This window comes from Brachybacterium hainanense (assembly GCF_042434575.1).
Lineage (GTDB): Bacteria > Actinomycetota > Actinomycetes > Actinomycetales > Dermabacteraceae > Brachybacterium > Brachybacterium hainanense.
In genome coordinates this window covers 1-50,335 of the sequence record NZ_JBHLSV010000028.1, presented here as the reverse complement: position 1 = coordinate 50,335, position 50,335 = coordinate 1, and the positions used below count along the sequence as shown (strand labels likewise).

33 protein-coding genes are annotated in these 50,335 nt (G+C 70.4%); 21 read left to right on the top strand and 12 right to left on the bottom strand.

Annotation, left to right across the window (positions count from 1 at the left end):
* Window positions 1-1,021 (bottom strand): DUF58 domain-containing protein (locus ACFFF6_RS17380; RefSeq protein ID WP_376982758.1); only part of this gene is annotated, 1,021 nt, incomplete at its 3' end.
* Window positions 1,018-2,070 (bottom strand): AAA family ATPase, encoded by a 1,053-nt coding sequence (locus ACFFF6_RS17375; RefSeq protein ID WP_376982757.1) that lies wholly within the window; start codon window positions 2,068-2,070, stop codon window positions 1,018-1,020. The genes ACFFF6_RS17375 and ACFFF6_RS17380, both read right to left, overlap by 4 nt.
* Before the next feature lie 237 nt (window positions 2,071-2,307).
* Here ACFFF6_RS17375 and ACFFF6_RS17370 point away from each other — a divergent pair, with 237 nt between their 5' ends.
* Window positions 2,308-3,426, top strand: a complete 1,119-nt coding sequence (locus ACFFF6_RS17370) for a hypothetical protein (RefSeq protein WP_376982756.1) — start codon at window positions 2,308-2,310, stop codon at window positions 3,424-3,426.
* A 34-nt stretch (window positions 3,427-3,460) separates the two neighbouring features.
* On the opposite strand, the gene ACFFF6_RS17365 is transcribed toward ACFFF6_RS17370, so the two are convergent.
* Window positions 3,461-4,516: a hypothetical protein gene (locus ACFFF6_RS17365; protein WP_376982755.1), complete on the bottom strand. Its 1,056-nt coding sequence runs from the start codon at window positions 4,514-4,516 to the stop codon at window positions 3,461-3,463.
* Between the two features lie 102 nt (window positions 4,517-4,618).
* Here ACFFF6_RS17365 and ACFFF6_RS17360 point away from each other — a divergent pair, with 102 nt between their 5' ends.
* The 16 genes from ACFFF6_RS17360 (at window position 4,619) to ACFFF6_RS17285 (ending at window position 30,605) form a co-directional block, all read left to right on the top strand.
* On the top strand, window positions 4,619-6,091 hold the full coding sequence (locus ACFFF6_RS17360; RefSeq protein ID WP_376982754.1) for a glycosyltransferase: 1,473 nt from the start codon (window positions 4,619-4,621) through the stop codon (window positions 6,089-6,091).
* Window positions 6,088-7,785, top strand: coding sequence for a heparinase II/III domain-containing protein (locus ACFFF6_RS17355; protein WP_376982753.1), 1,698 nt, complete (start codon window positions 6,088-6,090; stop codon window positions 7,783-7,785). Before ACFFF6_RS17360 ends, ACFFF6_RS17355 begins: the two co-directional genes overlap by 4 nt.
* Window positions 7,786-7,867: 82 nt before the next feature.
* The gene (locus tag ACFFF6_RS17350; RefSeq protein WP_376982752.1) at window positions 7,868-9,109 is read left to right on the top strand and encodes an SGNH/GDSL hydrolase family protein; all 1,242 of its coding nucleotides are present in this window, start codon (window positions 7,868-7,870) and stop codon (window positions 9,107-9,109) included.
* A gap of 87 nt (window positions 9,110-9,196) precedes the next feature.
* A complete protein-coding gene (gene wecC, locus ACFFF6_RS17345) occupies window positions 9,197-10,450 on the top strand; it encodes a UDP-N-acetyl-D-mannosamine dehydrogenase (RefSeq protein ID WP_376982751.1) in 1,254 nt (417 codons plus the stop codon).
* A 309-nt stretch (window positions 10,451-10,759) separates the two neighbouring features.
* Complete coding sequence (locus ACFFF6_RS17340) at window positions 10,760-15,409, top strand: glycosyltransferase (RefSeq protein WP_376982750.1); 4,650 nt, start codon at window positions 10,760-10,762, stop codon at window positions 15,407-15,409.
* A 2-nt stretch (window positions 15,410-15,411) separates the two neighbouring features.
* Entirely contained in the window at window positions 15,412-17,211 is a 1,800-nt protein-coding gene (locus tag ACFFF6_RS17335) for a heparinase II/III domain-containing protein (protein ID WP_376982749.1), read from the top strand.
* Window positions 17,212-17,253: 42 nt separating this feature from the next.
* Window positions 17,254-19,092, top strand: coding sequence for an asparagine synthetase B family protein (locus ACFFF6_RS17330; RefSeq protein ID WP_376982748.1), 1,839 nt, complete (start codon window positions 17,254-17,256; stop codon window positions 19,090-19,092).
* Between the two features lie 218 nt (window positions 19,093-19,310).
* On the top strand, window positions 19,311-20,984 hold the full coding sequence (locus ACFFF6_RS17325) for a DUF6270 domain-containing protein (protein WP_376982747.1): 1,674 nt from the start codon (window positions 19,311-19,313) through the stop codon (window positions 20,982-20,984).
* Between the two features lies 1 nt (window position 20,985).
* Window positions 20,986-21,153, top strand: a complete 168-nt coding sequence (locus ACFFF6_RS17320; protein ID WP_376982746.1) for a hypothetical protein — start codon at window positions 20,986-20,988, stop codon at window positions 21,151-21,153.
* 153 nt (window positions 21,154-21,306) lie between these two features.
* Window positions 21,307-21,747 carry a hypothetical protein gene (locus ACFFF6_RS17315; protein ID WP_376982745.1) on the top strand — a complete coding sequence of 147 codons (441 nt, stop codon included), beginning with the start codon at window positions 21,307-21,309 and terminating at the stop codon, window positions 21,745-21,747.
* Window positions 21,748-22,039: 292 nt separating this feature from the next.
* Window positions 22,040-23,788 carry a hypothetical protein gene (locus ACFFF6_RS17310; RefSeq protein WP_376982744.1) on the top strand — a complete coding sequence of 583 codons (1,749 nt, stop codon included), beginning with the start codon at window positions 22,040-22,042 and terminating at the stop codon, window positions 23,786-23,788.
* 263 nt (window positions 23,789-24,051) lie between these two features.
* Complete coding sequence (locus ACFFF6_RS17305) at window positions 24,052-24,468, top strand: hypothetical protein (RefSeq protein ID WP_376982743.1); 417 nt, start codon at window positions 24,052-24,054, stop codon at window positions 24,466-24,468.
* The gene (locus ACFFF6_RS17300) at window positions 24,465-26,483 is read left to right on the top strand and encodes a glycosyltransferase family 2 protein (RefSeq protein WP_376982742.1); all 2,019 of its coding nucleotides are present in this window, start codon (window positions 24,465-24,467) and stop codon (window positions 26,481-26,483) included. The genes ACFFF6_RS17305 and ACFFF6_RS17300 overlap by 4 nt, the downstream gene beginning before the upstream one ends.
* A complete protein-coding gene (locus ACFFF6_RS17295) occupies window positions 26,480-27,097 on the top strand; it encodes a hypothetical protein (protein ID WP_376982741.1) in 618 nt (205 codons plus the stop codon). Before ACFFF6_RS17300 ends, ACFFF6_RS17295 begins: the two co-directional genes overlap by 4 nt.
* Window positions 27,098-27,119: 22 nt before the next feature.
* A complete protein-coding gene (locus ACFFF6_RS17290) occupies window positions 27,120-28,274 on the top strand; it encodes a glycosyltransferase family protein (protein ID WP_376982740.1) in 1,155 nt (384 codons plus the stop codon).
* A 177-nt stretch (window positions 28,275-28,451) separates the two neighbouring features.
* Entirely contained in the window at window positions 28,452-30,605 is a 2,154-nt protein-coding gene (locus ACFFF6_RS17285) for a PQQ-binding-like beta-propeller repeat protein (RefSeq protein ID WP_376982739.1), read from the top strand.
* Between the two features lie 113 nt (window positions 30,606-30,718).
* Here ACFFF6_RS17285 and wecB read toward each other — a convergent pair whose 3' ends face one another.
* The 7 genes from wecB to ACFFF6_RS17250 all read right to left on the bottom strand — a co-directional run bounded on the left by wecB (window position 30,719) and on the right by ACFFF6_RS17250 (window position 38,552).
* On the bottom strand, window positions 30,719-31,891 hold the full coding sequence (wecB, locus tag ACFFF6_RS17280) for a non-hydrolyzing UDP-N-acetylglucosamine 2-epimerase (protein ID WP_376982738.1): 1,173 nt from the start codon (window positions 31,889-31,891) through the stop codon (window positions 30,719-30,721).
* Between the two features lie 37 nt (window positions 31,892-31,928).
* On the bottom strand, window positions 31,929-32,951 hold the full coding sequence (locus ACFFF6_RS17275) for an ABC transporter ATP-binding protein (RefSeq protein ID WP_376982737.1): 1,023 nt from the start codon (window positions 32,949-32,951) through the stop codon (window positions 31,929-31,931).
* Window positions 32,952-32,958: 7 nt separating this feature from the next.
* Window positions 32,959-33,843 (bottom strand): ABC transporter permease, encoded by an 885-nt coding sequence (locus tag ACFFF6_RS17270; RefSeq protein WP_376982736.1) that lies wholly within the window; start codon window positions 33,841-33,843, stop codon window positions 32,959-32,961.
* A gap of 1 nt (window position 33,844) precedes the next feature.
* Window positions 33,845-35,707: a glycosyltransferase gene (locus ACFFF6_RS17265; protein ID WP_376982735.1), complete on the bottom strand. Its 1,863-nt coding sequence runs from the start codon at window positions 35,705-35,707 to the stop codon at window positions 33,845-33,847.
* 109 nt (window positions 35,708-35,816) lie between these two features.
* Complete coding sequence (locus ACFFF6_RS17260; protein ID WP_376982734.1) at window positions 35,817-36,590, bottom strand: ABC transporter ATP-binding protein; 774 nt, start codon at window positions 36,588-36,590, stop codon at window positions 35,817-35,819.
* Window positions 36,587-37,672 (bottom strand): taurine ABC transporter substrate-binding protein, encoded by a 1,086-nt coding sequence (locus tag ACFFF6_RS17255; RefSeq protein ID WP_376982733.1) that lies wholly within the window; start codon window positions 37,670-37,672, stop codon window positions 36,587-36,589. Before ACFFF6_RS17255 ends, ACFFF6_RS17260 begins: the two co-directional genes overlap by 4 nt.
* Before the next feature lie 4 nt (window positions 37,673-37,676).
* A complete protein-coding gene (locus tag ACFFF6_RS17250) occupies window positions 37,677-38,552 on the bottom strand; it encodes an ABC transporter permease (protein WP_376982732.1) in 876 nt (291 codons plus the stop codon).
* A 165-nt stretch (window positions 38,553-38,717) separates the two neighbouring features.
* Here ACFFF6_RS17250 and ACFFF6_RS17245 point away from each other — a divergent pair, with 165 nt between their 5' ends.
* Complete coding sequence (locus ACFFF6_RS17245; protein WP_376982731.1) at window positions 38,718-40,703, top strand: potassium transporter Kup; 1,986 nt, start codon at window positions 38,718-38,720, stop codon at window positions 40,701-40,703.
* Between the two features lie 129 nt (window positions 40,704-40,832).
* Here the strand turns inward: ACFFF6_RS17245 and ACFFF6_RS17240 are convergent, their stop codons facing one another.
* Together ACFFF6_RS17240 and rfbB are read right to left on the bottom strand one after the other, a co-directional pair.
* Window positions 40,833-42,278: a sugar nucleotide-binding protein gene (locus ACFFF6_RS17240; RefSeq protein ID WP_376982730.1), complete on the bottom strand. Its 1,446-nt coding sequence runs from the start codon at window positions 42,276-42,278 to the stop codon at window positions 40,833-40,835.
* Window positions 42,275-43,276: a dTDP-glucose 4,6-dehydratase gene (rfbB, locus tag ACFFF6_RS17235; protein WP_376982729.1), complete on the bottom strand. Its 1,002-nt coding sequence runs from the start codon at window positions 43,274-43,276 to the stop codon at window positions 42,275-42,277. The genes ACFFF6_RS17240 and rfbB overlap by 4 nt, the downstream gene beginning before the upstream one ends.
* A gap of 311 nt (window positions 43,277-43,587) precedes the next feature.
* Between rfbB and ACFFF6_RS17230 the strand changes: the two genes are divergently transcribed.
* From ACFFF6_RS17230 to narH, 3 genes are read left to right on the top strand one after another with little or no spacing between them, the layout of a single operon-like run.
* Window positions 43,588-44,817 carry an MFS transporter gene (locus tag ACFFF6_RS17230; protein WP_376982728.1) on the top strand — a complete coding sequence of 410 codons (1,230 nt, stop codon included), beginning with the start codon at window positions 43,588-43,590 and terminating at the stop codon, window positions 44,815-44,817.
* A gap of 13 nt (window positions 44,818-44,830) precedes the next feature.
* A complete protein-coding gene (locus ACFFF6_RS17225; protein WP_376982727.1) occupies window positions 44,831-48,559 on the top strand; it encodes a nitrate reductase subunit alpha in 3,729 nt (1,242 codons plus the stop codon).
* Between the two features lie 25 nt (window positions 48,560-48,584).
* Window positions 48,585-50,225 carry a nitrate reductase subunit beta gene (gene narH, locus ACFFF6_RS17220; RefSeq protein ID WP_376982726.1) on the top strand — a complete coding sequence of 547 codons (1,641 nt, stop codon included), beginning with the start codon at window positions 48,585-48,587 and terminating at the stop codon, window positions 50,223-50,225.
* The last annotated feature ends 110 nt before the right edge of the window (window positions 50,226-50,335 follow it).

Genomic DNA, 50,335 nt, shown 5'->3' with positions numbered 1-50,335 from the left:
CGTCGCCGAAGCCGACGCCGGCGAGCGCGAGCAGGGCCTGGTGCTCGAGGATCGCCTCGGCCTGCGCGGCGCCCAGGCTCCGGCCCCCGGTGGCGGCGCGCTCGGCGGCGACGATGCGGTCGCCGCTCGCGTCGACGACGGTGACGTCGCAGCCCAGGCGTCGCAGGGCCAGGAGCAGGCTGGCGGCGTGCTCGACGGCGCGGTCCCGGGCGCGTTCGAGGTCCTCGCGCCGGGTCGCATCGGCGCCGCGCCCGGGGCCCTCGCCCCGGGTGTCCAGGACGATGAGGGCGCGCTCGGCCGCGGCGGGCTCCTCCTCGCGGGTCATGAGTCGGCCGGTGCGGGCGCTCGCCCGCCAGTGGATGCGGCGGATGTCGTCTCCGGGGGCGTAGGGGCGGGCGATGGGGCCCGGCTCCCCCTGGCTCCGGTGCGCGCCGCCGCCGGCGGCGCCGAGGGCCGCGCCGAGACGGGCGAGGCCCGGGCCCGCCAGCTCCTCGGGCACCGGAAGCCCCGTGATCTGCGCGGGAGCGGGGACGAGGCGGCGACGGTGGAACATGCCGAGCACGTCGCGCAGGAGGACCGCGCAGTCCCCCAGGTCGTGCATGCCGCGGCGCCGCACCGGGAGGCGATGGTCCATGACCGCGGCGAGCGGGAGGTCGCCGTGCCCGCCCAGCGCCGACGGGAGGTAGCAGCGGACCACGCCGCGGCCCAGCGGCAGCACGCCGATCAGCGCGCCGCGGGCCAGGCGCAGCTGCACGGCGGCGTCCTCCCCCACGGGCACGGCCTCGGAGCGGGGGCTGCGCCGCAGGTCCAGACCGATCCCGCCGAGCAGGACCGCGAGCAGCCCGGCCCCGAGGGCGAGGGCGAGGGCGCATCCCAGCAGGCGGAGCTGCTCGATGCCGGTCAGCTCCGCGCCCGCGAGCAGAATCGGGGTGAGCACGAGGGCGACGAGGCCGCGGCCGGTGGGCCGGACCAGGGAGCGCCCCGGGCCGCGGCCCGTTCCCCGGTCGGCGCGCGGGCTCACCGGTTCAGCGGGGTCGAGGCGAGGACATCGCGCAGGACGTCGGCCGCGCTCACGCCCCGGGACAGGGCCTGCGGGCTCAGGTGCAGGCGGTGGCGCCAGACGGGGCCGATGAGCTGGCGCACGTCCTCGGGGACCACATAGGTGCGGCCGTCGAGGGCGGCCGCGGCCTTGAGCATGCGCACCAGATGGACGGCGGCGCGGGGAGAGGCTCCGAGCACGACCTGCCCGTGCCCGCGGGTCGCGGCGGCGAGGCGGACGATGTAGTCGAGCAGGGCCGGGGAGGCGTGGACGCGGCGGGTCAGGCGGATCAGCTGCGCGACCTCGGCGGGGCTGGTGCGGGCGCGGATCTGCTGGACGGGCTCCCGATGGTCCTGCGGCAGGGGCGCCGTCTGCGCGGCGAGCATGCGCAGCTCGGCCTCGTGACCCGGATATCCCAGGGAGATCTGGGCGAGGAAGCGGTCGCGCTGCGCCTCGGGGAGATGGTAGGTGCCCTCCATCTCGACGGGGTTCGCGGTCGCGATCACCATGAAGGGCGAGTCCAGCTCATAGGTCGTGCCGTCCACGCTGACCTGCCGCTCCTCCATCGACTCCAGCAGGGCGGACTGCGTCTTCGGGGAGGCGCGGTTGATCTCGTCGGCCAGCAGGATGTGCGTGAACACGGCGCCGCGGCGGAAGGTGAAGCTGCCGGTGGACTGGTCATAGATGCTCGCCCCGGTGATGTCGCCGGGCAGCAGGTCCGGGGTGAACTGGATGCGGCTGCGGCGGGCGCCGAGGGCGGCGGCGAGCGCCTTCGCGAGCAGGGTCTTGCCGACGCCGGGAACGTCCTCGAGCAGGAGGTGGCCGTCGGCCAGCAGGACGGTGACGGCGAGCCGGACGGCGCGGGCCTTCCCCTCCAGGACGCGGTCGATCTCGTGGCCGATCTCGGCGCCGAGGGCGGCCACGCGGCCGGCCTGGTCCTCGGTGATCGGGGCGCCCTGGTCCGCGGTCTGCGCCGCGGCATCGACCGCGGGGGCCGTCGCGGTCTGCGCCGCGGGATCTGCTTCGAGCATCGGATGGTCCTCCCTGGTCCGTGCCGGGGTTGACGAAGACTTGGTGTGGCGGTGGTTATCACACGGTTCTGCGTGAAGGCACGGACGCCTAGAGTGTAGAGAGGATCTGCTGTGTGGGACGGGGGACCGCGCATTCGCCCTGGCTGTGCGCCCCTGCTCCTCGACGGCCGGTGCGGTTCCTCACCGCCGGCCCGGTGGCGCGGCCGTCCTCATCCCCGACCTCGAGGAGTCCGGAACGTGTCCCTCCGTCCGCGTCCCCTGTACGCCCGTCTCGGCGCCGGCCTCGTGCTGGTGGCCGCCTGCGCGATCGCCCCGGCGACCGTCGCCGTGGTCGAATCGGCCCCTTCCGCGGTCGCGCTCGCGCCGGCGGACCTCCCCGATGTGTGCGAGTCCGCGCATGCCGATGCCTCGCCGTCCCGGATCACGGAGGGCCAGAGCGTGGAGCTGAGCGGCTGCGGCTTCGAGCCGGGAGCGAGCGTCGTGGTCGATGTCCAGGGTCCGGAGGACTCGTCCTCCCAGGTGACCGCGGAGTCCTCCGGGCAGGTGAGCACGCGGCTGACCCTCGGCGCCGCCGGCGACTACCGGCTGATCCTGACCAGCGGAGCCGATCAGGCCTATGCGACGGTGACGGTCGCGGCGGCGGGAGGCGGCGAGGAGACGCCGACCCCGTCGGAGGAGCCCTCCGAGGAGCCGAGCGCGGAGCCCACGGCGACCCCGTCGACGACCCCCGGCGAGGAGCCGACCGATCCTCCCGTCTCCCCTTCGGAGGAGCCCACGCCCACCGAGGAGCCGACGAGCACGGAGGAGCCGACCGCGAGCGAGGAGCCGACGTCCACGGAGGAGCCCACGGCCACCGAGGAGCCGGGAACGCCCACGGAGACGACGACGAGCGAGCCGGCCGATCCCCCGACGACCGATCCGGGCACGACGCCGGAGGAGCCCACCGGTCCGGAGGAGACGACAGCACCGGAGGAGACGACGGGCCCCGCCACCGCCGAGCCCGAGCCCTCGAGCCCGCAGGAGGAGCCCAGCAGCCCCGGGACCCCCTCGGCCTCCGCGACGCAGGCCGAGGACCCGGCAGGGGCCGAACCCTCGGACGAGGACTCGCCGGAGGCTCCCGCGACCAGCAGCGCCGCCCTCTCGCCCGGCGAGGCGTCCGAGGAGATCCTCGAGCTGACCGGGCAGGTCGGCGACGCCGTCGCCACGCAGAGCCCCGACCGGACCGGGACCAGCGCCCCGGACGGGACGCTCGCGAACACCGGCGTCGACATGCGCCTGGGCATCGTCGGCATCGTGCTCGCGGTGATCGGCGGCGCCCTCGCGGTCTGGTCCGGCCGGAAGGCGCTGCGACGCTGAGGACGGCGCCGGGCCGCAGGCCGCGGCCCGGGCGCTAGCGCCCGGGCTCCTCGACCACGACGAGCGAGGAGTTCGCCGCGTGGACCACCAGCGGTGCGGGCCCGCGGTTCTGCACCTCCACGCCCACCCGGATCCGCGCTCCGCACGGCTCCTCGGGGACCAGCGCGTCGAGCTCGAGGGAGAGCAGCCGATGATGCCGGTAGAGGTCGATGTGCTCCGGCGGCGTCCCGATCTCGCCCAGCGCGGCGCAGACCGCGCCGTCCTCCCCGACGAGGTCCGCGCGCAGGAGGAGGCCCGTGGTGCTCCCCGCCGGATCCACGCCGTCCGGCGAGCACCACACACGTCCCGCCTCGCGCGATCCGCCGAGGCCGGTGCAGGTCGTCAGGTGCAGCGATGTGAGGGCCCGGACGTCCGCGGCTCCGCCCGGGCCCGCGGGGAGGTCGACGACGAGCACCGTCTCCTCCGCCCCGGCGGGAAGGGTCCGCGGCAGGACGTCGGTCGGCGCCTGGACGGACGGGTCCCCGACCGCCTCCACGCCCCAGGTGCCGTCGATCCCGAACGTCGTGCCGGCGGAGGCGACGTCGTCGTAGGGGGCGGAGGCCTTGATGCTGCAGTCGACCGCGCCGTCCTCGGGCACACGGATCAGTCCCTGGTTGCGGTAGCCGCTCTCCGCCCCGGTGAGCAGGTTCTGCGTCCCCCCGATCGAGATGCCGCGACCGCCCGAGCGCGGCGAGCAGCTGAGCGTCACGCCCAGGTACATGGAGCGACCGGCGCTGTCCGCGGGCTTCGTGCTGGTCAGACCCATGGTCACGAGATAGGTCTCCCCTCCGCGCGCCCAGAACGTCCCGCGCGCGATCCGTGTCTCCTGCGGCACGGTGAGCGTCCCCCGATCGATCACGGACACCGGAGCCACCGGATGCGCAGGGGTGAGGGAGGCGGCGGCCGTGGCCTCGCCCGCGGACTCCTCGCCCGCCTCGCCGTCGGCCCCGCGGATCGCCGCGGCGGCGATCACCAGGAGGGCGACCAGCAGCAGCACGGATCCCGCGGAGGGACGGCCCCCGCGAGATTCCGGACGATCGGGCTGGGGCATCGCGCTCCTGGGCTGGGTGTGCGTCTTGTCCCGGTCACAGTATCGGGCACGGACCGCTCTAGACTTGTCGCATCCCTCGCTCCCTGCTCGGAGGTCCGCTCCATGCCGAATCCCCTGTCGAAGCTCCTGTCCACCGCGAGGACGGGCTTCTGGCATCTCCGCACCGGAGGCGTCGGCCAGCTCCGGCTCTGGTGGAGCCGTCAGGACTCCCGACGCGCGAAGCCCTCGGAGCTCGTGAACACCCCCGCCCCGTCGGTCCGGGCGAAGCCGGTGGTCGTGCGGAACTCCGACCTCGCCCGCGACGGGTTCCCGCTCCCGGAGATGCGCGCCGAGCCCGAGTACGCGCCGCGCCGGGACCATGTGCTGTACCTCCTGCACAACGCGCTCCCCCACCACTCCGGCGGCTACGCCACCCGCACCCACGGCCTGCTCACCGAGCTCAACCGCAACGGCTGGGACGTGGACGGCGTGACCCGACTGGGATACCCGTACGACATGCCGAAGATGGCGGACGTCCCGGATCTCCCCGCGCAGGAGCTGGTCGGGGACGTGGACTACCACCATCTGCTGACCGGCCGGCAGATCGAGAAGAAGAACCCGATGTTCGACTACGTCGCCCGGTACACCGATGCGCTGCTGCCGCTGGCCCGCGCGGAGAGGCCCGCGATCCTCCACGGCGCCTCGAACCACTGGAACGGTCTGGCCGCCGTGCGGACCGGGAATCTGCTGGGCATCCCCTCGGTCTACGAGGTGCGCGGCCTGTGGGAGGTGACCCGCGGTTCCCGGGACCCCGAATGGGCGCGCAGCGACCAGTACCGGTACATCGCCCGCATGGAGGCCGATGCGGCGCGGGGAGCGACCCGCGTCCTCGCCATCACCGCGGCGCTGAAGGAGGAGCTCGTCGGCCGAGGCGTCGACGAGGACAAGATCGTCCTGGTCCCCAACGGCGTGGACACCGAGAGGTTCGCCCCCCTCCCTCGAGACGAGCAGCTCGCCGAGGAGCTGGGGGTCGCCGGGAAGAGCGTCATCGGCTACGTGGGCACCGTCGTGGACTACGAGGGCCTGGACCTGCTGCTCGAGGCCGCCGCCCGGCTGAAGACCGGACGCGAGGACTTCCACGTGCTCGTCGTCGGCGACGGCGCGAAGCTCGAGGAGCTGCAGGCGAGCGCCGCCGAGCGGGGCCTCGAGGACGTGGTCACCTTCACCGGCCGCGTGCCGCACGAGGAGGTGGAGCGCTACTACTCGATCATCGACGTGACCCCGTTCCCGCGGCTGCCGCTACCCGTGTGCGAGATGGTCTCCCCGCTGAAGCCCTTCGAGGCGATGGCGATGGGCAAGGCCGTGATCGCATCCGACGTCGCCGCCCTCGCGGAGATCGTCACCCCGGGCCGGAACGGGCTGCTGCACGCCAAGGGCAGCGCCGAGTCGCTCACCGAGCAGCTCACGGTCCTACTCGAGGATCCTGAGCTCGCCGCGCGCCTGGGCCACCAGGCCCGGGAATGGGTCGTCGCCGAGCGCGACTGGCGGCAGCTCGCCGCCACGGTGGCGGGCGTGTACGCGGAGATCGTGCGGTGAGCCTGGACCTGCAGGCGGCGGTCCGACAGACCCTCTCGAGCTCTGTGAACCCGAAGGAGGTCGAGAAGCTCCTCCAAGGGCGGCTGCACATGTCCCCCCATCCGGAATGGCAGCTTCCCGAGAGACCGACATGGCGCGAGGATCCTTTCGAGGATCGCAACTGGCGATTCCAGTACCACATGCTCCGGTGGCTCGAGCCCCTCCGTCGCGCCGCCGCTCTCGGCGATGACTCCGCTTTCGAGATGTGGCTGCGCTGGGTGCAGGACTGGGTGGCGAAGAATCCTCCGAGCGCTCCCACGACCCCGTGGGCCTGGACCGACATGTCGGATGGGATCCGCGCGCAGCAGCTCTGCTCCGCGTCCCCCATGATCGCCGAGCGGACCCCCGAGCTGATGGGCTGGCTCGAGGCGACCATCCGCATGCATGCGGAGCACCTCGCCGACCCGACGAACATGGGAAACGCGAACCACGCGCTGCACCAGCAGGAGTCGCTGTTCGTCTGCGGTCGCGTCCTCCAGGACGAGGCGCTGTGGCAGCTCGCCTCGCGACGGATGAGCGGCCTGCTGAGAGAGCAGTACGACGAGCAGGGGATGAACGCCGAAGGCGCCACCGCCTACCACTACAACAACTTCCTCTGGTGGGAGCGGGCCCTGCGACGCTTCGACCTCGAGGGGCTGGATCGTCCCGCTGGGGCTGATCGGCACCTCCATGCCCCCGAGGGAATCGCCCATGCGACCAAGCCGGACGGCACCCTCGTGCCGATCGGGGACACGGACGTCCAGGACCCGAAGCGCATCGAAAACCCCTTCATCGAGTACGTCACCTCCAACGGCGGGCGCGGCACAGCGCCGAGAGATCTGGTCAAGGTCTACGACGCCGGCTACGTATTCGGCCGCAGCGGCTGGGGCGACACGCGCAGACCTTTCCAGGACCATACGTTCTACTCTCTCCGATTCGGGCCAGCTCGACGTGTGCACGGGCATCCCGACGGAACATCGCTCACCTACTCGTCCCGCGGCGTGAACTGGGTCGTCGATCCGGGGAAGTTCCAGTACGGCCACAGCACGCCACGTGATCACTTCGCCTCCCGTGCGGCGCACTCCCTGCTGTCGATCGACGGGAGGACCGCGTTCAAGGACTCTTTCGTGGATCTCGTCCGGCATGGTCTGTATTCCCGTGCCCACGAGTTCGTGCTCTCGGATCTCAGCTACGAGGGGATCGAGCTGACCAGGCGCGTCATCTTCTCGACGCGCGGCGAATATCTCGTCGTGATCGATCATGCGACCTCGCGGCGACGTATCACCGGCCTTCAGCGGTGGCAGCTCGGGACGGAAGTCGAAGCCCAGATCGATGATCACACGGTCAGCCTCGTTGCCAAGGGTCACCGCGCGACGCTCTGGTTCGACGGGACGCCCACGGAGGTCACAACGGTGCGTGCCCAGGACGATCCGTTCGATGGGTATGTCTCGACCGGTTGGAAGAAGATGGCCCCGGCCACGGCGGTGGTCGCCGAACGCCGTGGGACCCGGCTCGAGTTCCTCACCGTTCTCGCAGCGGGCGGTCGCGCCGCCCCGATCGTGCAGGAGATCCCGATCGCAACCCCGGGCACACGTGCCTTGGACATCACCACTCACGGCGTACGAGAGCGCATGATCATCTCCCCCACCGCCGTCTCCTTCCCGGCCCTCGGCTGATCGGTCACAGGAACGGTCCCGGTTCTGTCACGACTCGGCCGATAGCGGCCCGGATATCGGGACTGCCTGCTAGAAGAGATGTGTGACCACCTCATCTCGGCTCGTACCCCTGGCCCTCTCACTCGGCGGAGCAGTCGCACTCTGGCACGGCGTCTCCGGGCGAGTTCGGGTCCCGTTCGAGTACGCGGCGACGCTCCGCCGCTGGCGGATTCACTTCCGCAACATCAATCCGCGCGAGGGCCGTGACGGGACCGGACGTTTCACCGTCCGCACCGTCTCCCTCGAGGTATCAGCCGGAGGCACGAACCCGGCGGCGCGGCCTGATCCGTTCGACGGGGATCTCACGGGCTCGGGCCGCGGCGTCGCCACCGCATGGCAGTCGACGCCGATCCCCGCCGGGGTTGGGCACCTGCTCAGCTACACCTGGTCGTCCACCGAGCCGCCCAAGCGCGTCGTCGGCGGAGGCTGGAGCGCGCACGGTCCCGACGGTGAGTTCGAGCCCACGCAGCACCATCCCCTCGACACCTGGATCGAAGCCGAGGTCGATGCCACGACTCCGGTGTTCGCCGTGCTCAACGATTCGATCGCGAGCGGAGTGGGCGCTGCCGTCCCCGTCGCCGATTCGTGGCCCTCCGCCTACGGCCGCCGCGTTGGCGCGCTCCCCATGCACTACACCGCCTCAGGTGACACGATGAAGGGGTGGTATGACCCCAACCACGTCAAATGGCAGCGATGGAAGGGCCTCACCCACCCCGACTTCGCTATCCATGCGATGGGACTCAACGACATCAACCTCGGGACCCCTATCTGGGAACTGCAGGCGCGACACCTTCGGACGCGCGCGATAATCGCCGACCTCCTTACAGACAAGATCTACACAGGCACGATCACCCCGATCACCCGTGGGGATGACTCCCGGCTCCTCACCCGCCGCGCCTACAATGCGTGGCTCACCTGCCGCGACCCCGAGATCATCGGGTTCAACCGCGCGGTCTCGGCCGATGACCGCCGCCTTAGCCCTGGCTTCGACACCGACGGCACCCACATGAACGCCGCCGGGTACCGGCGCATGTCCGGCGAAGTGCCGATGGCATGGGCAGATGCTCATCGCGGATTGACCATCGCCGCTTCCGGCGGTACGAGACATGGGCACGCCATCTCGCCGTCTCCCCTCTCCAAGGAAGGGCGCTGGGGAACACACCCCCCCCCCCCGCAGGGTAGGCCGACGGTCTCCACGCGTCAGCGGGATCGACGCGCGCATTGCGCTCACTCTCAGAGATCGCTCACGTTCGCGCGACCGCGTACCTGCCGGCGGGTACCGTAGCCTCGGGTGCGCATCTGCGGTCCCCTGCAGGCACCCCTCGTACGTCGGCCGTCCCGGCCGTTCCTCCTCACCCCACCGGAGTGTGCCTTGAGCCCGAACGTCCCCCTCGACACCGTCGCCGTCATCGGCCTGGGCTACATCGGCCTGCCGACCGCCGCCGTCCTCGCCCAGGCCGGCAAGAAGGTCATCGGCGTCGACGTCAAGCAGGCCAACGTCGATGCGATCAACGCCGGAAAGGTCCCCTTCGTCGAGGAGGGGCTGGAGACCGTCGTCGCGGGAACCGTGGCGCAGGGCAAGCTGAGCGCCCAGACCGACACGCCGGAGGCGGACGCCTACATCGTCTCCGTCCCCACCCCCTTCAAGGGCGACCATGACGCCGATCTCTCCTACATCGAAGCGGCTGCGCGAGGCATCGCTCCGAAGCTGTCGGGCGGCGAGCTGGTGGTCCTGGAGTCCACCTCCCCGCCCGGGGCCACCGAGTTCATGGCCGAGGTGATCCTGGGCATGCGCCCGGAGTTCACCACGGAGCCGAACCTCCCGAACTCCCTGTACTTCTCGCACGCCCCCGAGCGCGTGCTGCCCGGCCGCATCATGATCGAGATGGTCGAGAACGACCGCATCATCGGCGGCCTCAGCCGCGAGGCCGGCGAGCTGAACCGCGACCTGTACGCGAGCTTCTGCACCGGCGAGCTGCTGCTCACCGACGCCCGCACCGCGGAGATGGCGAAGCTGACCGAGAACGCCTTCCGCGACGTGAACATCGCCTTCGCCAACGAGCTGTCGATCATCGCCGATCGCCAGGGCATCGACGTGTGGGAGCTCATCGAGCTCGCCAACCACCACCCGCGCGTGAACATCCTCCAGCCCGGTCCGGGCGTGGGCGGCCATTGCATCGCGGTCGACCCGTGGTTCATCGTCTCCGCGGACCGCGAGTACTCCAAGCTCATCGCGACCGCCCGGGGCGTCAACGACTCCAAGCCCGAGCTCGTCATCGCGAAGGTGCTCGAGCGCGCCGAGCGCTTCAAGAACCCGACCGTCGCCGCGCTCGGGATCGCGTTCAAGGCGAACATCGACGATCTGCGCGAGTCCCCCAGCCGCACCATCGCGAACTCCCTCGCCGAGCGCCTCCCCGAGGGCTCCGTCCTCGTCGTCGAGCCGAACGTCGAGGAGCTCCCGAAGGAGCTCGCCGAGCGCGACAACGTCGAGCTCGCCGAGCTGGGCGATGCCCTCTCCCGCGCCGACATCGTGCTGCTGCTCGTGGACCACGACCCCTTCAAGACGATCGACCGCGAGCTGCTGAACGAGAAGATCGTCCTGGACACCAAGGGGCTGTGGCGCTGACGGATCTCTCGCTCCGGTGCGGGGGAAGGCTCTCGGCCCTCTCCCGTGCCGGAGGCGATCTCCGCGCCACCACACGTCACGAACCGCTCCTCGGCCCTCGCCCGGACCGGCCGGTGGGGCACCCGACCTCTGCCGTCCGCCTCCCCCTGGCCCACCCTGGCCGTACAGGGTCCGCCGCGAGCCGTCGGATCCGATCTGCAACCGGCCGGTAGAGTACCTATTCACCCGGGTCCCCGGTTCATCATCCCTCCCCCCTCCTCGCCGGGCGCCGACCCGGCACAGCTAGACCCGCGCACGAAACGAGGCAGCATGCACGACGACGAAGCCCGCCCCGACGCAGAACTCGAGCATCTCCGGAGCCTCGAGATCTCCTCCGACCTGCGTGCCTTCCTTCGTGCACACGAGGATCTCCTCGCACGCGATCGGAAGAACCGCCGACGCATCAAGCAGCTCGAGAAGGATCTCGCCGCCGCGACCGAGGCGAAGGCGACAGCCGAGCGGTCGGCACGATGGCAGAAGGCGAAGCGCCAGGAGCTCGATCAGGAGAAGCGCACCTCCCAGCGGACCTGGCAGACGCAGAAGAAGGAGCTCGAGCGCCGGCTCGAGGCATCACAGGAGAAGCTCGCGGCCTCTGTGAAGGAACGTCAGCGTCTGCGGGGCGACCTCGAGCGCGTACGCGGCTCTCGGACGTTCCGCGTCGGCAAGGCGGTTCTGAAGCCGGTGTCGATCCTCCGGGGGGCCCCGTCGTCCGGACCGTCTGCGTCCCCCGGCACCGATGCGCCCGCGATCACCGGCGACATCGCGCAGCAGTCTGCCGACGCAGCGGCAACAGCCACCCCAACCGCGGCGCCCGAGCAGCCCGCCGGGGCGAAGAAGGACGAGGCCCCGAAGACGTCGGCACCCGCATCAGCGTCGCGCGCGCCCGCTGCCCCTGCACCAGAGGCGGCCGTCCCGACGGTGCCCGTCGGACAGCGCGATCTCGACACGCTCCGCCGGGACTTCGCCGAGGATCCCAGCGCGACGACGCTCGCGCGCGTGGTGAACCGATGCTGGTACGGCCACGGCATGATCGAGGAGCCTGCCCGCCTCCTCCTGGAGCACCCCGACCTCGTCGAGCACTTCAACGACAAGGAGCGCACGCTCGCCGAGCGGGTCCTCGGCGACCATCGGCTCATGGTTGCAGGGATCGCCGTGCCGCCCCGTGCCCCCGGCGCCGCCTACATCGCGGAGCCGGACCGGCTTCTCTACTGCGTCCATTCCACCCCTGTCTTCAACTCCAACGGGTATTCGACCCGGACGCGCGGCATCGCCAAGGGAATGCTGGACATCGGCGTCGACGTCCGCGTCGTGGCGCGTTCCGGCTATCCCTGGGATCACAAGGTCGACACGGCGAAGCCTGCCGGGAAGCGCCACACCAAGGTTCTCGACGGCGTCCCGTACACGCATCTGCCCGGGACCGGGCTCGGCACGGTGCCGATGGACCATTACCTGATCGAGGCGGCGGACGCCTTCACCCGGGAGGCACGGCTCCAGCGCCCCTCGGTCATCCAGTCCGCCTCCAACTATCGGACGGCGCTTCCCGCTCTGATCGCCGCCCGACGACTCGGAATCCCCTTCATCTACGAGGTCCGCGGATTCTGGGAGCTCTCGCAGGCCGCGGCGAAGCCCGCGTGGGACGACAGCGATCAGTTCCGCACGATCGGAGACCTCGAGTGCCTCGTCGCTCGGGAGGCGGATCACGTGCTCGCGATCACCCGGCAGGTCAAGGAGGACCTCGTCTCTCGGGGGATCCCCGCGGAGCGGATCACGGTCGCACCCAATGCCGTCGACACCGAGGCCTTCGCCCCCATCCCTCCGGATGCCGAGTACGCGGCGAAGAAGGGGATCCGCACCGACGCACCGGTGCTCGGATTCGCCGGCAGCATGGTCAGCTACGAGGGACTGGACTCCCTCCTGGACGCTTCGATGATCCTCAAGGAGCGCGGGATCGAGCACCAGCTCGTCCTCGCGGGCTCCGGTGCCGAGGCGGCAGCTCTCGAGGCCCGTCGAGATGAGATCGGTGCCGATCAGGTGACGTTCCTGGGCCGCCTCCCGATGGACGAGATGCCCCGGCTGCTGAGCACGTTCGACATCATGCCCATCCCTCGGCTCTCGCTGCCCGTGACGGAGATGGTCTCGCCGCTGAAGCCGCTCGAAGCCTTCGCCTCCATGAAGGCCGTGCTGCTCTCCGATGTCGCACCCCACCGGGATCTGGCCGGAGAGAACGGCTCTCGGGCGCGCCTCTTCACCGCTGGCGACGCCAGCTCCCTGGCCGATGGACTGGCGGAGCTCATCGCCGACGAGGAGCTGCGCAAGGACCTCGGACGCTCCAGCAGGCTCTGGACCCTCGACGAGCGGACGTGGTCCTCCGTCGCCGCGGTCATGCACGCAGCGCATGAGGCCGCCCGAGCAGCTCATGCCGAGGCCGTCCCGGCGGACGCTCCCTCGCTGCGGGACATCACCGTCGGCCTCATCGCGGACGAGTTCACGACCAAGACCCTGGCCGCCTCGATGAACGTCGTCCCCCTCGACCGACAGGGCTGGCGCGATCAGCTCGCAGGTCTCGACCTCGTCCTCGTCGAATCGGCGTGGGAAGGGAACTCGGGCCAGTGGCATCGCGGGATCGGTGCGTACGGGCAGGACGAGCACCGCGACATCCGCGAGCTGCTCGCGGCCTGCCGGGAGCGCGGGCTGCGCACAGCGTTCTGGAACAAGGAGGACCCGATCCACATCGCGAGGTTCCGTCCGACCGCCGCGCTGTGCGACCACGTGTTCACCACCGACGCGAAGATGATCCAGCGGTACCTGACGACCCCGGGCGCCATCACCCTCACCGCCTCCTCCCTGCCCTTCTACGCACAGCCGGCGCTGCACAACCCTCTGCCGACCGATCGTCCCTACCGTCACACCACGGCATACGCCGGGACCTACTACGGCGACCGCTACAAGGAGCGCTCGAAAGAGCTCTACCGGATGCTCGAGACGGCGTCGCTCACCGGGCTGACGATCTACGACCGGCAGGCCTCGAACCCTGACTCCCCCTATCGGTTCCCATCCGAGTTCGCCCGCTACAGCGAGGGCTCGCTTCCCTACGACGACGTGATCGACTCCTACAAGTCGCACATCGCGCACCTCAACGGCAACTCCGTGATGGACTCGCCGACGATGTTCTCGCGGCGCGTCGTCGAGATCGCCGCCTGCGGGGGCATCGCGCTCTCCGGGCCGGGTCGCGGCGTCGAGGAGACCTTCGGCGGCCTCATCCCGGTATCGGATGATGCGCGCCTGTGGCGCACCCTCCTGCACGGATGGTCGACCGATCCGTCCGCGCGGGTGTTCGAGGCCTGGCGGCAGATGCGCGCCGTGCACCGCTCCCACACCGTCGACAGCGCGATGGTCATCCTCCTGCGGACGGCGGGCATCGCCGTCCGCGCCGCTCGGCTCGACACGTACTCCGTCGTCCTGAGCGAGCACTCCGGCGCTCTGGTCTCGACCGTCCTGGACCAGTCCGTGCGTCCGCACGAGGTGTTCGTCCCGGGCGGTCCGTCGGACATCACGACTCCGCTGGAAGCCGCCGGGATCCCCGTGCGCGACTCCGCCGAGGCCGGGGATCCCACCGGGCGCTGGATCGGAGTGGTCGACACCGCGCTCCCGCGCACCTGGTTCGAGGATCTGCTGATCGCCACCCGTTTCGGCGACTGGGACCGGCTCGATGCGGAGCTCGCCGGCCCCGACTCCCAGGGCAGGACGCTCGCTCGCCCCGGCCATGTCGAGGACTCCGTCCGCGGTCTCGTGAGGTCACGGGACGCGCGTGCCTTCCCCTCGGTCGACGAGGCTCTGCGCACCGTCCACGAGAGCCCGGCGACACTGCTCGTCGCCCGGTTCTCCCCGGTCGAAGAGCCTTCCGAGGCCGTGTCCGGATCGATGACCCCGGCGGTCCCGCGGCCGCGCACGGTCCTCATCGCGGGGCACGACCTCAAGTTCGCCGGCGCCCTCATCTCGGCTCTCGAGGACGGCGGGCACACCGTCCTCGTGGACCGCTGGGAGAGCCACACGAAGCACGACGAGGAGCAGTCGCGCGCCCTGCTCGCCCGGGCTGACACGGTGTTCTGCGAATGGGGCCTCGGCAACGCCGTCTGGTACTCGCGCCACGTGACCCCGCACCAGCGGCTCATCGTGCGCTCGCACAGCCAGGAGCTGAACCGTCCGTACCTGCGGCGCACCGACGCCTCGAAGGTCGACTCCTTCGTCTTCGTCGGCGACCTCATCCGCCGAGCAGCGATCGAGAGCCACGGCATCCCCGCTGCCCGTTCCGAGGTGATCCCGAACTTCGTGGACACGGCGGCGCTCGACCTGCCGAAGACGCCCGACGCACGATTCCACCTGGGCTTCGTCGGCATGGTCCCCCGCAGCAAGCGCCTCGACCGTGCGCTGGATGTGCTCGAGCAGCTGCTCGAGCAGGACGCACGGTACCGACTGTTCGTGAAGGGCAAGCGCCCCGAGGACTACCCCTGGATGGCCCAGCGCGTCGAGGAGATGACCTACTACAACGCCGTGAGCGACCGGATCGCCGCGATCCACGAGCGCTTCCCCGACGCCGTCACCTTCGAGCCTCACGGCGATGACATGGCGCAGTGGTACCGGAAGATCGGCATCGCCATCTCCGTCTCGGAGTTCGAGTCGTTCCACTACACGATCGCCGACGGCGCCGCCTCCGGCTCGGTCCCGGTCTGCCTCGCGTGGCCCGGTGCGGACTTCCTCTACCCTCGTCCGTGGCTGAACGCCACCACGGACGAGATGGTCCAGCACATCCTCGGCCAGTCCGAGCCGGACGCGCATGACGCCGACTATGTCCGCGAGCGGTACAGCCTCGAGCAGACGCTGCCGCGGCTGCTCGAGCTCATCGCCCCGACGGACGGATGAGCATGTCCGAAGAGCCCCGCGACGAGCCCGCAGTCCCGTCGCATCCGCTCACCTACTCCCGCACGATGGCCGAGCGCCTCGTGTTCGGAGCACCGTTCGACCGGACGGCGCGGGACGCGGCCCTCGCCCAGGAGCTCAGATCCGGCATCCTCACGCTGCCGCCGCACCGAGCATGGCGGATGCCCGCCTCGATCACGTGGCGGGAGAACCCCTACCGTGAGCCGAACTGGGTCGCGCAGCTCCACATGCTGCGGTGGCTCGACCCTCTGCGCCGCCGAGCGCTCGCCGGTGACGTCGAGCTCCTGGACACGTGGTGGGACATCGCCGGGTCCTGGATCCGCAGCAACCCTCCCGGACGCGGCCGAGCGACGTATTCCTGGGCCGACATGGTCGAGGCGGCGCGCGCGCTGACCCTCGCCTTCGCGCTCCCGGCCCTCGAGGATCATCGGCCCCAGCACGTCCCGACCATCCTGGACTCGCTGCGCGAGCACGGCGAATGGCTCGTGGATCCCCGTCATATCCGGACGGGCAACCACGCGCTCCAGCAGCACCAGGGGCTGCTCGTGATCGGGGCGGTCCTCGAACGCCCGGAGTGGATCGAGCTCGCGGTGGAGCGCTCGTCGGCGATGCTCATGACCTCCTACGACGACCAGGGCGTCAACGAGGAGGGTGCCGTCCAGTACCACCAGATCAACTACATGTGGTGGAACAATCTGGGCAGGCGCGTGGAGATCGCGACCGGGAGCACTCCTGAGACGTTCCGTCGGGTTCGCCGCGCTCCTCTCGCCATGGCGCATGCGACGCGACCGGACGGCCGGTACGAGCTCATCGGCGACACCGAGGAGTTCACGCCCCGCAACCTCGGCCATCCGGCGATCGACTGGGTCGCGAGCGCCGGTGAACAGGGCATCCCGCCCCAGGACCGGGTCGCGGTGCTCGATGCCGGATACGTCTTCGGACGATCGACCTGGGGCGATGAGCACACACCGTTCGACGCGGCCGCCTTCTACTCCGCACGCTTCGGACCACAGGACCGGATCCACGGGCACGTCGACGGCATGGCCCTCACCCTCTGGGCGGGCGGCGAATCCCTTCTGGTGGACTCCGGGAAGTTCGCCTACGACGCCACCGACGAGCACCGACGGCATCTTCTGAGCAGGGAGGCCCACAACTCGGTCTCCGTCGACGGCCTCGCATACGACCGGACGACCCGGGTCGAGCTGACTCTCCAACGACGCCATGACGCCCACGAGCACTTCCGGTTCGAGGACCGTGGCTATCGCGGCGTGACGCTCACCCGCGACCTCGTCATCTCCCTCGAGCTCGGGGTCGCGCTCGTCGTGGACGCCTTCGCATCCGAGCACGAGGTCACCGTCCACCAGTGGTGGCACCTCCATCCCGATGCCGGGCACCGGGTCGAGGAGCATGGCCTGCTGGCACAGACCTCCGCCAACCGGATGCATCTCGGCTGGCCCGCCGGGACGCCCAGGCCGCGCGTGACGAAGGGGACGACCGATCCGATGCAGGGGTGGTTCTCGCCGTCGTGGCGGAACATCCGGCCCACACGGACCGTCGATGTCCGTACAGAGGGGACCAGGGGTCGCGTCGTCACCGCGCTGACCTTCGGACCCGACAGCACCCCCGTCTCCGTCGATGCCGTCACCGACTCCGAGGACGGGGCCGTCGTCGTCCACCTCGGACGAACGGGCGGCACCCCCCTCACCATCGCCATCAGCCCGCGCGACAGCCTGCTCGCGGTCGGCCATCACGCAGTAGAAGACACGTCGAAGATCCTCGACTGAGCAGCCGGGCGCGCTCGCTCGAGGCGCTCTATAAGGAGAACAATGCGACTCTTCATCGGAATCCGCACCAGGAACGAGATCCCCCGCGATCAGAAGGGGCCGCTGCGCGACGCGGTCCGTTCGGCGTACCGCGCGCTCGATCGGGTGCAGCCGTGGCCGCAGGAGAACACGACGACCGATCTGCGCTGGGTCCCCGGTGAGGGCCGCGTCGCGGTCATCTACCGGTCCAACGAGGAACCCTCGATCCCCGAGCGCGCCGGATGGATCGGGAACAAGGAGCGCGTCTGGGCCTGGTCGGGGGTGATGGGCTCCGACCTCGAGGCCTCCCTCCGGAAGCAGCGCGCCACCGACGTCGACGACGAGGAGGTCTGGTCCGGGATCGGCAGCTTCGCGGCTCTCGGTGCCACGCCGGACACGCTCATCGCGTACACCAACCAGCATCGCTCCGAGGGCCTGTTCTGGATCTCGACGCCCACGGCGGTCATCGTCAGCAACTCGGCAGCCGTGCTGTCGCTCATCCGCACCGGCAAGGATCCTGAGTACAGCCGGATCGGCACCGCCGCCTTCCTCATGCACGCACTCCCCTTCGCGGACGCCACGCCCTTCGAGGGCGTCCGCACGCTCGAGGCCGCCGCCAAGCTCACGGCGGACGACCGGACGGACGCCCGGATCGAGCTCGACCAGGTCGAGCAGATCGAGGACGACCACGACATCGACGCCACGGCGGAGACGATCGCCGCCGGGCTCGTCGACTATGCCCGGGTGCTCTCCGCCGGATCGCACGAGGTCATCGCCGCGATCACCGGAGGCAAGGACAGCCGCCTGGTCGTCTCTGCGCTCCATGCCGCGGGAGTGGACTTCTCCACCTACACCAACGGGCTGAAGGAGAGCGGCGAGGCCGCGGTGGGGCGACGTGTCACCGACGCGCTCGGGATCCCGCACCGCCTGATCACCCCGCCCGTGCGGCGCTCGGCCAGCGGCCGGTCGATCATCGCAGCGACGCCCGAGCTCCAGGCCTGGAACACCCTGCGATCCACGGGCGGCATGGGCAACGCGTTCACGATGCTCGGCGCACCCGATCGGAAGCACGTCGCCGTCACTCAGAAGACGAACTTCGGCGGGCAGGGCGGCGAGATCATCCGCGGAGGATTCAGCCGGTATCTCCCCGTGGTCGCTCCTGCGGCGACCGACGCGAGGAACCTGCTCGAGCGCCAGTGGTTCAACAACCGCGACCTGCTCACCCCGTTCGCGCGGGAGGCCGTCCTCGCCGAGGCCCTCCCCCTTCTCGATCTGTCCGACCGCGACCCGGTCCAGTGCACCTTCCAGGCATACGTCACCAACCGCACAGGACGCTGGCTGGCCACGATGCGCCACGGCGAGTCGGTGATCAGCTCTCACACGACGCTGCTCATCAACAACCAGATGGTGCGACTGCTTCGCACCCTCCCCTCCTCCGCGCTCGTGGGCGAGCGGATCGCTCATGCGGTGATGGCGAAGCTCGCCCCCGAGGCCGTCGACCTTCCCTTCTTCCGCGATCGCTGGCAGTTCGAGAAGGATGCACCGGACCCGGCATACAAGCCGGACACGTGGGACGAGCGTGCCCCGTACTCGGCGCACGACCAGCCCCGAGCCGACTTCAACTGGCGCACGGCGTTCACCCCGGCGCTCGGGGCGTTCTTCGCGGAACAGGTGCTCGCGGATCGGACGGGACCGCTCGCCGACGTCCTCGACCGCAGCGCGGTCACCGACATGCTCGCAGGGAAGCGATACCGGGCTCCTGCCGCGTGGGCTCTGTTCTCCTCGGCGTTCATGGCCGATGGACGATGGCTCTCGGACGCTCCGTCCTCCCCGCGGTCCATCGAGATCGCCGTCCCCGACTGATCGAGCCTCGCGCAGACCTCGGACGTGTTCCCGGTCTATTTCCGGACCGCACCTGCGATGTTCTCGCCATGCAGCCCGTCTCGGACCGCTACCATCGACCGCAGGGTCGAGCGGGGCGGGGCGTGGACGCTCTCCCGGAAGGGCCCGGGAACCGCTCGACGGGGCCGTTGCCCGCAGTGGATTCGGAATCGGAAACTGGTACGGAGGCGGACAGCGGGATGACGAACGAGGACGTGCACGACGAGGGCACCGTGAGAACGTTCATCTGGGGCAGCTGCGTCAGCCGGGACACCTTCGGATTCCTTCCGGAGACGTTCCGGATCTCCCGGTACGTCGCCCGCCAATCCCTCATCAGCGCCGGAACGGATGCGTCCTTCATCCGCCCGCAGCTCACCCCGCTTCGATCGGCCTTCCAGCAGCGCATGGTCCTCGGCGATCTGAGCGGCGACCTCTATCGAGCGCTCGAGGCCGATGCCGACTCCCTCGACATCGTCCTCATCGACCTGGTCGACGAGCGCGGCGGCGTCGTCGACCTCGGTGGCGGTTACGCGACCAAGCTGAGCGAGTTCTGGGGCGCCGGCGGCCGCGAGGCCTCCCGCGGCGCACATCAGATCGAGTTCGGCACGGATGAGCACTTCTCGCTGTGGAGCGCGGGGGCACGACGTCTCGTCCAGGTTCTCCGGGACAGGGACCTGGTGCGACGCACCCTGGTGCTGAGGGCACCGTGGGCCTCGTCCTACGACACGGGCGAGGACCTCGAGATGCCTGCGTGGATGATGCGGCCCGCCGACGCCGATCAGCTGTACGGACGGTATTTCGACCACCTGTCCGCTCTCGGCCTCCGCATCGTCGAGCTCCCCGAGGAGCTCGCCCGCACCTCGAAGGACCACCGATGGGGCGCGAGCCCCTTCCACTACCAGAACACGGCGTACGAGCATTTCGCCCGTGCGATCAGCGAGGCCGCGGAGGCGCCCATGCACGACCCCCTCGAGCCGCCGGCGATCGGCCGCCGGGACACGAGCCCCTGGGGCTCGTTCACCGAGCTCCCCGACATCGAGGCGATCCGCCATGCCGACCTCGGCTCCCGCTTCTTCACCCTGCGTCGCGACGGCATCCCGATCGATGTGGAGGTGGACGACGTCGGCGCGAGCACGACGCTGGTCTCCTTCCACGCAGCACTCGGGAAGTCCACCCTCCAGCCCCCGGTGTTCACCGGCCGCTCGATCAGCGCGGACATCGGGGTCAACCGGATCTTCGTCTCGGATCCCGGTCTGCTGATGGGCGAGGAGCTCGGCCTCGCCTGGTACCTCGGGACGGACCGGCTCGATGTCACGACCGCACTCGCCCAGATGATCGCCGCGTTCCAGGAGCGGATGGGCGCGGAGCACCTCGCGTTCTTCGGGATGTCCGGAGGAGGCTTCGCGGCCCTGAACCTCTCGCACGAGTTCCCCGGGTCCCTCGCGATCCCGGTGAACCCCCAGACCCGGATCCTCGACTACGCGGAGGTCCATTGGGACGCGATGGCCCGCGCCTGCTTCGGAGCATCCTCCGTCGAGGAATCCCGCGCCGTCCTCGAATCCCATCCCCGGGCTGATCTCCGGAAGATCTACCGCGACGGGTTCTCGAACTCGGTGATCTATGTCCAGAACGCCGCCGATCCGCACATCTCCTCGCATCTGATCCCGTGGTTCGACGCGATCGGATGGTCGGGGGAGGCGATGATCCACTTCGGCCGCTGGGGAGCGGGCCATGTACCGCCACCGGCCCCCCAGCTGAGGGCGCTCCTCTCCCAGGTCGCGGGTGCCTCGGGCAGCTGGCGCGATCTGGCCCGGGCCTGGGGGGCCGACCTCGCTCCCACGCGCGAGATGGTGCGGGAGAAGACGGGACGCTGATATGGCCGCACCCGTCCCTCCCCATGTCTCGGAGACGACGCCCGACGGCGTCGTGATCGAGTACCTCCGGATGAACGACGGCACCGAGGGGCTCGTCGTCATCATGTCCAACGCGCTCGTCCCCGGGCGCGAGGACCGTCGGTTCCCCGCCTTCCACCGCTGGTCGTAGGGCACCGAGTGGCCCGAGTGCACCGTCCTCGTCTTCGCGGACCTGGCGCTGCGGGCCAGCCCGGTCCCGGACGGCGCGTGGTACCTGCACCCTGAGCACGACACGATCCGGGCGATCGCGGCGATCGTGATGCGCATCGCCGGGGAGGTGGGTGTGCCTGCACGGAAGGTGATCTTCTACGGCTCGTCCCTCGGCGGCTTCGGAGCCCTGTGCGGCGCGTCGGCCGCTGCCGCCCACGCCGTGGCCGAGGTGCCCCAGATCGACGTGCGGAACTGGTTCCCCGGGGCCGTGAAGAAGATCGAGGATCACATCATCCACGTCCCGATGGACGCCTACGGCGCCCGGCACCCGGAGCGCGTGGACGTCTGGTCCCGCTTCATGGTCGAGGCCTCGATCCCCAGCTTCGTGATCCTGACGAACGAGCTGGACCGGTCCTTCCAGGACCAGCTCTCCCTCATCGCACGCGTGCGCGAGCATCCCCGGTACGCCGGGGAGGACGCCGAGCTCGTGGTCACGGCCCGGACGCGCGGCCATCAGGTGCTCGCGAAGCAGCAGGCGGTCGAGCTGATCCGCCGTACGATCCGCGACCGGTGAGGAACAGCCCTCCTCCGTACGACCCGGCCGTTCCGGCGCCCGGAGGAGGAGCCGTGCCGAAGGACGGTGACGCGAAAGCGCGCTTCTCGCCCCGGAGAGCATTCTCGCGTGTCGGGGAGCAGGGAGAACCGGGATCAGCACCCATGGAGCGGAACCGGTAGTAGCATGAGCGATCAGGGAGGACGTGTGGTGGCACGTTCCCGGGCGGTGATTCGCTCATGACGCCGTAGCGCATCATCCGCGAGGATCCGGGGAGATATCTCGAGGGGGAGCTATGGGGAATGATGTGCAGGTGCTCAGGTTCGTGGCGGTCGAGGAAGCTGAGGAGAGCACCCGAGGTCCTGTCGCCGAGGATTTCCTCATCGAATCCGCCTGGGGTGTGACCGTCGAGGACGTGGGCGAGCAGGAGGCGTTCCGGACGGGGGCGCCGCTGCCCGGCGTCCTGGATCGCAGTGGGGAGTGGTGGTGCGTCGCGACATCGGAGGACGGTCGACGGCTCGTCCTCGCGGACCGGTTCGGCTTCCAGCCGCTCGCCCTCGCGGTCGCGACCACCGCCGACGGACCCGCGCTGTTCATCGGGACCTCGGCGTCCGAGACCGCCCGGGCGATCATCGCGGCCGGAGGAACGGTGAGCACGAACTGGGCTCTCGTGCTGGAGACGATCGGCGCTCGCCACGACTTCCTCGACTGTCTCTTCGATCATTCGACCCCGTTCGACGGGATCTCCTGGCTGCCGCCGGACAAGGCGATAGAGGTCGGCGCGACAGGGTTTCGGATCGTGTCGCGCCCGGAGACCTCGGTGCACGGCGCATACGAGGATCTCCTGCGCCGGGGGATCGACCACGCCATCGCCGATATGGAGCATCTGCTGGCGGTCCACGAGCATGTCGCGATCAACCTCTCCGGAGGCAAGGATTCCCGCGTGGTGCTCGCCCTGGTGATGGCGGCCGGCTGCTCCGACCGCGTCCAGATCGCGGCGACGGACCCCGCTCCGCCCGGAGGGAGCATGGCCCATTCGCCGACCGTGGCGCGCGACCTGGAGATCTCCTCGCGGCTGGTGGAGAAGCTCGGTCTGTCATGGGTCGACCGGCGCACGCCCCGTGACGTGTGGCCCACCACGCTCGAAGGGGAGCTCGCCCGCTTCCAGACCCTCCGGCACGGGCTGACGAACCAGTTCGTGCCCATGGCGCTGTCCTATCGGCTCACCGTCCCGGAAGCCCGCGTCAACGGCGCCGGCGGCGAGATCTTCCGGGGCTACTGGGCCGACGTTCTGTCCGGGCATCCCGTGTGGTCCACGCTGGGCCACCGAGCCGAGACGCGGGAGTCCGACACCCGGAGCCTGCTGCGCGCCCTGCGCAGCCCGTTCCGCCTCCCCGCTTCGGTCGCCGAGCGGGGAGAGCAGAGCCTGGTCGAGGCCATGGCCCCGCTGCCCGGCAGCACAGCGGCCGAGGCGCTCGATCGTCACTACGAGGTGTTCCGCCTGCGGGGGCACGCCGGCGGTCGGCGATGGGGGCAGTCGTACGGGATCACGAACTTCGGTCTGCTCCAGCAGTCGGCTCTGATGCGCGCCGCACAGGAGCTCGAGCGCGATGAACGCTGCTCGGGCAGGGTCCTCTTCGACATCGTCGAGCAGGTCGCACCGGAGCTCAACGACCTCGAGTACCAGTCCGGCCCCTGGCCCTGGAGCGGCCAGCGGACGCCGGTCATGGACTGGAGCGACGTGGCCCCGTCGACGGCGTCCTATCGCCGCGCGCAGGTACGAGCGCAGCAGTCGGCACGTCCGCAGAGGTACATCGCCCGGCCTCGGCCCGACATGGCCGGGGCCGTCACCGCCGGCCTGGCGGCTCTCGCGGAGCAGATGCGCACGGACGGGCTGGACCCGACGCTCGTCGGCGGTCTCCGGGCCGCCCCGCCCGCGGACCTGCGCGGGCAGGGCCGTCTGCTGGGACGACTCTTCCACTGGGCGAGCGGCTTCGGGGACGAGCGGTTCCTGCCTCGGGCGATCCCAGCGGCGCCGCCTCGTGTCCGGACATATGCCTGACCAGGCGTCGCGGACGACCCCGGCCGGCCCTCCGCACGGCCACCGCCCTCCCCCACCAGCGTCCCGCTCCCGGGGAGACGTCGCGGTGCCCACAGGCATGCCCGTTCCCGGGGCACCGCGCCGGTATGATCTGGACAGTCGCCGGGGGACCCGAATCCCCTCCTCTCCTCGGGCGAATACCCCGTCACATGCGACAGGGGCACAGGTCCTCCTCGGACCGCCCCGCCTCTGCCTCCCGCCCGACCGATGGAAGTGATGCGAGCATGAAGCCCGGAGAACGGCGTACTTTCACCTGGCTGCCCGAGAGCCCTACGAAGGCCTTCGACTGCATCATCGCCCTCGACGGCGAGGCGGATCCGCGCTCCTTCGTCGTGACCGCCCTCGCGCTCGACGCAGACGGCGTCGAGGTGCCCCCGACCTCGCGTCGATGGGTCTACTCCGATCACTTCACCGGATACTTCCAGTACGGCCCGCTCGACGAGCCCCAGAGCACGATCCGGCTCCGGACCTGGACCTCGGATGCGTACGTCGCCGAGATCCGGATCGAGGTCATCGCCTGGCTGAAGAGCGCACCGAGCATCCCCGGTATCCGTGCCCTCGCTGTCGCACCCTCCGACAGCTCCCCCGTCGACTCCCGGACCTGGAACGTCCTGCCCACCACGGAGGGCGCAGCAGCATGATCACCACGACCTCCCCGCAGGTGTCCGTCGTCATCGGCTTCAAGGACTGGGGACTGGAGAGACTGGAGCTGTCCGTCCGGTCGATCCACGACTCCCTGGCGGGCGTCCCCCACGAAGTCGTCATCTCTGACTACGGGAGCGCGGACACGGACGCGATCTCCGAGTCCGCGACCCGCATCGACGCACGCCACGTGGTCGTCGAGACCAAAGGGGAATGGTCGCGGTCCCGGGCGCTGAATGCGGGCGTCCGCGCCGCCGCGGGCGAGCTGATCCTGGCAACCGACGCCGACATGCTGTTCACCCCCGGGGCACTGTCCCGGGTGGTGGAGCAGCTGGACCGACATCCCCAGGAGATCGTCATCCTCCAGTGCCGGGATCTCCCCACTGGCTACTCGCACGAGGTCGTCCGCCGCGAGGGCTTCGACTGGGAGCTCTTCGAATCCATCGGCCAGATCCGCCCCCGCTGGGGAATGGGCGGGCTCGTCGGCGTCCGCCGCGAGCTCTGGGAGCGCCTGCGCGGCTGGGACGAGCGCATGCACACCTACGGCGGTGAGGACATCGACTTCGGCAAGCGCGCCCAGGCCTACGGGGCGAGGATCGACTGGCTCGACGAGCCGGGCCTGGCCATGTATCACATCTGGCATCCGTCCAGCAGCGCGAGCGCTCGCCGCTCCCCCGCGGCCACGGCCGCCATCGCGGAGAACCGGCGGATCCACAGCGAGGACAGCACGTTCGCCCGCAACCGGGTCGCACCGCAGTACCTCCCCGATCCGATCCGGCCGCTCGTGAGCATCCTGCTCGGCGGTCCGGAGCCCCGCGGTGCGACATCGGAGCAGACCCGGGCGACCCTGGCCTCGATCCTCGCGCAGACGGTCCAGGACATCGAGGTCATCGTCCCCGATACGCTCGCGGTCCCGGTCGACGACCTCCGGATCCGTCCCTCGTCCCGAGCCGACGGGCCGCTGGACGGGACCTTCACCACCATCGCCCGTCCCGGGGACATCTGGGCCGCCTCCCGGCTCGAGCAGCTCCTCGCCGCCTGGACGCCGGGAACGGGTCTGATCAGCGACCTCGTGGCGACCAGGCTGCTCGACGAGGACCGCACCCCTCTCACGCCCTTCTCGAGCCGGTCCGCGGACGCGCCCGCCGCGCACGCCACCGTCGTGCGCACCTCTCTCCTGAAGGACCCGGCACCTGCCGCGTCGGAGCACTGGCCCGCGACGGTCCGACAGGTCGCTGCCACCGGCGCCGGCTGGCAGGTGCTTCCTCACGCCGGCTGCCTGACCTCGACGACGCTGGCGGAGGAGGAGCTCGAGTCCATCGTCGCGGATGATCAGGCACGCGATGCGGTCCTCGCGCTCGCGAGAGCGGGTCTGGCTCCCCCCGAGGTCCCGAGCGGCGGGATCCTTCCGCTCGGGGTCATGGCCCGCGCGATCGTCGACGGCACCGCCGTCTCCGTCAGCATCGACGTGCCCCGCGCCCTCGACCTCAGCCCCGAGCAGATGCCCGAGCGGGATGATCCGCACTGGCGCTCCCGACAGATCACGACCCGGGATGGCGACGTCCTCATGCGGCATCTGCTCTGGACCGGCATGGACGGGCTCGAGGCAGCGCTCCAGGCCCGCCGATACCGCTCCCTCGGGGCAGCGGTGAGGATCCTCTCGGCGCAAGAGGCGGGCGCGTCACGCAACGACCCTGTGGACGCCGCTCTGCTCGTCCGACATGCCGAGGACGTCTACGGCACTCCGGGGCGCCCGAGCGCGTGGGCCGCGATCGAGCACACCGGACAGGATGCCTCCGAGACCCATCACGCGCTGACGCTCCGACCCGCCACGACCGTCGTCCTCGACCGCACGGTCGAGACCGAGTCCGGCCGAGAGGACTGGCTGCTGGCCCGGTTCGACGACGGCGACGTCGCAGCGGCACTCCAGCTGGTCGCCGACCTCCCCGCCACGCTGCGGATCTGCATCATCGAGACGTCACCGGCCACCGCGCCCGAGGAGGAGACCCGATGAGGTTCACCACGTCCGCTGCGGACGGCGGCTCCTGGACCGAGCTGCTCGCGTCGCGCACCGACTTCGACGGCCACCCCCCGCTCGACCGTCTCCGCCTCTTCTGGCCTCTCGCATCCGGAAGCCCCGATCGCGATGCCGTCGCCCTGTCCCTCATCTTCTCCCCGTGGGTCGCGGGACGGAGCGAGCATCCGGCGCCGTTCTCCGCGCTCACGGAGCAGCGGATCGTCGAATGGTTCCAGTCGCAGCGCATCTGGGCGTCCGCGGGCCCCGTGCGGATCGGCGGTCTTCCGCTGCCGCGCGGTACGCGCCGCCTGCTGCTGAGCGGCTCCCCGTCCTCCGAGCGGGAGGTCCTGCTGCGGCTCGTCCCGTCGACCGAGGGCGGGATGGTCCAGGAGCAGGAGGTCCACGTAGCCACCAACGCGGGAACTCTCATCGCGCATGCTCCCGATGCCACGTCCGCGTTCTCGATGCGACTCGGGGTCGCCGTCCTCCTGGCGGAGTCGCTGTCCATCACCGAGATCGTGGACCCGGAGTTCGCAGCCTCCGCACCCGAACAGTTCCGCGCCGCGGCCCGCCTGGTCGAATGCGTCGCGCTGGGGCTCCGCAGTGCCTGAGGAGTCGGCCGACCGCCTCGTCGTGGCGTTCAATTTCCCGCCGTTCGTCGACGGCAGCGCCGTCACCGTCGCCAAGAGGGTCCTCGAGTCGGCCCGGCCCGTCGACGTCGTCGCCGCGGACCTCTCACGGGTCCGCACCCGGGATCGGTCCCTGGCCGAGCTCGTCGCCCCGTACGTCCGCCAGCACCATTCGCTGACCGTGCCGATCAAGTTCGCGGCCCAGGCGAGCGTCGCCCCCTTCGTCACGGCCGGGATCCGCGCGCTCGCGCACCGGCAGACGAGGCCATACCGGAGCGTCTATTCGCGGTCCATGTGGCCGCACTCCCATTTCCTCGCGGCGCGCGTGAAGATCGACCATCTGGCCGCCCGCTGGACGGCGGAGTTCTCGGACCCGATGCTGTGGCACGTCGACGGAGGCCGCAGGCCGTCCCCGTCGATCGCGGGATACATCGACGAAGCGCGCGTGCTGGCCTCCGTGGGCGCTCGTGCCCAACGGTTCCTCCTCGAGCGCCGCACCGTCCTCGAATGGGCGCAGTTCGTGCCGTTCCTCCTCGCCGACGAGCTCGTCTTCACCAACGAGCAGCAGCGCGCCGTCATGCTCGAGGATGCCCCCACCTGGCTGCAGGAGGCGGTCCTCCCGCGGTCGGTGATCGCCCCGCACCCCACCCTGCCCCCGCAGTACTACGGCGACGACGCAGGCCCATCGGCCGCACGCGCATCGGACGAGTTCCGCATCGGATACTTCGGGACCTTCTATCCCAACCGCGGAGGAGGAGAGCTCCTCGAGGCCGTCAGCCTGCTGCCGACGCCCGCCCGGGATCGTCTCCGCTTGGACGTCTACGCCTCGGACACGCGGACCCTGATGGCCTCCGCGGGGAAGCTGGGGCTGAGCGGGGTCGTCCGGCACCGCTCCCCGCTCCCCTTCCGGCGCTTCCTCGCCGCCTCCGGCTCCTACGATGCGCTCCTGGTCAACGACATCGCGACGTCGCCGTTCGGCGTCCCCTCCCCGTTCCTCCCGTCGAAGTACTCGGACTACGCGGGCAGCAGCGCCCCGACCATGGCGATCACGATTCCCGGCAGCCCGCTGGACCTCATGCCGGCACGATGGAAGGCCCATGTGGGAGACGTCGACGGGATCTCGCGGATGCTGCGCAGCGCGATCGAGGAGGACCGCTGAGGGGGTGCGGCCGATCAGGAGGCGCCGCGCCTCCTGAGAGAGACGCTCGGCACAGGTCCGCGCGAGCGACCGGCCTCGCGCGGCCGGGACGATACGCTCGGACGTCGAGCAGCCGCGCCGAGTCCTGTGGGGGTGAGACCGTCCATGCCCGATGAGCCCTCGACGCCCCGACGTTCCGTGTCCCGACGCACCCTGCTGACAGCAGCGGGGGTCGCCGCAGGCGGAGTCGCCGCGGGGGCGTTCGTCATCGGCCGCGAGAGAGATCCCTCGTCCCCCGAGAACCCGGCCCCGCCGCCTGAGGGCCCTGCTCCCGGTGACGGCTGGTCCGTGCGTGATCGCCGCCTGCTCGTCGCGCCGCCGCCGAGCACCGGGACCCTCGAGGTGCTGCACGAGTATGCAGGCGCGTTTCCCGCTCTGAAGATCCGGGACGTCCTTCCCCTGGAAGGGCTCGGCCCCGCCGGGGAACCGTGGATCGTCGCGACGGTCATCGGCCCCACGAACCAGATCCAGATCACGACGTCCTCGCGTCCCGCCCCCGAGCACGTGCTCGAGCTCCCTCCGGAGCACCGCGGAGAGATCCTCTCCATGGCCTGGGATGCGCAGCGGAAGACGCTCTACCACTCGGCGTCCGGTCGGCTCTGGGCCTGGCGCTCCGCGCAGCCGACAGTCGTCGTCGACCTCGGCCAGGTCCCCGGCGCGAGTGCTCTCTACGAGCTGCTCGTCGATCCCGCGGGGCTCGTCTGGGGCGGGACCTTCCCGCTCGGCGCGGTCTTCACCTACGATCCCTCCACCTCGAAGTTCCAGGTGCATTCCCGTGTCGCCCCGGATACGCAGTACGTCCGACGGCTGAGCATGGACCTGCGCGGCCGCATCTGGGTGGGGACCGGGTCCCAGAACCCACGCCTGTTCACCTTCCTGCGCACCTCCCCCGAGGACCGCACCGAGATCCCCCTGCCGGAACCGATGGAGAACGGATTCATCTCCGCCGTCCGCGCCGGAGCCAGCAAGGTGCTGGTCACGACCGACGCTCACCCGGACGTGCTCGAGCTCGACATCCCGACGCTCAGCTGGGATCGGCGGTTCACGGCGTCCACCTGGATCCGGACGCCGTCCTCCGCGATCGCTCGGAGCGACGTCTACTACACGATCGCCGACGGCGTGCTCTCCATGAACACCTCGGCAGCCTCCGTCCCGCTCGGGGAGCTCGACCTCGAGGATGTGTCCTCCGCCTGTCTGCTCGGCACCGATCTGCATCTGGTGTCCATCACTCGAGAGGGTTACACCGCGAGTGCCTTCTCGCTGGCCTCGCGGAGCACCGCCCCCGCTCGATCCGTGCGGCTGGAGCCCGGTCGGTTCCGGGTCCAGAGCCTGCTCGCCCATTCCGACGGCAACGTCTACGTCGGCGGATTCATGGGGACCGGGCTCGCCGGCATCTCGCCCGACACGGACCAGCGCTGGAGCTCCCCGGCGGCAGATGCCTCGATCCATCAGGTCGAGCAGATGGTGCAGTTCGACGAGCGCGTCTCCTTCCTCGGGACGTACAGCTGGGCGGACGTCATCCGCTGGGAGAGCACGTCCCGGGACGATCCCTCCAGCTACTCGCAGCTGGTGCGGCTGAGCAAGAAGTACCGTCAGTCCCGTCCCTACGGGATGGCGGTCAACTCGCGCTCCCTGTTCGTGGGAACGGTGCCCGACTACGGGCTCTCGGGAGGGGTCCTCGCCGCGATCGACGTCGAGACCGGAACACCGACGTGGGTGCTCGACGGGGACGGCGCCGGTTTCATCGGCGGCCACTCGATCATCGGGCTCACCGCGGACGAGGAGTACGTGTACGGGTCCACATCGGTCCGCAACGGCTCCGGGCTGCCGGACACGGACGGGCTCGCGCAGCTCTTCATGATCGACGTCGCGACCCAGCGGAAGATCTGGCAGACGGCGCCCGTCCCGGGAGCGGGAGCTCTCTACGCGCCCACGTTCCTCGGAGGCTGGCTGCTCGTCGCGGATCTCGAGGGCATCGCCGTGATCGATCCGCGCAACGGCCGCCTCGAGGTGCGTCACACGCTCACGGACGTCCCGAACTCCTCGCAGCGTCCCGGCTGGGCATCGGCCGACCTCGTGGTCGCCGGCGATCGGGTCGTGCACGCCGCTGCGGGGACGATCACCATCGTGGACTTCCGGGCGGGGACCGCCTCGCGCGTCGCCGATGCCGGCGGACGCGCAGCGTTCGGCTCCCGCCTCGCGGCGTCCCCGCAGGGGCGCGTCTTCGCCATCTCGCAGGGCACCGACGTGGTGGAGATCGCCACGGCCCCTGCACCCTCGGAGCCCGGCTGACCGGCAGGTGCATCGAAGGATGATCCTCGCCGACGCGAGGACGGAAGCCTCTGGAGATCAGCGTCCGGCGGGCGCAGCCGCCGGACGCGCCGTCGATCTCCTGCGCCGAAGGATCAGGAGCCCTGACCGCCGAAGTCCGCGGGGCGCTCGCCCCCGGTGAACTTCCACCGGATCGCGGCGACGGTCCGCTGGGCCGCCCCGCCGTCCCCGTAGGGGTTCACCGCGTTGGCCATGCCGTCGTAGGCCTCCGCGGAGTCCAGCAGCAGCGACACCTCGTCGACCAGGCGCTTGCGCTGCGTGCCGATGAGCTTGACGGTGCCGGCGACCACCGCTTCCGGGCGCTCCGTGTTCTCGCGCATCACCAGGACCGGCTTGCCCAGGCTGGGGGCCTCCTCCTGGACGCCGCCCGAGTCGGTCAGGACGATGTCGGAGATGCTGAGAGCCCGGGTGAACTGGGCATAGGACAGCGGCTCGATGAGCACGACGTTGTCCAGGCCCTCGACCGCCGGGCGGATCGCCTCGCGGACCTTCGGATTCTTGTGGATCGGGAAGACGACGGTGAGGTCCGGGTAAGCCCGTGCGAGATCGGCGACCGCCCCGCCGATGTCCTGCATGGCCGCGCCGAGGTTCTCCCGGCGATGCGCGGTGACCAGGAGGACCCGGCCCGCATCGCCCGCCGCCTTCGCCGTCCGCAGCGCCTCGAGCCGCTCGTCGTCGAAGGTGACGTCGAAGTTCTCGTTCGCGAAGAGGAGGGTGTCGATCACGCTGTTGCCGGTCACGACGATGTCGTTCTCGGAGATGTCCTCACGGGTCAGGTTCGCCCGGCTCGTCGAGGTCGGGGCGAGGTGCAGTGCCGCGATCTGGCTCGTGAGCTTGCGGTTCGCCTCCTCGGGGAACGGGGAGTTGATGTCCCCCGAGCGCAGACCGGCCTCGAGATGGATCACCGGGATCTGGCGGTTGAACGAGGCGACAGCCGCCCCCATCACCGTCGAGGTGTCGCCCTGGACGATCACGGCGTCGGGCTTCTCCTGCTCCAGGACCTCGTCCACGCCGGTGACGACCTTGGCGACGATCCCGTTGAGGGTCTGCCCGGCGCTCATGATGTCGAGGTCATGGTCGGGGACGATCCCGAACATCTCGTTGACCTGGTCGAGCATCTCCCGGTGCTGCCCGGTCACGACGGTGATCGACTCAAGGTCCTCAGCCTCCTCGATCGCCTTGATGATGGGGGCGACCTTGATCGCCTCGGGGCGGGTGCCGTAGATGGTCATGATGCGCAGTGTCATGGGGTCCTCGCTTGGTCTCGCAGGTGGGGAAAGGGAGTCAATCGTTGGGCTGGATCGTTCCGGGGAAGCGCTGGGCGTGCATCTCGCGGTCGAAGATCGCTGTGAAGGGGTCGGGCTCGAGCTCCGGGACGTTGTCCTTCCGCAGAGGGATGTCGTCCTCGGGAAGGGTGAGCACAGCAGAGGCGCGCTGCGACTCTCCGGCGATGGTCGCCTCGCGGAGGATCGCCATCGCCTCCTGCTCTCGATCGCGGGCCATCCGATAGGTGAAGGAGCGATAGAGCGCGGAGATCTCCTTGGTGTCGCCGTCCAGGACCACGCGACCCCGCTCCATCCAGATCACGCGGGAGCAGACGTTCTCGATCGTCCTCGGGGCATGGTTCACCATGAACACGGTGCCCGCGTTGCTGAGCAGCTCGTCCATCTTGGCGGCGGAGCGCTTGGAGAAGGTCGCGTCGCCTGTCGAGAGCGCCTCATCGATCATGAGGATCTTGGGCTCGGCCATGACGGAGATCGCGAACTTGAGCCGGGCCGACATCCCCGACGAGTACGTGCGCATGGGCAGATCCACCGCGTCGCCGAGCGCGGAGAGTTCTGCGGCTCCGGGGAGCAGAGCCTCCGCCTGATCCGGCGACATGCCGAGGGCGAGGAAGCCGAGCTTGATGTTCTCCGCCCCGGTCAGGTCGCTCATGAGCGCGGCGCTCACTCCCAGCAGCTGGGGACGGGCGCTCGTGTAGATCGACCCGGAGGTCGGCGGCTCGACGCCGGCGAGCATGCGCAGCAGCGTCGACTTCCCCGACCCGTTCCGTCCGATGATCCCGACGAACTCCCCCTCACGCACCGTGAGGTCGACGCCGCGGACCGCGGAGACGGAGACCATGGACCGCCGAGGCGCCAACCTGCCCAGCAGTCCCTTTCGAGGCGCGCGATCGGTCCGCGGAGCCTTGTAGCGCATCCGCACTCGATGCGCGACGACGGTCAGCGGCGACTCCTCGGGAGCGACCCACAGGGTGTCCGGGCGCTCCTCGGCGTCGTCCGGCAGCGGGATCGGGGATTCGCTCATGGGGTCCTCAGCCGAGCTCACGGCCATAGCTCTCCTCCGCTCGCCAGAAGAAGATGAATCCTCCGATGAGGACCGCTGCGGTCCATGCGCAGACGATGAGCCACGACGACAGGTCCGGCACCCGGCCGTCGATGAGCGCAGTCCTCGCCATATCGATGATCTGGAACAGAGGGTTCGCCTCCACGACCGCCATCGCCGTCGGGTGATGGATGAACTGCGCGATAGGGAACATGACGCCGGACGCGTACATGAGGAAACGGCTCACCACGCCGAGAACGTTGGCCATGTCCGGGACATGGAACCCGATGCGCGCCGTGATGAACATGATGCCCAGGTTGAAGAGCGTCTGCAGCACAAAGATCGGGATCATGAGGAGCCAGGTCAGATGCGGCAGCACGAACGGAGGGAGAGCCATGATTACGGCGCACATGACACCCATCGTGAAGATCGCCGTCATGGCCGCCTGGATCACGGCAGCGATCGGAATGGACGCACGGGGGAACGTGAAGGCCCTGATCATCGCCTTGTTGTTGCGGAGAACTCCCGCCCCGGACGAGATCGATGTCGCGGTCGAACGGTACAGCAGGATGCCGATCACCAGGAAGGCCGGGTAGTTCTCGACGTCACCTCCTGTCTTCAGGACCAGCCCGAAGATCACGAAGTAGAACGACGCATCGATCAAGGGACGAAGGATCAGCCAGACGTTCCCGAGCCGCATGCGCGAGTTCTGGGTCGACGCACGGTGATGCGCGTCGTACCAGATGAAGTGGCGCCGCTGCCACAGCTGCAGCACGTATTCGATCAGGGACGGTCGCACACCGATCCGGGAAAGCCCGCTCGGGTCGAGGCCTTTCGCCTCGAGGGCGCGCTTCACCTCCGGAGTGCTCTTCACCTCACTCGCCACTGGTCGTCTCCTCCATGTCCACGGTCGCTACCGCACGATAGACGGCGTCGTACCGACCCACCAACGTGGGCCAGGACCGCCTCGATGCCGATTCCCTGCCCTGACGCCCCAGCGCGGCTCTCCGCCCCGGATCGGCGAGGAGCCGGACGAGCGTCTGCGCGAGCTGTACAGGGTCCCCGGCGCCGACGAGCTCACCCGCCAGGGAACCGGTCCCGTCCCTCACCGTCTCCCGCAGCGCCGGCAGATCGGACACGATCAGCGGCCGCCCGAGCGCCATCGCCTCGACGGGCTTCTGCGGGGTCACGGCACGCGCCACGGCGACATCCAGGCGAGGCACGACGACGACGTCGAGCGCCTCGACCCAGCGTCGAGCATGGTCCCGCGGAACGCGACCGGGCAGGAGCACGCGATCGGCGATCCCCAGCTCATCGGCGAGCTCGAGCAGACCGGGCCGCGAGACCCCGTCGCCGGCGAGGACCATGCGGATCCGATCCCTCACCTCCGCCGGCGTCGCGGGATCCCTCACGACCAGGGCTACCGCGCGCATCAGCACGTCGAAGCCCTCGTAGTCGACGAGCGCGCTCACCGCGCCGACCAGCATCGCGTCGGCGCCGAAGCCGGGGATGTCCACCAGGCCGATCTCCTCGCGGGCCTGCGCCGGACTCATCCCGTCCTGGAGGAGGCCCTGGTCCACCGCGTTCGGGACCAGCACGATCCGATCCCGATCGATGCCGCGTGCGCAGAGCGCGTCGGCCATGGTCGCGGACAGCGTCACGAGTCCGTCCGCCTCCCGCGCGAGCTCCGTCTCCGCGGCGACGATCAGGGCGTGCTTCTGGGACGCGGCGGCTGTCTCCCGTGCCCGCTCGGTGCGCTGGGAGGCGACCCATGTCTCCTCCATGAGCCCGCGCACCTCGAAGATCCATGGGATCCCTGTGACCTCGGAGACGGTGCGGGCGACATGGGCGTTCAGATAGTTCGTGGTCGTGTGCAGCACATGCGGGCGGAACTCGGCGACGAGCTCGAGGGCCCGGGCGATCTCCGCCTGCACCCGTTCCTCCTGCGTCTGCGGGAGCCTCGGGGGCAGCGTCCGGACGTAGCGGATGCCGTCGACCAGATCCTCGTCCGCGGCGAGCGGCAGCCCGACCATGACCGGATAGCCGGTCCGGGTCAGGGCCACGGACTCGATACCGGCATCCCGCATCGCCAGCAGGATCCGGTGCGTGCGCAACGAATATCCCGACTGGGTATGCGGGAGGGAGTTGGTGAGCAGGTGCAGGACCCGCAGCGGCTCGTCGGGGCGCGGCGGTGGCACTGTCCGGGCCGCCGGAGCTTCACCGGGCACGGAGACCCTGTACCGGTGCGTGAGCAGGTCCCTTTCGCTGCGCAGTCGGCGCGCGTACCGGGATTCCCCGCGACCTGCGTTCTCGAGTATCCCGATGGCACCGTCGACGTCCCCCTGAGCGAAGGCCGCCCGTGCTCGGGTGGGAGCCGGGCTGCTCGCGCCCAGCAGGTCGGGCCGCCCCAGCTGAATCGCGACCTCGCCGGCGAGCCGGGAGGGCCGACGCGTCAGAGCCGGGACGAGGACCTCCTCCGCCCGGTCCGTGCGCCCGATCATGAGCGAGCCGAGCGCCGACAGGCCAGGCGAGACGGGGGCGATACGCTCGAGCGCCCGCCCGGCCAGCAGACGCGGCCCCATTGGCAGCCGTCTGCTCGCCTGGAGCAGGAGCAACGTGGGATCGTCGATCGCGTGCTGGGTCGCGGCCTCGAGGAGGAGACGGCCGTTGCGGATGAGCTCGCCGACGCGCCGGCGTCGGTTCGAGTGCAGCGCTCCCGGAAGGAGATCAGGAGTCACAGCGCCGAGAATACCCGCCCTCGGGCCGACCCTGGACGTCATGTGAGGAACCTCCGGGAGCGCGCTGGGCGACCCGACGACCGGCTCCGCCGACCTCCACCGACCGCGCTCAATGCTCGATCGCTCCGGCGATCGTCTCCCGCAGCTCGACGAACTCCGGGGTGCGCCGCATCTCCTCGCCCAGCTGGTGACCGGCCTGCGCTGAGAGCGTCACCTCCTGGTCGAGGACGACGCGGCCGGGGCGGGAGCTCATGACCAGGACGCGGTCGCCCAGGAAGACGGCCTCGTCCACGTCATGGGTGATGAAGAAGACTGTCCGGTTCCGTGCACGCTGGATGGTGAGCAGATCCGCCTGGAGGCGGGCCCGGGTGATCGCGTCGAGGGCGCCGAAGGGCTCGTCCATGAGGATCACGGGCGCGTCGTTGGCGAGCACGCGCGCGATCTGCGCGCGCTGCTGCATGCCGCCGGAGAGCTCGTAGGGCCGCTTCGCGCCGAACTCGCCGAGACCCACGAGCTCGAGATGCTCCTGCGCCCGGGCGAGGCGCTCGGCCTTGGGAACGCCGCGGATCCGCATGCCGAGGGCGACATTGCCGCGCACGGTCATCCAGGGGTACAGGTTCGGCTGCTGGAAGACGACGCCGCGCTCGGCCCCGGGGTCGGTGATCGGCTCGCCGTCGCAGCTGGCCGAGCCGCCGGTGGGCCGCAGGAAGCCGGCGATGATCTTCAGCAGCGTCGTCTTGCCGCAGCCGGAGGGACCCACGACGCAGACGAACTGTCCGTGCGGGATCTCGAGGTCGGTCTCCTCGAGGGCATGGACGACATCGCCTCGCTCGGTGAGGTAGCGCTGGGACACGCCCTCCAGGCGGATCATCGGCTCACTCATCGGGCCACCTCCTCGATCGCATCGGGATACGGCATGCCGGTGTAGACGGGCTCCTCGGCGAGCCCGTCGATCTCCCCCTGCGCCTCGAGGAACTCGGCCGTCGCGGCGAGCGACGCCCCCAGCCGCCCCGGCTGCGCGGCGGTGCCGAAGTACTCCTCGCCCGCCTGCTCCTCGAGCGTCGGGTAGCGATAGCCCTCGAGCAGACCGAGCGCGGCGTCCTTGTCGACCCCCAGCTGGACGGAGATCGAGGTCGCTGCGGTCTCGGGCTCCTCGTTCAGCAGGCGAGCGCCTTCGGCCTGCACGACCGTCCACATCCGGAGGAAGTCGGGGTTCTCGTCGATGAAGGACTGCGTTCCCGCGACGAGGTCGAAGGTAGGGGCGCCGGCCTCCGCGGAGTCCGCGTTGGAGGTGATGGGATGGCCGTCGACCAGCAGCTCGGCGAGGGTCGGCTCCCAGATCCAGGCGGCGTCGATCTCTCCCCGCTGCCAGGCGGCGAGGATCGCATCGGGAGCGAGGTTGATGACCCGCACGTCCTCGGTGAGCCCCTCCTCGCCCAGAAGCGTCAGCAGCGAGTAGTGCGCGGTCGATCCGAAGGGCACCGCGATCGTCTTCCCCGTCAGGTCCGCCAACGTCTCGACGGCCGGGTCCTTGGCCACCAGGGTCTCCGCCTCGCCGATCTCATCGGCGATCCACAGGACGCGAAGGTCCTTGCTGATCGGCGGGGAGGCGGCCTTCACGGCTGGGCTCGAGCCGACCAGGGAGATGTCCAGCGAATCGGAGCCGAAGGCCTGGATCACATCTCCGCCGGAGTTCATCTTCTGCCAGCTGATGTCCGCATTGGGCATGCAGGCCTCGAGCAGCTCGAGATCCTTCACGACGAGGTCGCCGTTGGGGATCGCCTGCCAGCCGATCCGGGCGCTCGTGGTGATCGACGGATCCGGGTCGACAGGGCAGGCGACCTCGCCGTTGAAGTTGTCGGGATGGCTCGTGCGACCGGACTGGACGCAGCCGCCGAGGGCCACCAGCAGGCAGGTGGCGGCCACGGCCGCGCGCATTCCGGCCTTCGTCCTCGTCATGCTCATCGGATCAGACCTTTCCATGCCAGGGGACGAGACGGTCGCCGACGATCCGGATGCAGCTGTCCAGGGCGACGGCGACCGGGCCGATCACGATGATGCATGCGATCGTGAGAGCCGTCTCCAGCTGCGTGCCGGAGATGTAGGCGAGCCCGCCGATGCCCGGGATGCCGTTGTTCAGCTCTGCCGCGACGACCGTCGTCCAGGCGAAGCCGACGGCGAGCCGCACCCCGGACAGGATGGGGGCGAGAGAGGCCGGCAGCACCACGAGGCGGACCACGTCGAGCTTCCCTGCTCCCATCGACCGCGCCGCCAGGATCTGGTCCTCCTTCACCCCGCGGACACCCTCGATCGTGGCGATCACGATCGGCGGGAAGGCGGCCAGGAACAGCAGCAGGTACTTCGACGTGTCACCGATCCCGACCCACACGATGATCAGGCCGATGTAGCCCAGCGGCGGGAGCGCGCGCAGGAAGTTCAGGTACGGGGCCACGGCGGTGTTGATCGGCTCCCACATGCTCATCACGAAGCCGAGCACGACGCCGGACACCACGGCCAGCGCGACCCCGAGCCCGATCCGCTGCAGAGAGGCGAGCAGATGCTCCCAGAGGTAGTAGTTCTGGACGCCGCACACCGTGCGCCCCGTCGCCTCGTCCACGACGAGACATCGGTTCGCGTCGACGAAGGCACGGATCACGGCCAGCGGGCTGGGGAGGTAGAGCGGATCCACCAGGCGCAGCGCGGTGATCCCCCACCACAGCAGCAGCACCGCCAGAAGCGTCCCGACCTGCAGCACTCGGGCGCGCAGGACCCGCCGCAGCCGTCCCCGCCGCGCTGTCGCGGCGACCTCCTGCGACGTATCGACCGTCGTGTCTTGTCCGCTCACGTGAGTACCTCGGGTCGCTCGTCGTCCATGCCAAACGTGGTCGAACCTACCCCATGCCCCCCGCCGACCCGCCAGAAACCCTCCTCCCCGAGACCCCGAGCGGCCGTCGACCACCCCGCGACCCTCCTCTTGCGCTCCGCCGGATCAGTGGCATGATCCCGCCTCGTGTCCATCGAAAGCACGTCTGCCCCCTCCGCATCGGACGGCCCCGCCGACCCCGCGCATTCCCACAGCCATGACCGGCTCGGGCCGGACGGGAAGCCGCGTCGCCGCGAGCCCCTCGTCCTGCTCATGACGGGCGCTCTCGGCGTCGTCTTCGGCGATATCGGCACGAGCCCGCTGTACGCGCTGCAGACGGTGTTCAGCTCGCACCACAATGCGGTCGCCCCGACCGAGGGCGATGTGCTGGGCGTCGTGTCGATGGTGCTGTGGTGCCTGGTCACGATCGTGACGGTCACCTACATCGGCCTGATCATGCGGGCCAGCAACCAGGGCGAGGGCGGCATCCTGGCGCTCGCCGCGCTCGTGCTGCGCAAGCTGGGCCCGGGGGTGGGACGGCGGGAGGCGAAGGTCGCGCTGGTGCTCGCGGTCGTGGGCGCATCGCTGTTCTACGGCGACTCGCTGATCACCCCCGCCATCTCGGTGCTATCGGCCTTCGAGGGCATCGAGGTCGCCCGGGCCGTCCCCAACGGCGTGATCCTGCCCGGCGCGCTGATCGTGCTGACGGTCCTGTTCGCGGTCCAGCGCTGGGGCACCGCTCGGATCGGCGGCGCCTTCGGGCCGATCATGGTGATCTGGTTCCTGTCGCTCGCCGCGATGGGGCTGCCGCACGTGCTCGGGAACCTGTCGATCCTGCGGGCGGTCTCCCCCACCTATGCGCTCGCGTTCATGATCGACCGGCCGGTGGTCGCCTTCATCGCGATCGGCGCCGTGGTCCTCACGATCACGGGCGCGGAGGCGCTGTATGCGGACATGGGACACTTCGGTCGGCGTCCCATCGCCCTGGCCTGGGCGGCCCTGGTGCTGCCGTGCCTGCTCATCAACTACTTCGGGCAGGGGGCGCTGATCCTCGCGGATCCGGCCACGGTCGTGAACCCCTTCTTCTCCCTGGTGCCCGATGCGCTGCGCCTGCCCCTCGTGGCTCTCGCGGCGACGGCGACGGTGATCGCCTCGCAGGCCGTGATCTCCGGCGCCTTCTCCGTGTCCCGGCAGGCGACCCGGCTCTCGCTGCTGCCGAGGCTGAAGGTCACCCAGACCTCGACCGAGCACGGCGGGCAGATCTACGTCCCGGTCATCAACCGGATCCTGTTCGTGGGCGTGCTCGCCCTCGTGGTCGTGTTCCGCTCCTCGGAGCGCCTGGCCGCCGCCTACGGTCTCGCCGTCACGGCGACGATCATCCTGGTCCTGGCCCTGTTCCTGCTGTACGCCCGCCGGATCCGCCGATGGCCGCTGTGGCAGGTGGTGACGATGGCGGTGGTGGTCGGCGGGATCGAGCTGGTGCTGCTGGCCGCGAACATCGTGAAGATCCCCGCCGGCGGCTGGCTGCCCCTGGTGATCGCCGGCGTGCTGACCACGATCATGCTCACCTGGAAGCGCGGCTCCCGGATCATGTTCGGGCGCCGGCACGAGATGGAGGGGCCGATCTCCGCCTTCGTCGAGGGTCCTGCGCGCCGGGTGCCGCGCGTACCGGGCCTCGCCGTCTACCCGCACGGCGATGCGGCCACGGTTCCGCTCGCGCTGCGCACCGGCGTGGCGATGAACCACGTCCTGCACGAGAACGTCGTCATCCTGACGATGGAGCATCTGGGCGTCCCCCGCGTCCGGGCGGAGGACAGGATCCGCGTCGAACGCCTGGGCACCCCCGTGGACGGGATCGTCCTGGTCACCTGTCTGACCGGCTTCCATGACTCGCAGGACGTGCCGCGCGCCCTCGCCGAGGCGGCCGCGCAGCATCCGGAGCTGCGGATCGACCCGGGACGCGCCGTCTACGTCCTGTCGGTGTTCCGGATCGAGCCGGGGGCGGACCGCTGCATGCCACGCTGGCAGAAGTCCCTGTTCCGCGCGCTCGAGAAGGGCTCGGCGAACCGCACCCAGGTCTTCCACCTGCCGCCGGAGCGCACGATCGTCATGGGAGCTGAGGCGGTGCTCTAGCCGGCGGACGGACCGGGGGCGCCGGTCACCCCCGCCCGCCGTCCCCCGGCGCATGCGCCGAGCTCCGTACCGGCGGAGGCGCGATCCGGGAACGGAACGCGGCGGATGCGGCGCGGCGCGCGGATCCGGTCAGATGCCGGGGGATGCGAGATACGCGCGCAGCGCCTCGAGCTGATCGCGAGGGGTGAAGCCGGTGGCCTCGAGCCGTCCCAGATCCAGGACGGAGGAGCGGGGTCGGGGGGCGATCGTCCCGTCCCCCTCGGCCCGCCCCTGGACGGCGTAGTAGTCCGCGGTCGCCACGGGGGTGACGCGCGCGGGGTCGTGGCCCATCGCGGCGAAGACCTCGCGCGCGATCCCGGCCCAGCTCAGCGGCTCCCCGCCGGAGGAGACGTGGTAGATCCCCTCGGCGCCCTCGGCCCCCAGCAGGTGCTCGATCGCGGCGGCGAGGTCGTCGGCGAAGGTCAGGCGCCCCACCTGGTCCTCGACCACGGAGGGATCCACGCCCTTTCCGGCGAGGGCGGCCATGGTGCGCACGAAGTTCGCGCCCTGCCCCACGACCCAGCTGGTGCGGAGGATCAGGTGCCCCGGCAGGGTCGCGACCAGCGCATCGCCCGCGGCCTTCGTCTGCCCGTACACGCCCAGCGGCGCGACCGGCTCGTCCTCGCGGTGCACGGCGGCGGCGCCGTCGTAGACGTAGTCGCTCGAGACGTGCACGAGCCGGGCACGGTGCTTCCGCGCGGCCTCGACCAGGCGACCCACCCCGGCGACGTTCGTCGCCCAGGCGGCGGCGCGGCCCTGCGGCCCCTCGGAGGCGTCCACCGCGGTGTGCGCGGCGGCGTTGACGATCACCCCGTAGGGTGCGAAGTCGAAGGCCGCGACGGAGGTGGGATCGGCCACGTCCAGCTGCGCCCGGCCCACCACGTCGACATCGGCCCTCCCGGACCAGCGCTCGGCGAGCGCCCGGCCCAGCTGCCCGGTCCCGCCCACCACCAGGGTGCGCCGCGGCGGGACCGGCACCACGTCCGCGAGCCGCGGATGCGCGAGGTCCTTCGCGGACAGCTCCGCCTGCGCGAGCGGGATGGGCCACGGGACGGCGGCGGTCTCGTCGGCGAGGTTCAGGAAGGTGTACTGCGCCTGCGCGGCCGCGGACCAGTGGTCGTCGACCAGGTACGTGTACGCGGCGGGCGCCTCGAGGGTCTGGAAGGCGTTGCCCACCCCGCGGGGCACGTAGATCGCGACCTCGGGGGTGATCTCGTGCCAGAACGCGGTCCCGAAGCTCTCGCCCTCGCGCAGGTCCACCCAGGCGCCGAAGACCCGGCCTGTGGCCACGGAGATGTACTTGTTCCAGGGCTCCGCGTGGATGCCGCGGGTGACGCCGACGGCCTGGTTGAAGGAGATGTTGTTCTGCACGGGCCCCAGGTCCGGGAGGCCGGCGGCGAGCATCTTCTCCCGCTGCCAGTTCTCCTTGAACCAGCCGCGCGCGTCCCCGTGCACCGGCAGGTCGATCACGAGCAGCCCGGGGATGGGCGTGCTGCGCACCGCGAGCGCGCGCGGGGCCCCTCCGGCCGTGCTCACTGCCCGCTCCGCGCGTACGCGGCCTCGGTCGCGTCCTTCTGCCCGCGCCACCAGCCCTCGTGCTCGCGGTACCAGTCGATGGTCGCGGCGAGGCCGGCCTCGAAGTCGGCGTAGGCGGGCTCCCAGCCGAGCTCGGTGCGCAGCTTGGTGGAGTCGATCGCGTAGCGGAGGTCGTGCCCGGGGCGGTCGGCGACCAGGTCGTAGTCCCCGGCGTCGCGGCCCATGAGCTGCAGGATCAGCTCGACGACCTCGCGGTTGGACTTCTCGCCGTCGGCGCCGATCAGGTAGGTCTCCCCGATCCGGCCGGCGTCGAGGATCCGCAGCACGGCGCTGGAGTGATCCTCCTCGTGGATCCAGTCGCGCACGTTGGTCCCCGCCCCGTACAGGCGCGGCCGCACCCCGTCCAGGAGGTTCGTGATCTGGCGGGGGATGAACTTCTCGACGTGCTGGCGGGGCCCGTAGTTGTTGGAGCAGTTGGAGATCGTGGCCTGCACGCCGAAGGACCGCACCCAGGCGCGCACCAGCAGGTCGCTGCCGGCCTTGGTGGCCGAGTACGGGCTCGACGGGTTGTAGGGGGTGTCCTCGGTGAACCGCTCCGGATCCTCGAGGGGGAGGTCGCCGTAGACCTCGTCGGTCGAGATGTGGTGGTAGCGGGTGCCGTGCCGGCGCACGGCCTCGAGCAGGGTGAAGGTGCCCACCAGGTTCGTCCGGAGGAACGGGGAGGGGTCGCGCAGAGAGTTGTCGTTGTGGGACTCGGCCGCGTAGTGGACGACGGCATCGGCCGCGCCGACCAGCTCCTCGACCAGCGCGGCATCGGCCACGTCCCCTTCGACGAGGGTCAGCCGCGCATCGGGCAGGCCCTCGAGAGAGGTCTTGTCCCCGGCGTAGGTGAGCTTGTCGAGCACGGTCACCGTGTCGTCGGTGTGCGCGAGCACGTGGTGGACGAAGCCGGAGCCGATGAAGCCGGCCCCTCCCGTGACGAGCAGATGGCGGCTCATGGACGAACTCCCGGTCTCTGGATCCCAGGGGGAGGACGGTCCTGCGCTCCCCCGCCGCCCATCCTACGAGACAGGGAGCCGCGGAACCCCCGCTCCGCCCAGGGTTCACCCCGCCTCCCCTCCCCACCCCGAGAAATACGCATCGGTAACCATCCGTAAATCTCTCCCCGCATTCTCCGAGGCACCCTCAGGGTTTCCCGGAATGGCGCCTGGACGCATTGCCAGGGGGACCTTGGTCCCGTAGGTTGACGGAGAACGGCGGCAGAATCTTCGTCAGACCGTTCCGCTTCCTCGAGACCCCAGGGGGACTCATGGCCGCACCCCGCACGACCGCCCCGTCGCCCACCGCCCTCCCCCGCCTCGCCCCGCGGGCACTGCTGCTCGCGACCCTCGGCTTCGGCGTGAACTTCTGGGCATGGTCCCTGCTCAGCCCGCTGGGGCAGACCTTCGTCGAGCGCGGCATCGCCGCCGACGCCGCGCTCATCGTCGCGATCCCCGTGCTCGTCGGCTCCCTGGGCCGCATCCCCGTGGGCGCGCTCGCGGACCGCTTCGGCGGCCAGGTCATGTTCCCGATCCTCAGCCTCGCGACCATCGTCCCGGTCCTGTTCCTGGGTTTCTTCGGACAGCATGCCTTCGCCTCGCTCATCATCGGCGGCCTGTTCCTCGGGATCGCCGGGACATCGTTCGCGATCGGCGTCCCCTATGTGAACTCATGGTTCCCGCCGGCCCGCCGCGGCATGGCCACGGGGATCTACGGCGTGGGCATGGGCGGCACCGCGATCAGCGCCTTCACGACCGTCCCGCTCGTGGAGGGCTTCGGCTCCGCCGCCCCGTTCGTGGCCGCCTCGATCGCCCTCGCGCTGTACGCGATCATCTCCTGGCGCCTGCTGCCCACCGCGCCGACCTGGACGCCGTCCGCGCGCAGCATCGTCGCCCAGTCCGCGGCCGTCATGCGTCTGCGCATCACCTGGCAGGCCTGCTACCTGTACGCCCTGTCCTTCGGCGGCTACGTCGCCTTCTCCGTCTTCCTGCCGACGATGCTGCACACCTGGTACGGCCTCGCCGTCTCCGATGCCGCCTTCCGCATGGCCGGCTTCGTGATCGTCGCCGTCATCATGCGACCCCTGGGCGGCGTGCTCTCGGACCGCTTCACCGCGGCGCGCACGCTGCTCGTGTCCTACGGCGCGGTCGCCCTCGCCGCGCTCGTGCTCAGCACCCAGCCGGCGCTCATGCCGGTCGGCACGCTGGTCTTCCTGCTCATGGCCGCGGGCCTGGGCCTGGGCTCCGGAGCGGTCTTCGCCCTGGTCGCCCGCACGAGCGAGCCGTCCATGGTCGGCTCCGTCACCGGCTTCGTCGGCGCCGCCGGCGGACTCGGCGGCTTCGTCCCGCCGCTGGTCATGGCCGCCGTGCACAGCGCGACCGGTTCCTACTCCCACGGCGTCCTGCTGCTGCTCGCCGCTACGATCGGCGCGATCGTCGTGACCCTGTTCGTCGCCCGCCGCTCCACCGCCCGCGGCTCCGCCGCCGCAGCCCGCTCCTGAGGAGATGCCCGCCATGACCGAGCACGACACCGCCCCCGGGCCCGACTCCCCGCTCATGGACGCGCTGATCGGCGCGCGCCGCATGTTCCGGCCCTCGGAGACGATCTCCGCGGACAACCGCGAGACCCACCTGAGAGGCGGACGCAGCGGCGACTCCTTCTACCGGGAGCGCTGGAGCCACGACAAGGTGGTCCGCTCCACCCACGGCGTGAACTGCACCGGCTCCTGCTCCTGGAAGGTGTACGTCAAGGACGGCGTCATCACCTGGGAGTCGCAGCAGACCGACTACCCCTCCGCGGGACCCGACAAGCCCGAGTACGAGCCGCGCGGATGCCCCCGCGGCGCCTCCTTCTCCTGGTACACCTACTCGCCCACCCGCGTTCGCTACCCGTACGTCCGCTCCCAGCTGCTCTCGATGTACCGCGAGGAGCGCGCCCGGGGCCTGGACCCGGTCGACGCCTGGACGGCGATCGTCTCCGACCCGGAGAAGGCGCGCCGCTACAAGTCCGCCCGCGGCAAGGGCGGCCTGGTCCGCGCCTCCTGGGACGAGGCGATCGAGATGGCCGCGGCCGCCTACGTCCACACGGTCAAGACGCACGGCCCCGACCGGGCCACCGGCTTCTCCCCCATCCCCGCCATGAGCCAGGTGTCCTTCTCCTCCGGAGCCCGGTTCCACCAGCTCATCGGCGGCTCCATGCTGTCCTTCTACGACTGGTACGCGGACCTCCCGCCCGCCTCCCCGCAGGTGTTCGGCGACCAGACCGACGTGCCCGAGTCCGGGGACTGGTGGGACGCCGCCTACCTCATCATGTGGGGCTCCAACGTGCCGCTGACCCGCACCCCGGACGCGCACTGGATGACGGAGGCCCGCTACCGCGGCCAGAAGGTCATCGCCGTCGCCCCCGACTACGCCGAGAGCGTCAAGTTCGCCGACGAATGGCTCGCCCCGCACCCGGGCACCGATGCCGCGCTCGCCATGGCGATGGGGCACACGATCCTGCGGGAGTTCTACGTCGAGAAGGACACCCCGTTCTTCCGCGACTACTCGCGCCAGTACACCGACCTGCCGTTCCTGGTGCAGCTCAAGACGCGAGAGGACGGCTCCCTCGTGCCCGGGAAGTTCCTGGTCGCCAGCGACGTCCCCGGGAGCTGCCCCGAGGAGGCGGCGACCCAGCACGCCGACTTCAAGCCAGTCCTGCTGGACGCGGCGACCGGCGAGATCGCCGTCCCCGGCGGCACCCTGGGGCACCGCTTCTCCGCCGACGGCGAGGGCCGATGGAACCTCGAGCTGGGCGACCTGGATCCGGCGCTGACCCTGCTGGGCCACCACGACGGCACGGCGGAGGTGCTGCTGCCCCGCTTCGACACCGCCGGTCAGGGCGGGCGCGGCGACGTGCCCCGCGGCGTGCCGGTGCGCCGCGTCGACGGGCGCCTGGTCACGACCGTCTACGACCTGCTGCTGGCCGAGTACGGGGTGGGTCGCGAGGGCCTTCCGGGGCAGTGGGCGGCAGGGCTCGACGATGCGGAGGCGCTGTACACCCCCGCCTGGCAGGAGAGCATCACGGGCGTGCCCTGGCAGGCCGCCGCGCGGATCGCCCGCGAGTTCGCCCAGAACGCGATCGACTCCGGCGGCCGCTCGATGATCATCATGGGTGCCGGCACCAACCACTGGTTCCACTCCGACACCATCTACCGCTCCTTCCTCACCCTCACCAACCTGTGCGGCACCCAGGGCCGCAACGGCGGCGGCTGGGCGCACTACGTGGGCCAGGAGAAGGTGCGCCCCATCTCCGGCTGGCTGCACCTGGCCAACGCCCTGGACTGGTCGCGGCCGCCGCGGCAGATGACCCAGACCACCTACTGGTACATGCACTCCGACCAGTGGCGCTACGACCGCTTCGGCGCGGACACCCTCGCCGCGACCACGGGCGCGGGCACCTTCGCCGGCACCACGGTCGCCGATGCGGTCGCCCTCTCCCAGCGCCTGGGCTGGCAGCCCTTCTACCCGCAGTTCGACGTGTCCTCCCTCGACGTCGCCGACCTCGCCGCCGCCGCCGGGAAGGAGACGATCCCCTACCTCGTGGACTCCCTCCAGGACGGTTCGATCCGCTTCGCCGCGGAGGACGTCGACGCCCCGGAGAACTTCCCGCGGATCTGGTCGATCTGGCGGGCCAACACCCTGGGCTCCTCCGCGAAGGGCGACCAGTACTTCTTCCGCCACCTGCTGGGCGTGGACTCCGCGGCCGGCGAGGAGGAGACGCCGGAGCACCTGCGGCCCCGCGACGTGGTGTGGCGCGAGCAGGCGCCGATCGGGAAGATCGACCTGCTGCTCACGCTCGACTTCCGCATGACCAGCCACACCCTGCACTCCGACATCGTGCTGCCCGCGGCGACCTGGTACGAGAAGCACGACCTGTCCACCACGGACATGCATCCCTTCATCCACTCCTTCAACCCGGCGATCTCCAACCCGTGGGAGTCCCGGACCGACTGGGAGACCTGGTCCGCGATCGCGGAGACGTTCTCCGAGCTCGCCCGGACCCATCTGGGGACCCGCACCGACGTGGTCGCCTTCCCGCTGCAGCACGACTCCCCCGGGGCACTGGCGACCCCGCACGGGCGCGTGCGCGACTGGACGAAGGGCGAGTGCGAGGCGGTGCCAGGGCTGACCATGCCGACCTTCGTCGAGGTCGAGCGGGACTACACGCAGATCCACGCGAAGTTCACCTCCATCGGCCCGCTCCTCGAGGAGAAGGGCATGACCACCAAGGGCGTGACCTACGACGTGCGCGAATACGTCGCCGAGCTGGGGCGCCTGAACGGCGTGCACCGCAGCGGCCCCGCCGCGGGCCGGCCGAAGCTCGTCACCGACCTGCAGGCCTGCGAGTTCATCCTGGGGCTGTCCGGGACGACGAACGGGCACATGGCCACCGAGGGCTTCAAGACCCTCGAGAAGCGCACGGGCGTGCACCTGCATGACCTGGCCGCGGAGAACGAGGGCAAGCGCATCCACTTCGCGGACACCAAGGCCGCCCCCGTCCCGGTGATCACAAGCCCCGAGTGGTCCGGGTCGGAGACCGGCGGGCGCCGCTACAGCCCCTTCACCATCAACGTGGAGCGGAAGAAGCCGTGGCACACGCTCACGGGCCGCCAGCACTACTACCTCGACCACGACTGGATGCTCGAGATGGGCGAGGCGCTGCCCGTGTTCCGGCCGCCGCTGGACATGACCGCCCTGTTCGGCGAGCGCCCCGTGGGCGACACCCGCACCGACGAGTCCGGGACGTCGATCTCGGTGCGCTACCTGACCCCCCACAACAAGTGGGCGATCCACTCGATGTACATGGAGAACTTCTTCATGATGAACCTGTCCCGCGGCGGGCAGACCATCTGGATGAGCGTCGAGGACGCGGAGGCCGTGGGCATCGAGGACAACGACTGGATCGAGGCCGTGAACCGCAACGGCGTGGTCGCCGCGCGCGCCGTGGTCAGCCACCGCATGCCCCGCGGGACCGCCTTCATGCACCACGCCCAGGACCGCACCGTGAACGTGCCGCTCACCGAGCACGACGGGAAGCGCGGCGGGATCCACAACTCCCTGACCCGGATCATGATCAAGCCGTCCCATCTCATCGGCGGATACGCCCAGCTCTCGTACGCCTTCAACTACTACGGCCCGACGGGGAACCAGCGGGACGAGATCACCACCATCCGCAAGCGCCGCACCCCCGTCGAGTACTGAGGCGAGGACCGAAGGAGGACCACCCATGCGCGTCATGGCTCAGATGTCGATGGTGATGAACCTCGACAAGTGCATCGGCTGCCACACCTGCTCCGTCACCTGCAAGCAGGCGTGGACCAACCGCTCCGGGACCGAGTACATCTGGTTCAACAACGTCGAGACCCGGCCCGGACAGGGATATCCCCGCGGCTACGAGGACCAGGAGACGTGGAAGGGGGGCTGGGAGCTCGGCAGGAACGGACGGCTGAAGCTCAAGGCGGGCGGGCGCATCACCAAGCTCCTGCAGCTGTTCTCCAACCCGCGCCTGCCCGGCATCGAGGACTACTACGAGCCCTGGACCTACGAGTACGACCAGCTGCTCTCCGCCCCCGCCCAGCAGGCCACCATCCCCACCGCCCCGCCGAAGTCGCTCATCACCGGCGAGCGCGTGCAGGTCCAGTGGTCCGGGAACTGGGACGACGACCTGGGCGGCACCTACCTCCACAAGGACAAGGACCCGATGCTGAAGGGCATCGAGGACAAGGTCCGGTTCGAGTTCGACCAGACGTTCATGTTCTACCTGCCGCGCATCTGCGAGCACTGCCTGAACCCGACCTGCGTCGCCTCGTGCCCCTCGGGGGCGATCTACAAGCGCGAGGAGGACGGGATCGTCCTGGTGGACCAGGACGGCTGCCGCGGCTGGCGCATGTGCATCACCGGCTGCCCCTACAAGAAGATCTACTTCAACCACCGCACCGGCAAGGCGGAGAAGTGCACCTTCTGCTATCCCCGCATCGAGCAGGGCGAGCCGACGGTGTGCGCGGAGACCTGCGTGGGGCGTCTGCGGTACATCGGCCTGGTCCTGTACGACGCGGACCGGGTGACGAGCGCGGCCTCCACCCCGGACGAGAAGGACCTCTACCGCGCCCAGCGGGACCTGATCCTGGACCCCTTCGACCCGGAGGTGATCGCGGGCGCGAAAGCCTCCGGCATCCCCCACGACTGGCTGCTCGCGGCCCAGCGCTCCCCCACGTACGCGCTCATCAAGGAGTACGAGCTCGCGCTGCCGCTGCACCCGGAGTACCGCACCATGCCGATGGTCTGGTACATCCCGCCGTTGTCGCCGGTGGTCGACGTCGTGAAGGACACCGGCAGCGACGCGGAGGACGCGGACACGCTGTTCGCGGCGATCGACGCGCTGCGGATCCCCGTGGAGTACCTCGCGAACCTGTTCACCGCCGGGGACGTGCCCACCGTCGAGCGGGTCCTGTACCGGATGGCGGCCATGCGCTCCTACATGCGCGACATCAACCTGGGCCGGCCGGCCCGGGAGGGCATCGCCCACGCCGTCGGCATGGACGGCGAGCAGATGCAGGAGATGTACCGGCTGCTCGCGATCGCGAAGTACGAGGACCGCTACGTCATCCCCGTGGGGCATCACGAATCGGCCCATGATCTCGAGGGCATCGGCACGGACTGCCCGCTGAACGCTCCCGGCGGTCCCGGCATGGGCATGTCCCTGCCGGAGGAGCCGCTGGGGATGGCGGGCCCCGGCTACGGCGCCAAGCGCCGCGAGGGCCGCGGCCTGGTCGATCCGCCCGCGGGAGTGCAGGTGAACCTCCTGAACTGGGACGGCCGCGGCCGCCCCTCCGGGATGTTCCCGACGCCGCAGACGGGCGGTGCGTGATGGGTGCGCTCGCCCGCCTGCTGCGACGGGAGCTCCGGTCCGATGCCGCCGCGGCAGGGCCCGGGGCGGACGCGGGTCCCGGCGCGGCGCCTGCACCGCCCCGGGCCGCG

Excerpts from the sequence above, each read along its gene's own strand:
- ACFFF6_RS17320 (WP_376982746.1), top strand. The coding sequence starts at position 20,986 with ATGGCCGCACCCGTCCCTCCCCATGTCTCGGAGACGACGCCCGACGGC.
- ACFFF6_RS17295 (WP_376982741.1), top strand. The coding sequence starts at position 26,480 with ATGAGGTTCACCACGTCCGCTGCGGACGGCGGCTCCTGGACCGAGCTG.
- ACFFF6_RS17360 (WP_376982754.1), top strand. The coding sequence starts at position 4,619 with ATGCCGAATCCCCTGTCGAAGCTCCTGTCCACCGCGAGGACGGGCTTC.
- wecB (WP_376982738.1), bottom strand. The coding sequence starts at position 31,891 with ATGACACTGCGCATCATGACCATCTACGGCACCCGCCCCGAGGCGATC.
- ACFFF6_RS17335 (WP_376982749.1), top strand. The coding sequence starts at position 15,412 with ATGTCCGAAGAGCCCCGCGACGAGCCCGCAGTCCCGTCGCATCCGCTC.
- ACFFF6_RS17305 (WP_376982743.1), top strand. The coding sequence starts at position 24,052 with ATGAAGCCCGGAGAACGGCGTACTTTCACCTGGCTGCCCGAGAGCCCT.
- rfbB (WP_376982729.1), bottom strand. The coding sequence starts at position 43,276 with ATGAGCCGCCATCTGCTCGTCACGGGAGGGGCCGGCTTCATCGGCTCC.
- ACFFF6_RS17230 (WP_376982728.1), top strand. The coding sequence starts at position 43,588 with ATGGCCGCACCCCGCACGACCGCCCCGTCGCCCACCGCCCTCCCCCGC.
- narH (WP_376982726.1), top strand. The coding sequence starts at position 48,585 with ATGCGCGTCATGGCTCAGATGTCGATGGTGATGAACCTCGACAAGTGC.
- ACFFF6_RS17365 (WP_376982755.1), bottom strand. The coding sequence starts at position 4,516 with ATGCCCCAGCCCGATCGTCCGGAATCTCGCGGGGGCCGTCCCTCCGCG.
- ACFFF6_RS17300 (WP_376982742.1), top strand. The coding sequence starts at position 24,465 with ATGATCACCACGACCTCCCCGCAGGTGTCCGTCGTCATCGGCTTCAAG.
- ACFFF6_RS17225 (WP_376982727.1), top strand. The coding sequence starts at position 44,831 with ATGACCGAGCACGACACCGCCCCCGGGCCCGACTCCCCGCTCATGGAC.
- ACFFF6_RS17330 (WP_376982748.1), top strand. The coding sequence starts at position 17,254 with ATGCGACTCTTCATCGGAATCCGCACCAGGAACGAGATCCCCCGCGAT.
- ACFFF6_RS17275 (WP_376982737.1), bottom strand. The coding sequence starts at position 32,951 with ATGAGCGAATCCCCGATCCCGCTGCCGGACGACGCCGAGGAGCGCCCG.
- ACFFF6_RS17375 (WP_376982757.1), bottom strand. The coding sequence starts at position 2,070 with ATGCTCGAAGCAGATCCCGCGGCGCAGACCGCGACGGCCCCCGCGGTC.
- ACFFF6_RS17255 (WP_376982733.1), bottom strand. The coding sequence starts at position 37,672 with ATGAGCATGACGAGGACGAAGGCCGGAATGCGCGCGGCCGTGGCCGCC.
- ACFFF6_RS17325 (WP_376982747.1), top strand. The coding sequence starts at position 19,311 with ATGACGAACGAGGACGTGCACGACGAGGGCACCGTGAGAACGTTCATC.
- ACFFF6_RS17260 (WP_376982734.1), bottom strand. The coding sequence starts at position 36,590 with ATGAGTGAGCCGATGATCCGCCTGGAGGGCGTGTCCCAGCGCTACCTC.
- ACFFF6_RS17340 (WP_376982750.1), top strand. The coding sequence starts at position 10,760 with ATGCACGACGACGAAGCCCGCCCCGACGCAGAACTCGAGCATCTCCGG.